This window comes from Rhizobium sp. BK379 (assembly GCF_014193955.1).
In the GTDB taxonomy this organism is placed as follows: domain Bacteria; phylum Pseudomonadota; class Alphaproteobacteria; order Rhizobiales; family Rhizobiaceae; genus Rhizobium.
Window position 1 is genome coordinate 284855 of record NZ_JACIAD010000010.1, and the last position, 54203, is coordinate 339057.

A 54203-nucleotide genomic window follows, 5' to 3' on the forward strand; every position below is an offset into this window, starting at 1 on the left:
ACCGAAAAGCTGCTGGGCGATCGCATAGGCATTCGTGTCGTCCTCCAGCCAGACGGGGACGTTGACTCGCCGGGCAAGCAGCGAGGCGAGGGGGACGTTGTCCCAGTTGAACCGATGGCTTCTGACGCAGATCGTCTGTTCGTGATTGATGACACCCGGCATCGATATGCCGATGCCGGCGATTTTTGCTTGCGGGCGTTCGGCAAGCCCGATCAGCCGCGGCACCGTCACCGCCAGTAGATCGGCGACATCATCGGGTGCCTTGCTTGGCATCGGGATGCGGATCGCGGCGATAGGGTTTGTCGCGAGATCAGTTGCAACGCACTCCACAGTATCGGCCATCAGCTTAAAGCCGATCGCCACCGCATGATCGTAGTCAATTTGCACCGGTGTCGGTCGACGGCCGGTAGAACCGGAGACTGCCTTTCCCTCGATGACAACACCTTCTCCCATCAGATCTGCGACAACAAACGTAACGGCGGCAGGACTGAGCTGAGTTATCGTCGCGAGTTCTGCGCGGCTCTTTGGCCCGTCTTGTCTGAGCAGGTTCAGGATCAGACGGCGGTTCATGGCCCTGGCGGTCGTCTGGTCACTTTTGAGCTTCACGGCAGAGTTCCTTTATTTTTTAAATAAACTATTGCGACCCTGTCTGATCTATGCATAAATTTGCCCTGTCGATCAACTCGGAATGAAGCGGTCGGCACGTTGAATGCCCGGCGTCTCCGTTTTGGAGGACGGACGCCGGGACGTGTTGATCAGCTCAACTGGGAGGAATTCAATGGCATTTTCCAAGCATTTTACATCGACCACAAGACGAACCTTTTTGAAGAGCGCCGGCGTCATGTCCGCCGCCGCGGTCGCAGGCAGTTTTCCGATTCCGGCCATTGCCCAGGCCCAGGAAATCAATGTGATTTCGGCCGAAAGCAACGGCAAGGCGCTCGAGGCCCTGAAAAAGATCGCAGAAGACTTCGGCAAGCAGGCCGGGACCAAGGTCGTCATCAACAATATGGACCACGAGGCCCACAAGACCGCGATCCGCAACTATCTGACTGCCGGCGCGCCTGATGTCTGCTTCTGGTTTTCAGGCAACCGCATGCGCGCCTTCGTCAAGCGCGGCCTCTTCGACGACATTTCTGATCTGTTCGAGAAGGAAAAGTACAAGGACGTGCTCGGTGCCAGCACCGGCGCCGTCACAGTCGACAACAAGCAATATGGCCTGCCGACCGGTGGCACGCTCTGGGGGCAGTTCTATCGCAAGGACGTCTTCGACCAGAACGGACTGACGGTGCCGACGACGGCAGATGAATTTTCCGCCTATTGCGATAAGGCGAAGGGCGCCGGCCTAACGCCGATCGCCATCGGTACGAAGGAGCTCTGGCCTGCCGCCGGCTGGTTCGACCAGATGAACCTGCGCATCAATGGTCTCGACAAGCACATGGCGCTGATGGACGGCCAGATGAGCTATCTCGATCCGGCCTTGACGCCTGTCTTTGACCAGTGGGAAGCGATGATCAAGAAGGAAGTGTTCACGCCGAACCACACGTCCTTCGGCTGGCAGGAGGCTGCGGCCCTGCTTGCGCAGAAAAAGGCCGGGATGATGAATCTCGGAGCGTTCCTGAGGGCGGCCTTCACCGAGGCGGATCTGCCCCAGCTGTCTTTCGCACCATTCCCGACGCTTGACGCCAGCGTTCCGCGCTTTGAGGAATTCTCGCTGAACTCTGTCCACATCCCGGCAAACGGCAAGAACAAGCAGGGCGCGCGTGAATTCCTCGCCTATTTCTACAAGCCGGAAAATCTCGCGACCTATCTGGAGCCGGGGGGCAATGTGCCGCCGCGCAGCGACCTGCCGCCAAGCAAGGATCCGCTGGTCAATGCAGCAGTGGAATCCCTGAAGCAGGTGAAGGGCACTTCGCAATATTACGACCGCGACAGCGATCCTGATATGGCCCAGGCCGGTCTCGTCGGCTTCCAGGAATTCATGGCCAAGCCTGAGCGTCGGCAGGCGATCCTGCAGCGCCTCGAAGGCACGCGCAAGCGTATCTACAAGATCTAGTTCTCCTCCCGACGACCGGGGAGCGGAATTGCGGTTCCGCTCCCTCATTTCCTCTAGAGGTTCTGGACAATGTTGATGTTATGGCGCCGCCAGCGATGGTGGCTCACCCCGACTTTGCTGATCGCTCCCGCGATCCTCCTGTTTTTTACGGTCATTCTTCTGTCGGCCGTCCGCAGTCTCTGGATAAGCCTGCATGACTGGGACGGGATGGGGCCGATGACGTGGATCGGCTTTGGCAACTACGTCGAGCTCTACAATGACCCGCAATTCTACACGTCGCTGAAGAACAATCTGATCTGGCTCATCATGTTCATGGCGGCACCGCCGCTCGGGCTGGCCATCGCGCTGCTCGTCAATCAGAAGATCCGCGGCATGCGCTTCCTGAAGTCGCTGTTCTTCATCCCGCTGGTGCTCGCCTCGGTGACGGTCGGCGTCGTCTTTACGTGGGTCTATACGCCGGAATTCGGGCTGCTTGCCCTGATCTTCAAGGCGTTTGGAGCGACCGCACCCGCCGTGCTTTCCGATGAACATTTCGTCACCTTCGCGATCGTCATCGCAGCGCTCTGGCCGCAGGTCACCTTCTGCATGGTGCTCTATCTCGCCGGCCTCAACAATCTGAGCGAAGAGCTGATCGGTGCGGGGCGCGTCGATGGCGCCAGGGGATGGAACATGCTCTGGCATATCGTCCTGCCGCAACTGACCCAGGTAACCTTCATCGCCATTGCGGTCACTGTCGTCGGCGCACTTCGCTCCTTCGACATGGTGTCGGTGATGACGCGCGGCGGACCGTTCGGCTCCTCATCGGTGCTTGCCTATCAGATGTTCGAGCAATCGATCTTTTCCTACCGGTTCGGCTATGGCGCGGCGATCGCATCGGTCCTCTTCGTGATCATGGGGGCCTTCATCATCTGGTATCTGTCGCGGATCGTCCGCACGGAAGAAAGGGGCGGCTGATGTATCCTCGTCCAATTCCGGAGACGGCCGTCTGGCAGCGCCGCTTCTACTTCCTCGCCGTCCTCGTCGTCCTTCTGCTCTGGCTCTGCCCGCTCTTTGCGATCATCCTGACGTCGTTCCGCTCGACGAGCGATGTCATGGGCGGCAACCTGTGGGGCTGGCCGACGGAGTTCGGCCTGATCGACAACTATAAAGCCGTCTTCACCCAGACGCCGATGGCACAGTATTTCATCAACAGCCTGACGATCACGATCCCCTCGGTTATCGGCGTCCTCGTCCTGAGCACGCTCTCTGGCTTCGTGCTTTCCCGATATCGATTTCCCGGCAACATGCTGATCTTCGCGCTCTTCGTCGGTGGCAACTTCCTGCCGCATCAGATCATGATGATCCCGGTGCGCGATCTGATGGTCAGGCTCGATCTGATCGACACGACGACGGCACTGATCATCTTTCACGTCGCCTTCCAGACGGGTTTTGCCACCCTCTTCATGCGCAATTTCATCGCCGCATTGCCCGATGAACTCTTCCAGGCTGCAAGGGCTGAAGGCGCAAGTCCCTTCCAGACCCTCATCCATGTCGCCGTGCCGCTGGTGCGCCCAGCACTTGCAGCACTCGCGATCCTGCTCTTCACCTTCATCTGGAACGATTATTTCTGGGCCGTCGTGCTGACGGTCAGCGATTCCGTCAAGCCGGTGACGGCTGGCCTTGCCAATCTTCGCGGCGAATGGGTCTCGGCCTGGAACCTCATCTCGGCAGGAACGATCGTCGTCGCCGTGCCACCGGTCGTGATGTTCTTCCTGATGCAGCGCCACTTCATCGCGGGCCTGACGATGGGAGCGGTCAAGGGATGACTGCCTCCACGAACCCGCACCTTAGATCTCGAAAAGCAGAGAGCCAGGAAGCATGACCAGCCTCGAACTGCGACAGATAAACAAGAATTACGGCGCCTATCACGCCTTGCGCGGCATCAATCTTTCGGTGGAGGAAGGCGAGTTCATCGTCATGGTCGGCCCGTCGGGCTGCGGCAAGTCGACCCTCTTGAAGACGATCGCCGGTCTCGAAGGCATCACCTCCGGCGAGATCCGCATCAACGGACGCGACGTCAGCCGCGAGGAACCTGGCGACCGCGGCATTGCCATGGTCTTCCAGTCTTATGCGCTCTATCCGCATATGACGGTCGCCGAGAATATGGGCTTCGGCCTCCGTATGGCCAAGCGGCCGAAAGCGGAGATCGACGCTGCGGTGGCCCGCGCCGCCAGGATCCTGCGCATCACCGACCAGCTCGACAAACGCCCCAAGCAACTCTCCGGCGGCCAGCGCCAGCGTGTTGCAATCGGACGGGCGATCACCCGTTCGCCCGAGGTGTTCCTGTTCGACGAGCCACTGTCGAATCTTGATGCGGCGCTGCGCACGCAGATGCGTGTAGAGCTTTCGAGCCTGCATGCCGAGCTCGGCGCAACGATGGTCTATGTCACCCACGACCAGGTCGAGGCCATGACGATGGCAAGCCGGATCGTCGTCTTGAACCAGGGCATCATCGAGCAGGTGGGCTCGCCTCTCCAGCTCTATCGCAATCCCGACAATCTGTTCGTCGCGGGCTTCCTCGGGGCGCCGCGCATGAACTTTCTTTCCGTCACGGTCGACGGCGTGTCGGGCCGCGAGATCCGCGTTTCCGCGCCGGGCCTTGCACCATTGACAGTCGAACTGTCGGAACCCTCGACGCTCGCGAAAGGTACGGAACTGACGCTCGGTGTCCGTCCCGAAACCATCTCCGTGGTCTCCGACGGGCAGCCGGGGGCCTTGAACGGCGTGGTGCGTCTCGTCGAGCATCTGGGTCGGGAGACGATCCTCTACGTGGATGCCGGCGAACTCAGGACCGTCGCTTCGGAAAGCGGGACGGGAAATATCACGGTTCAGTTGAGCTATGTCGCGCCCTTCAAGGCCGATCAGCCGGTGACGCTCAAGCTCGATCCGACCGAACTCTATCTCTTCGCGCCGGATGGCGGACGCACGATCAGCGCCCGCAAGGCAATCATCGACAAATAGCAATCAGGATCCTCGCCGTGTCTGAACAGAAATCTGCGACAATTTCCGCCTGGAACCCGGTCAAGACCGATCGATTCCTCGTTGGCGCCCCTCACTATCCCGAGCATGTCGACGAGAGCTACTGGGAGCGCGACGCCGAGCGCATGGCCAAGGCCGGCTTCAATGTCGTGCGAATGGCCGAATTCGCCTGGCATATTCTCGAACCCGAACTCGGGCGCTTCGATTTCGACCTGTTCGATCGGGCGATAGCCGGTCTTGCGCGCCACGGCATCGATACGATCATGTGCACGCCGACGGCGACCCCGCCACGCTGGCTGACGGCCGCCCATCCCGAGATCCTGCGCGTGGACGGGAAGGGGCGGTCAATGAGCCACGGGTCGCGCCAGCATTGCGATACGGCAAGCCCGGTGTTTCGCGAGCATAGCCGCCGCATCACGAGGGCAATGTCCGAACACTATCGCGACAATCCCCATGTCGTCGGTTGGCAGACCGACAACGAGCTTAACACGAGCATGCCGGAGAGTTTCTCAAAGGCGACGCTCAGCGAATTCCAAGCATATCTTTCCGACAAATACGGCACGATCGACAAGCTCAATCACGCCTGGGGCGGAGATTTCTGGGCAACTGCCTATCAGGGTTTCGACCAGGTTGTGCTGCCGATCGAATTCGGGCCGACCTTTCCAAGCCCCGGCCATCTCCAGGACTACCATCGTTTCCTCGCCTTTTCGACGGCCCGCTTCCAGCACGACCAGGTCGAGATCCTACGCGCCGTCAAATCGTCTTGGTTCGTCTTCCACAACCTTGGAGGCCTGCGCGACATCGATTTTCGCGGACAGTTCACCACTGATCTGGATTTCGTCGGCTACGACATCTATCCGCTACTCTATGACGAGTTCCAGCGCATCGGCAATCACGCCAAGGTCCAGGCGCTTCATCTCGACATCTGCCGCGGATTTTCGGGCAACTACATCGTGCCCGAACAGCAGTCGAACTTCGGCAGCCAGCCGGGCTTCTGCACGCTGACGCCGGAACCTGGAGAGATGCGGCGCATGGCGATGTCTTCGGTTGCCCGCGGTGCGGACGGCTTGATGTTCTTCCGCTGGCGTCCCGCCCATTTCGGCGCTGAGATCTACTGGATGGGTATCATCGATCACGACGACGTCCCGCGCCACCGCTACGAGGAGGCGAAACAGTTCGCCACCGAGATGACGGCGCTGCAGGACAAGATCCTCGGTACCTATGTGCGCATGGACGTCGGAATCGCCGGGTCGGATTTCGACAACCAGGAGGCCCACAAGACCTATCCGATCGGTTTGCCGAGCCCGCAGGACGATGCGGTCCTGCTTCACCAGTATTGCTATGATCGCGGCATTGCCTGCGGCTTCATCCATCCGGAAGACGATCTTTCGAAGCTGAAGCTTCTCTATGTGCCGCACTGGGTCATGTGGAAGGACGAATGGACCGAGCGGCTGAAGGCCTTTGCGGAGAAGGGCGGTACCGTCGTGGTCGGCGCCCGCACGGGAACGCGCGACGAGAACAATCACGTCATCAGGCAGACCGCACCTGGAACTTCGCTTTCGAAACTGACGGGTGTGCAGGTGGAGGATTTCGGACGGCTTGCCGCGCCCGGAGCGAAGGGCCTCTTCGACGTCATGGAGCGCTCCGGCGGTCTGGTCGTGCCTCCGAACAGACCCGCGGAATCCCATCGCCGCGAACGTCGCTTCAAAATCGGCAATCGTGAACTGACGGCCGGTTATTTCTACGAAAACCTGACCGTCGACGCCGGCGTCGAGACGATCGCGGTCTGGTCCAACCGCTACGCCGACGGAATGGCGATGGCAACCTCGAAAACCGTCGGCAAAGGCCGGGTCGTCTATCTCGGCACCTATCTCACGCCGGACCTGACCGAGGCACTATCGGAGCGCCTGTTTGGCGAGGCCGGTATCGAACCGCTGATCGCCGACCTGCCGGAAGGCGTCGAAGTCACGATGCGGATGAACGCAGATCGCCGGCTCCTCTTCATCCAGAATTACACGGACAAGCCGACCGTCCTGTCACATGTTACGGCCGGGGTCGATCTGCTCGATGCCGGCAAACCGGTCGATGGTCACCTCTCACTCGATGGCTACGGCTGCGCCGTGGTCCAGCTTTCCTAGACATACCGCGCTGCCAACGCCAACCGACCTGAAGGTTAGGAATACGAGATGACCGATATGGATAGAATTCGCTGGGGCATCCTTGGCCCCGGCAGGATCGCTGGCGACTTCTTTGCAGGTGTCGCGCAATCGAGGACAGGCCGGGTGGATGCAATCGCCACCCGCAACCCTGGTCGAGCAGGCCTCGCCGAGCGCTTCCCCGGTGCACGGATACTTGAGGGCTACGAGGCGCTCCTAGCAGACGGGGAAATCGATGCGGTCTATATTGCGTCGCCGCATCCGACGCATGCGGAATGGGCAATCAAGGCAGCAAGGGCCGGAAAACATGTGCTCTGCGAGAAGCCGATCGGCCTGTCGGCAGCAGAGGCGGAAGCCATGCAGACGGCCGCGCGCGAGGCCGGTACCTTCCTCGGCGAAGCCTATATGTACAGGCTGCACCCGTTGACGCTGAAGCTGATCGAGCTTCTCAAGGCCAAGGCGATCGGCGATGTCCGCATGATCAAGTCGAGCTTCGGTTTTGCCAAGCCGTTCGAACAGGAGCACCGGTTGTTTGCCAATGATCTTGCCGGTGGCGGCATTCTCGATGTCGGCGGCTATCCCGTCTCGATGGCAAGGCTGATCGCCGGCATCCACGAGGCGGGCGGCATCCTCGAGCCGGACCAGGTCTTCGGCGTCGGGCATCTCGGCTCAACCGGCATCGACGAATGGAGTGCGGCCATCCTGCGTTTCCCGAACGGCATCATTGCTGAAGTTGCCTGCTCGGTCTCGCTTATCCAGGACAACGTGCTGCGGATCTTCGGGACTGCCGGATCGATCGAGATCGATCATTTCTGGTTTGCCGCCGGCAAGCAGGGCGGCACTGCGGTCATCAGGCTCTTCGATGCAGCTGGAAAACGGCAGGACATTGACGTCGACGAGCCGCGGCACGTCTACAGTTTCGAGGTGGATGCGGCGGCCGAGGCGATCCGCGCAGGGCGACGCGAATTCGCCTATCCAGGCATGTCGGCTGCCGACACGCTCGGCAATCTCAAGGTCATGGACAAGTGGCGCGCCGCCATCGGGCTTGAATATGCGCTGGAAACGCCGGCCGTCAGAACGAGGACACTGACCGGGGAACAGCTCCGCCGCAAGGATGTGATCGTTCCAAGGGGACATATTCAGGGGGTGGAAAAGGAGACATCGATGCTGGCTCTCGGCATGATGCTGTTTTCGACCTTCCCGGCAGCCTCGATCGCTCTCGATGCATTCTTCGAAGCCGGCGGCAATCTCATCGACTCCGCCTTCCAGTATGGGGGCGGCACGCAGGACCGGCTGATTGGCGAATGGGTTCGCAGCAGAGGCGTGAGGGATCAGGTAGTGATCATCGAAAAGGGGGCGCATTCGCCGCTCTGCTATCCCGACGTGATCGCCAATCAGTTGGCGACGAGCCTGGAGCGGATGCAGACTGACCATGTCGACGTCTATTTCATGCATCGCGACAATCCCGACGTGCCTGTCGGCGAGTTCGTCGATGCCATGGATGCGGAGGTGAGGGCCGGGCGCATTCGCGGGCCGATCGGCGGATCGAACTGGACGCGGGAGCGCATGGACGAGGCGATCGCCTATGCCGAACGCACAGGCAAGACCAGACCAAGCGTGCTGTCCAACAACTTCTCGCTGGCCGAGATGGTCGATCCGGTCTGGGCGGGTTGCATCGCTTCTTCCGACGCCGGCTGGAAGAGCTGGTTGAGACAGCGACGGGTCACAAACTTTGCCTGGTCGAGCCAGGCACGCGGCTTCTTTACGGACAGGTCCGGGCCACAGAAATTCGACGATCGGGACCTCGCTCGCGCCTGGTATTCCGACCTGAATTTTCAGCGTAAGGGCCGCGCAGAAGATCTCGGGAGGCGTCTCGGCAAGGATCCGATCCAGATCGCGCTCGCCTATGTCCTCAATCAACCCTGGCCGGTCATTCCCCTGATTGGGCCGGCGAGCCTCGCAGAGCTTCGCCACAGCCTTGCAGCCTCCGCCATCCAACTGTCCCCCGAAGAAGTGCGGTGGCTGGAAGATGGGGCTGGGGACGCGACCGCGGAAGCAATGCAAGGCATCGGCCGGGCCGCTCACTGAGGAGTTCTACGATGCGCGAAGCACTTATCGTTTGGGACGGCTGGATCGGGCATGAGCCGGAGCAATGCGCTGCAATCGTCAAGGACATGTTGGAAGGTGAAGGATTTTCGGTCGCTGTCGAAACGGCGACAAGCGTCTTTGCCAGCGAAGCGATGTATGATTTCAGCCTGGTCGTCCCGATCATCATCATGTCGAAGATCGAAAAGGACGAGGTTGCTCCCGCCTATCGAGCGCAATTGAGGGGGGTGTCGGCCTTGTTGGATACCATGGCGGAGCGGGAGACAGCTTCCGTGAATTAACGGAATACCAGTTCATTGACGGTGCTGCGCTCAACGAACGTGACATCTCAGTTGCGAAAAACGATGGCGGTACAGTGTCTGTAAAATTGTCGGGGAGTGATGATGCGCTGACTGCAAAGTTCACCGGCGCGGCAGCCGAAGCGACGGGTTTTGATGTCGCGCTTGCCGGCAGCTCGCTCACTATCACGCCGAAGACAGAGATTTCGCGCGATAGGCCGGTACCGGGTCCAACGCGCGCCGCCGATAATGACGCCGGCCCAAGGCGGATAGAGCTGACGCTCGCAGGGCCGAGCTATTGCGAGCGGGTTATCCGGATCCTGGGTGAAGTGGATCCGCCATCGATGCTTTTCGAAGCAAGCTTGCACGGAAACTCGGCATTGTCGTGAGGAAATCGTCGAACAAAACGCCGGGGGTCGTTGACCTAACTTTCGTGGAGAAAGGGTGATGGAACGATATTCGTCGCAGCAATGGCGGAAGCGGCAAGACCTGACTAGCCGGAGCGCTGGCGGCGAAGCTCCGGCTTCCCTTTACTCATCGGGACGATCCACTGGTTACTAATTTCATGCGAGTGCCCACGTAACAGGTTGTCGACCATCGCCGCCATCGGCCTAAAGCTGCCAACCTCGTGGACGCTGCGGCTCTGACGAATCGTTCGGCATGGCCACGGGTGTTACGATTGCTTAATGCGGGGTGATATCGGATGACGTAATCCACACCCGTCCATCATAGGCCAGTTCACCGTCCGAGAACTTGCGATCGGCGATGCCCTCATAGACTTGAAGGCACTGAAGGAGGCCTTGCATGATGTCGCCTTCACCGGCAGGCATAGCATCGTCGGTGATGCAAACGGCCTGATGTAGGTTTCCTTCCGTCATGATCAGAATGGCATGACCGCCATACAAGCGAATTTTACCTGGCACCGTCACGAGCGACATGGCGTCCTCCTCGAAAATTGCCGGACATTCTTGCTTCTCTTTCCGGAAGCTAGGGAGCTATGGTTAATGAAAGGTTAACGCTTATCAAGTCCGCAATCAGGAGAGCCTGCCACCCTACAAGGTCGAAGCTGAATTTGCCGCAGAAGAAGGCGCCTTCGACGGTTCAGCAGGTATCTGCCGACCTCGGGTACGAATCCATCTCTGCGTTTATCACCACGGTCAAGAAAGCGCTCGGCGCGTCGCCAGCAAAATATTTAAGAAACTTCGACCGATAACAGGCAGGAATCAGATTACACAAGCATCCCACAGGAGATGAAGCATGTTCACGCACGTCATGATCGGCAGCAACGACTTGGAGCGGGCCAGAAGCTTCTACGACGCGACGTTCGCGGCGTTAGGCGGCAAGCCCGGCGAGATGGATGCGAGAGGGCGGCTGATCTATGCACACGAAGGCGGCCGGCTGATGATCACGAAACCGATCGATGGGAAGCCTGCGACCGCGGCCAATGGTGGAACGATCGGTATCGTCGCCGCGAGCCGCGACCACGTTCTAGCGTGGCATGCTGCCGGTACCGCGCATGGAGGCACGGCAATAGAGAGCCCACCTTCGGAGCGTCCGAACGGGGCATTCGTGGCATATCTTCGCGATCCTGACGGCAACAAGCTGAGTGCGAGGTCTCAACCGGCGAAATGACAGGCCGTGCATCGTCTGGTGGACAGCGATTGATTGTTGGAGGCGGGCAGGCGCGCAGCTTCAGCTCCGGGCCGTTTTGTGCCGGGTTCCGCTTTTGGCCGCAGAGGTGGACGACCTGGAGCCGATTCTTTCAGCCACAACCCCAGAACCTCTGACTGGCGCAATTGTCGGTTGCCGCATGGAAAACTCCTCATTACCGCCGGCGACGCCGGCCAATGCGGGATACCCCGGCGTTTCCGCCGGGGCTGCTGTCGTTCACAACCTATTTCTTGCCACCCCAAAGCTCCGGATAGCCAGGCAGGTCCTGGCAGCCGCAAAGCCTGGAATCTAACGGCGGCATGCGCTCGTCGATATAGCTTGCCAGCGTCTCCTGCGTGATCGCCGGCTGAGGCAGGATCCATTCTGGACCCGGCACCTGTTTGCCGTCGAGCACATCAAGAGCGCCGAGGATCGCTGTCCGCCACTGGCAGGTCGGATAGGATGGGCCGATTGCCGTCAGCTTGTCCCTTCTGCCATTTGCGCAAGAAGTCCTGCTGCTCTTCGCCGCTGATGACAGGATAGGGCAGTCCGTCTAATCGCCGACCAAGATGTCAAACCTCGCAACCGACTGCGGTGTTTCTGATATCGCCCTGAAAAACTCAGATCGCTCTCAGGTCCAATAAGGCGCCGACGGCAAGGATCACGGCGAAGGCAACCAATGCTGCGCAACCAAACTGCCGCGCAAGTGTTGGCATCTGCGCATGGTGTCCAACAATGAGACTGCCAAGGCCTAGCCAGATCGCTGAGGTCACCACCACGCAGCAGGCGAATGTTGCCATTACGGCAGGTACGCCGGCTTGGACAGCGGGCACGAGGGAGAGGCCGATAATGACGGCCTTCGGATTGAGCAGCGTGGTGATGAAGAGTGGACCGAGGCTGAGCCTGTTACGGCCGCCCGATCGTGCCGGAGCCCATAGCTTGAGCGCAAGATAAAGAACCCAGATCGCCGAAATCAGCTTGACGATGCTGGCAATGGTCGGATGGCCATGAAGGAGCGGAGCGGCGATCCCTGACACCGGAACGATGATTGCGAGGTAAGCGAGCAAGACTGCAGAGATAAGCGATAGGAACCGCCGGAACGTTAGGGCTGTCGACGCCAAGGCGAGAACCGCATTGGTTGGGCCGGGGAGGATCAACAGCGATAAGACGGCGAGTGCGAATGTAGGCAGGTTCATCAGATCCGGTCCTCGATTGTCTAAACCCTTTCTCATGGATTCTGACGGATCGTTTTGATCTGTATCAGTTCGAGGACCGCTCCGGGTGGATCGAGGTTGATCGAGGACGAGCTCCCAGAGGGCGATAGCATTTCGCCGGTCATGCAGGCACATGCGCTCCCCGTTTTGCCGAGCAGCTTCTCCAGCGATGCTCCTAAGAGAGATCTATCAAGCACCCGAAGACACGTTCTGCATCTCTGACGATCTTTCAAAGGCGCCATGTCTCAATCGCAACCGCGCGAACGAATGAGAACTGCTCGAGACCGAGCTTCGCGATATCGCGCGATCAGGACGAGGCCGTCTCGGGAAACTATGCGCCCACGAAGCGTTCGCGCTTTTCGGCCGAAGCGCGTAGCCGGGGTGTAGGTTCGGTCGGGCGGGGAACGGGGGTGATGGTGCCGACATCATGCCACGTCCACAGCGGTTCTGACTGTGAATGACCGCGGCGCCAGCGCCTTACGTCGGTTGCTGTGACGACCAGCGTTTCCGTCCGCCTCCGGTCGCATTTGCCATAGGCGAGCGCAATTTCGCAAAAGTTATGCTGGAACTGGAAAAGCCGCGCCTCGGTCGCGCGCGGTGGCGATGCAACACTCAGCAGCGATCGCCTGGTGACGATCAACTGCCTGATCTGGTTCGCGATTTGAAGATCGATTCGACCGCATTTTTCTGCGTCGTCGAACCGAGCCGAGATGATCGCGTAGTCCATCATGCGCTCCCCCGGCATCCAGCACAGTTGTGTCGGTCAGGATCAAGGCCGATCTGCATCGCCGTGCCTGTCCTTTCCGCTGACCTGCTCGTCGTCGAATCCCTTCCTGAAGGCCCGGATGCCATGTGCCACGTCGCCCATGAGTTCTGGGATCCTGCCGCGTCCAAACAGGATGAGGACGATGGCAAGGACGATTAGCCAATGCCAGGTGCTAAAACTTCCCATTCCGATCACTCCTTGCAATATGACGAGCATAAACCATTAGCCTCGACCGTGATTGATCTGGCGCAAATGCGATGATGTCGGTGACAATACCGGTCGACCACTGGCCGGCTTTCACGGACGTGGCCTCCCGCCCGCCTCATTGACGCCAATACGCAGACCGTTCAGTTGGTCGCCGGCAGTCGGCTCCGGCGCGAGGGTCGGCCGTGTCTGCAGGAGAAACATTTCGAGAGCTGCGCGCGATTCCCCGCCGGGCGAGCCGCCACAGCTTATGACCTCGAGCACGTCGACGTGCCGATCCCGGCGGTTTTCTGCCTTCATGATGGAATTTCCCCGGCCTCTTTCGCGAGAAGGGTTTGCTGGGCACCAAGAATGTCTCGCCGATTGGCGACGAAGGCTCTGAGCAGCTGAGAGCCCATTCTTGCCTGCTTTGCCACATCGTCGAAAATCAGAGCCGCTTCCTCGATCTCGCCGATTTCGGAGGCAGGTCCAAACTGCTCGAGTTCCTTCAGAAGTTCCAGGAGCGTGCCGACCTTCGTTTTTTGGCGCAGCGCCGACATGAACAGCTCCTGCACGACGGCGGCTCTTTGTCTTGGAACCAGATGCGCGAGCAATTCACCGATGATGAGGGTGCAGTTGCAGTCGGAATCCGGGTCCTTCGCAAAAGCCTTTATCTGACGCAGAGCAGAGAAGATCCGTCTGTCGCCGGGAGCGTCGCTTTCCGACAGTCTCATCTTCATTGTGCCAAATCCTTTGCGTTTCTCAGGCGCGCGACCCATTCCGCGCCGCTCTTGCCGTGGTGAAACCCGTTCGATAGCGGAATGTCCGGATAGAGATCGCGCAGCCTGGTCAGCGCCTGCCCAGGCTCGATTGCTCCATTCAGCATCCCGCGAAAAGTCGAGGATACTTCGACCATGTCGCAGGTCTGCGGCGACAGCCGAAGCGAACTGACACCCTGTGCCGTCCATTCGTCGGATCGCTCGAGCAGCGCCTGACAGGTATGCGACAGCGTCTGCACGCCGTTCAGGGCGAGAAAGGGCTGGCCTGAAATGGTGTTGACCGTGATGCCATCAGGATCCTCCTGGCAGACGAACTGGCAATTGTCCTTGGTTCGCCCTTTCGAGCGGGCGTGAGCGCAGCGCGCGGAGATGGCGAGCGGCATGCGGCCGAAGGCGAAGACTTCTAGATCCAGATCGGGACAGGTCCGGGCAATGGCGGCGATGGAAGAGGCCGGAAGTTCCGGCGGCAGGCAGATCGCCGTCGCACCATTGGATGCCAGAACGCGTGCTGTCGCTGCATTATAGACATTGATGAACGGTCCAACGGCGTGCGGCCGTCCCTTCAGAAGATAGAGGGCGGAGAGATCATTGGCCTCGACGAGCCTGACATCCTCCTGAGCGAGTGCCCTTTGATAATTCGCCTCGCGATCGAGCGTAACAAGCGCCAGTGTCGAGAGCCTGACCTCTTTTCCTGCTGCCTCCAGCCGCTCGATGACGACAGCAAGTTCGGCCTCCATGAAATGCAGGCGCTTCGAGCAGATCGTCTCGCCGATAACGACGACATCCACAGGCGCTTCGTCGGCGATCGCGAAATAGAAGTCGCGCCATCGGTCGGTCGGCCAGAGATACTGGAGCGGGCCAAGTGTCAGCTTCATCTCTTACCTCCACCGCTTCTCATAGGCGCCATGCGTCGTCTCCAGTCCCTCGCTGAGGGCCTTGAGGCGGGCCATGAGTGCGGGACGATCGGCGGGTGCGGCTTCCATCGTGGCGCGGAGCGTCGAAACGACCTGCGAGATATAAGCCTTGCCGCGTTGGCGCCCCTCTACCTTCAGCGCTGTGACACCGGCTGCCTGGAGTTCGTCCAGCTGGTCCATGACATCGAGAGAAACCGGGTCCTCGAAGGCGTAGGTCTTGCTCTTGCCGATTTCGAAGCGCCCCTTGCAGAGGGTTGGATAGCCGGCCGGTTCCTTCTCGGAGAACCTGTTGATCGTAAACCCGCCCAGTTCCGATACCATGTCGGTGCCCTCCTGCCGGTAGCGAACGTGGCTTGCCGGCGAGCAGACGCCGTTCATGTTGGGCGATTTTCCGGTGGCGTAGGAGGAAAGCGAGCAGCGTCCCTCCGCCATGACGCAGAGGCCGCCGAAGACGAAGACTTCAAGTTCGCAGGGCACGTGACGGGCGATGCGGGCAATGTCGGCGACCGTCAGCGTTCGGGGAAGGACAACGCGCGCTGCGCCAAAACTTTCGACCAGATAGGCAAGCGCGTCCGGATTGGAGGCTGAAGCCTGCACGGAAATATGCAGGCGCTGATGCGGGTGACGTTCGGCAACATGGGCCATCAGGCCGAAATCGGCGACGATCAGCGCGTCGGCCCCGGCATCGGTTGCTTCCTGCGCCCGGCGATACCAGAGATCTTCCCGCCCTGCCGTCATGAATGTGTTCAGTGCCACGAATGTCTTGACGCCTCGGGCGCCGGCATAGGAAACGGCCTGTCGGAGCTCCTGCAGATCAAAATTCAAACCTGGGAAGTTTCGGGCGTTCGTTTCGTCGCGAAAGCCGCAATAAACCGCGTCCGCACCCGCATCGACGGCCTCCCTGAAGGACGAGGGGGTTCCGGCTGGGCATATCAGTTCCATCCGGCACCTTCGGCTTTGAGTGCACGGCGCCGGATGGATGAGAGTGCCGCCATCACGGGACGGCGAATTGGCCCCGACATGTCTCCGGCCAGTTTCACCAGATCGATTCCGCTGTCGTCGAGCGCATTTCGAAGTGCGAGCACAGCTTCCATATTGCCTGTCACGGCAAGCTTGCGGGCAAAGAAGACGGCATCACCATCCAGGCGGCCCTCGGCAAGCCCGAGCATCAGAAGCAGGGGGCCACTGATCCTGGCGTCCGTTTCCGGTGCGCGCCCGCGCCGGAAAGTTCGGATACTGCCTCCGGCGGGCCGGATCACGAACTCGAAGGCAAGGTCCGAGGGAGCAAAGCCAAAACACAAATATCGATAATCCCCGAGCCGGTCGAAGAGCCGGGGGTGGGATTTGAGCACCTGCTCGAACAGCAGGGATGCGGCGCGGGCCGCGATCGGCAACGGCACAATACCGGCCGCGGTCATCAAGCGGGATGGAACAAGCATAAAGGCCTCTTCTCGTGAGAGTGGCACCCTAGGGCCTGTCGCATTCGCCCTGTTTGTTTTGAGACAAAGACAGGAGCGGTTTCCTCGCCGATTGCATCCCCATGCTAAATGATGCGCCCAAGATCAAACGTCATGCCGACCTGCAATCCTTCATTCGCGAGCTCGAGCAGCGCCGGCTGCTTCTGTCGATCGACGAACCCGTGTCGCTCGTCCACGAACTGACAGCCCTGCATCAGCATGTCCTTGAGGAAAACGGGCCGGCCCTTCTCATAAAGGCACCGATAGACGCCGATGGACGGCGCAGCCCTATCCCGGTGCTCGTCAATCTGTTCGGCACCAGGGAGCGCATAGAGCTTGGTTTCGGGGTCGGGCAGGGTGGCCTCGGGAGACTGGCAGAGGATCTCGCCGATCTTCGAAACCCATCTCCGCCGAAGTCGCTTTCAGACGCCTTGAGCAAGCTGTCCCTGCTCACGGCCGCAAGTCGCATGCGGCCGAGGCATCGACGCACAGCCCTGTCGCAGGAGGTGGTCTACCGTGGAGCCGAGATCGATACCGGCATGCTTCCAGTCCAATGGTGCTGGCCAGGCGAGCCGGCCCCCCTGGTGACATGGCCGTTGGTGATAACCTGCGACCCCGACGATCCTGCCGACGTCAACGTCGGCATCTACCGGATGCAGGTTCGCGACCGCTCCTCCCTGATCGTGCGTTGGCTTGCCCATCGCGGCGGCGCAAAGCACTTCCGCCAATGGCAGCGACGCGGTCAGGACATGCCAGTGGCGATCGCAATCGGCGCCGACCCTGCGACGCTGCTTGCCGCTGTCATGCCCCTGCCCGAAGGAGTGAGCGAACTGAACTTCGCCGGTCTTCTGCGTGGCGCGCGCACGCAGGTCGTCAGCGCTCTGACCGCGCCGCTCGACGTGCCGGCCTGCGCCGAGATCATTCTGGAGGGGCACGTGTCGATCGATGAGACTGCGCCTGAAGGCCCCTACGGCGACCACACCGGTTATTACAACAGCGTCGAACCCTTTCCGATCGTCCGGTTGAGCGCCATCACCACCCGCCGCTCGCCGGTTTACCTGTCGACCTATACCGGCCGCCCGCCGGACGAGCCTTCCAGGCTCGGGGAGGCGATGACAGAGCTGTTCGTCCCGATCCTGCGGCGACAGTTTCCGGAAATCTGCGATCTCTGGCTGCCGCCGGAGGCCTGTTCCTACCGCACGGCGGTCGTCTCCATCGACAAGCGGTATCCGGGACAGGCGCGCAGGGTGATGATGGGGCTCTGGTCGATGCTGCCGCAGTTCAACTACACCAAGCTGATCATCGTGGTCGATGCCGACATCGGCGTGAGGAGCTGGGAGGATGTCATGTGGGCCGTGTCCACGCGATTCGACGCGTCGCGCGACCTGACGGTCCTCGAAAACACGCCGATCGATTATCTCGATTTCGCGTCACCTCGAGCGGGTCTCGGAACGAAGATGGGCCTCGACGCCACCCGCAAGATCGGGCCGGAGAGCGACCGCGAATGGGGTCGCGAACTGCGCATGCCGTCAGACATTGCGGCGCGCGCAGCAACAACATGGGAAAGGATCAAACGTGACATCGTTTCATGAGCAGCGCGACGTCGTACTGGCGGTTACAGGAGCCTCAGGCGCGGCTATTGGCCTTGCTGTCCTCGATCTCTTGTGCGGGCTCGGCGTGCGGGTCCATCTCGTCGTCACGCAAAGCGGCAAGCGGACCCTTTTGCACGAGGCTGGGGCCGACGCCCATGACGGGATGCTGCCAAAGGCCTACAGAAGCTACGACAATGGCGATATCGGTGCGACCATCGCCAGCGGCTCGTTTCCTGTCGCGGGAATGATCGTTGCGCCTTGCTCGATGAAGACGCTGGCCGCAATTTCAACCGGCCTTTCTACAAGCCTTGTCGCGCGTGCCGCCGATGTCCAGCTCAAGGAGAGGCGACGGCTTGTGCTGATGACGCGAGAGACGCCCCTGCATCTCGGGCATCTGCGCAACATGACATCAGTTACCGAAATGGGCGGGATCGTGATGCCGCCGGTCCCCGCCTTCTACAATCGCCCGCAGTCGGTGCAGGAGATCGTAGATCACCTTGCCCGTCGCGCCGTCGATCTCCTGGGCCTGCCGGTCGCGCCGCTGGCAAGCGCCTGGTCCGGCGAGGCGGACTTCAATCAGCCGAAGACGGAAATCGGGTCGGCGCCGAAGAGCAGGGCGTGACCGCCCGCAAGGAGCAGCCAGGCGACCAGCGCGATCGTGGCCACCGCTGCTGCCACAAGCGCCGTGTCCGATTTCGGCCGGACCCCGGAAACAAACGCCGCCAGGGGCCAGACGGATGTCTGCGCGGCGTAGACCTCCCAGTGAGCGCCGAGACGCTTTCTCGCCCGGCGCTCGGCCATCGGAATGCCGGCGAGTGCGAAAAGCCCGAGACCTCCGAACAAGAGAAGCGAACGCAAGTCCCCGTTGGCGACGACATGGCCGAGTGCCCAGAGAGCAAATCCCCATTGCACGGGATGTCGGGTGATTTGCGAAACCGCTCCGGCCGGCCCCGCCGAGCGGATCGATATGGACAGGGGATTTGCGCTCATCAGACCGGCAAGCACGAGAAAACACCCGACCGGCGCGAGCAGGAAGGTCATCGCCGCATGCCAGGGACGCAGCTCCCACAGCGGGACATAGTCGAGGGCAAGTGCTGCGGAAAAGAGCCAGACCAGCGCCGCGAGCGAGACAACGGAATAGCCAAGGATATAGGTCGGCTTGCCGATCGACCGGATGATACGAAGGCGAATGTTCGGGATCGCCGGGATCGAATGCAGCATGAGAAAGACACCAAACGCGCTGACGAACTGGATCACGTGATTTTCCCCCTTTGGCGAAGGTGATGTATCGGTCACGGCCCGCCACAGCTTTGACCAGAGTCAAGCAATGGGCGACCCGTTGATGAGATTTGGGTCGCGTGCGGCCGGCAAAGGCCTGCCCGACGCTAAACCGCGCATCTTTGCGCCAGCGCAAAGAGCAGGGCGATCGCGCTGTTAAACGTGACGGCAACACTCATCTTTAGGGATTGCCATCATGCTCCGCGCTGCCAGCCTATTCGCCGCTCCTCTCGTTCTCATCGCAATGCCGCTTGCCCTGAAGGCTGCCGAATATCCGATCGGCTCACCTCAGATCGCAGCGGGCATGGAAGTCGCAGCGGTCTACCTGCAGCCGATCGAGATGGATCCGCCCGGCATGATGCGTGCTGCAGCGGAGTCCGACATTCATCTGGAGGCGGACATCCACGCGACTGCCGAAAATGCAAATGGCTTTGCGGAAGGCGACTGGCTTCCCAACCTGCATGTGGAATACACGGTCAGGAACCTCGACAATGGTGAGGAGCAAGTCGGATCGCTGGAGCCCATGGTCGCGAGCGACGGGCCGCATTACGGCGACAACGTCAAGCTGTCGGGACCGGGCCGCTATCGGCTGGAGCTCAACGTTCATCCGGGCGGTCACGGCGAGATGTCTTTCGGACGCCACGTCGACAAGGAGACAGGCGTTGCTGTCTGGCCCGGCGCTTTTGCGCTGAAATTCGACTTCGTTTTCGCCGGCATTGGCAAGAAGGGCGGTTATTGATGTGTGCCATCGGCTGGTTGATGCGGCTGCTGGCTGCAGCCGCGCTGATGGCACCTTGTCAGACCGCCTTCGCCGAAGAGGAAGATCCGGTTTTCGAGGTTCATTTCAGCAATGGCGTCGTCTCACCATCGGTCATCGAGGTGCCTGCGAACACCCGTTTCAAGCTCGAACTCCACAATGACGGTTCGACCCCGATCGAGTTCGAGAGCATTCCGCTGCGCAAAGAGAAGGTTCTGGCACCCGGTGCATCGAGTTTCCTCGTGTTCCGCTCATTGCGCGAAGGGAACTATGCCTTCTTCGATGATTTCCATCTCGACATGCCTCCTGCAGCGCTGGTCGCCCGATGAGCGCGGATCTCACTCTGCAGACATTCGAGATCGCTTCGGTGGTCTGGCGGGAAAGCTTCGAAGCCTTGCTGGTTGTGGGGATACTGTTGACGTGGTCCGCGAGGGCGGCGCCGGCGACACGTGGACGGGCAACCAGTTGGATCCTTGCCGGCGCTGGCGCCGGCCTCGCGCTCGCCCTGATGCTGGCGCTGATCGTGAGCAGGGCGAGCGATATCCTCGAAGGGGATGGCGAGGATATCCTGCAGATGATCATGGCAGCATTCGCCGCTGTCCTCATGCTCAGAATGGTATTCTGGATGCGCGCGATGGAGCGTGGCCAGACCGGAGATCTCGCAAACAGGGCCGTCCGGCACGTAAAGACCGGTAACTGGCTCGGGCTTGCCACGCTAGCAGCGCTGGCGGTGGCCCGGGAGGGCGCGGAGACGGTTGTCTTCCTGTTCGGACTGATGGCTTCGCCGCAAAGCTGGCAGGCCGGTTTCGTCGTCGCCGCGGGCCTGTCCGGCTTCGTGCTTGCTGCGATCAGCTTCTGGGCGTTTAAAGCCGGGTCTAAATTGATCTCCAGGACGGTGCTTTCACGCTTCAGCGAGGTGCTGCTCCTGATCCTCGGAAGCGGGCTGACCATGCTTGTCGTCGACAAGGTGATTTCGCTTGGAATTCTTTCGCCGATGACAGAGCCACTGTGGGATTCAAGCCGGTTGCTCAATGATGGCGCCGGCTTCGGCGCCTTTCTCGCCGGTCTGGCGGGCTATCGCGCCCGGCCGGAGCTTCTTCCTCTTCTGAGCATCGGCTTCTACTGGCTGATCGCGTCTCTGGCCTATGCGCCTCCTCTGACCGGCAAGGCGCCTGCATGACGTCTTCTCTTCGCGCCGCACCGGCACTTGTTGCCAGGTTCGGTGATGTCCTTCTCCGCCATCAGGCGGCTATCCGGCGTCTTCAATGGGTAATGGTGGCACTCTATGCGGTGCTTCTGACGGTTCCGCTCCTGCTGCCGCTTCCCACGCACACCGATTATGTGTGGAGCAATGCCGTGCGCTTTGCACAGTTTGTTTTCTGGGGTGTCTGGTGGCCGTTCATCATCCTTGCCACCGCGTTGGTGGGCCGCTTCTGGTGTGGGATCCTGTGCCCGGAAGGTGCGCTTTCGGAATTTGCCAGCCAGCGCGGCGCCGGGCGGGCAATTCCGGGATGGATGAAATGGTCCGGCTGGCCGGTCGTGTCCTTCGTCTCGACTACGGTCTATGGGCAGCTGACAAGCATCTACCAGTATCCGAGGCCCGCAGCATTGCTGCTTGGCGGCTCGACCTTCGCAGCCATCGTCATCGGCGCGCGCTATGGAAAGGTAAAAAGGGTCTGGTGCCGGTTTCTGTGCCCGGTCAACGGCGTCTTCGGGATCGTTTCGAAAATCGCGCCACTGCATTTCCGTGTTGACCCCGACAGCTGGCGCATCGGGCAGCAGGGACGATCGAACGCCGTCAATTGCGCGCCGCTCATCCCCATCAAGACCATGCAAGGCGCTAGCGCTTGCCACATGTGCGGCCGGTGCTCCGGTTATCGCGGAGCGATCCGGCTTTGCTGGCGCAATCCGGCGAGCGACATCGTCCACGGGTCGGGCCGGCTTGCGACCATGTGGGAGACAATTCTGATCGTGCCGGTTCTGCTCGGGTTGGTTCCAGCCGCCTTGCATTGGTCCGATAGCGGCCTCTTCCAGGTGATCCGCCTGTGGCTGGTGGAGCGATGCCTCGATCTGCATCTGGTCTGGCCGCTTTCGCTGCGCCTGCCTTGGTGGATCCTGACCGACTATCCCTTGGAGAATGATGTCATGACGTCAGTGGATGCCGTCGCGCTTCTGACACTTCTGTCGGCTTCGGTCACCGCGGCCACGCTCATGTTCGGCATTCCCCTTGCTGCATGCGCAAGGATCCTTCGGATGAAGGGAGGTTTCTCCCATCATCTGACCCAGGCGCTCATTCCGCTTGCTGCGGCCTGTCTCTTCAGTGGGCTGCTTTCGCTGACCGTCTCGCAGTTGCGCTCCGACGGCGTCGTCATACCCTATTCGGATCAGTTTCGCGGCGGTATTATTCTTGCTGCGGCCGCCTGGTCCGCAGCCTTGGTCTTCCGGATCGGTGTCTTTTACGACACGCGTCTTGCCAACAGAGTGTTGGCGACACTGATCATGGCCGTTCCGATTACGTCTTTCTCGATCGCCTGGATTGCAGCCTTCCTGAGTTGACGTGCTGCACCGGTCACGATGCCAGACCTGGAGTGTGCAAGCTGCGCGAGGCAAAACCGGCGGGCCTGACCGTGTCGGATATCTTGTCAGGCGGGCTCTTGGTGAGGTCAACGTGGCGAGCCGGACGACGGCGTCGGCGTCTCTTGATTTCGACGATGAAGGGCTTTTGCGATGTAGGCACCGGCATTCCTTTCCTTATGTCCGAAACGCGACCACTCGCCGCGAACCATCGGCTGAGTTTTACGGTGTTCGGCCTTCTTTCTCTTTGATGGACATCAAAGACGTCGAAACACCAGCCGCTATGCTCTGGTCCATCGTGGACGAAAGAGGAGGAAGCCTGGATGTTGCCGAGGTTCATCACTGCATTTCTGAAATCTTCCGGAGAAACAGGTGTCGTGCTGATGGAGCACGAGGGCGCACAGCGCGTGGTCATCATCGATCGCGATGCCTTGCGGGAGATCAGCAATCCGCCGCGCGCCGATGAGACAAGACTGCAGGAGCATGTCGGAACGATATGCGAAATCGCCGCCTCCAAGATGCGCCTGCAGCCGCACTCGTCATTTTCCCGGATAAGGGTATCGAAGGACGATATCGAGGCGTGGAAGGCGTCGCACGACACCTTCCACTAGGACAAGCCAAGCCACGACGGGACCGGGCTCGGTTCAAATCCTTCCGGGCAGTGTCCCGCGTGGCCGTTAGTCGTCTTCGCCTTCAGCAAGTCTTAGAAGACGCTGCGGATCGGTGACAGTCAGCTTCTGCCTGCCACCCTCGACGATGCCCTTGCCTTCCCAGGCACTCAGGATTCGCGACACTGTATGCAGCGTCGTGCCCGTCATTTCAGCAATATCCTGCCGCGAAATCGGGAAATCGATTTTGATCGCGGTTCCGACCGCCTTGCCGGCTTGTTTGGACAGACGCAGCACGGCATGGGCAACCCGCTTTTCCACTTCTTCGGTCGACATCTCGCGGATGCGCGTGTGCGCCTCCTCAAGCCGCTGGCCGATCGTCTGCATCGCGGTCATCGCCAGGCGGGGATTTTGCTCGACGAACCGTGACCACATGTCGGTCGGCCATCCGAGGATGAGACTTTCCGCGGCGGCTGTGGCCGTGCCCGGATAGTCCTGTCGGCGCAGCGCCATGGCGAAGCCGAACAGGTCGCCCGGATGGACCATCCTGACGATGATCTGCTGGCCGTCATGCGTGACCTGCGTGACCTTGAGCCTGCCGTGCAGCAGCAGGAAGAACGATCTTGCCGGCGCTCCTTGCTCGAAGACCGCATCGCCCTGGGCGATGCGGCGCGGTGTGGCGTGCTCGAGCATGGCGTCGAGATCGGCATCCGTCATGCGCTCGAAAAGCGGCAGTGACTTCAAAACTGTACGGTCAACTTTCATCGTCGTCCCGCTGAACTCCTCTGAAAATGGCGCCGCCGATCATATCGGTCATGGCGCTGCGGGTGAAGTCTTCGATGCTCTCGAGGAGGCCTGGTCGGCGAACGAGCCGGAAACCGAGATTGTCCGGCGGGCTGCCGACCGAGCATCCGCCGCCTTTGGGATTTCTCACAAAGGTGCTCATCGGAGCGCGGTGCCTGCCGGCGGCGATCATGATGCCGCAATTCGCCGGATCAGGCTCGTCGACAATGACTTGCTTGTCGAGGTCGATGCGCCTGTTGCAGGTCGAGGTCCATTCCCAGATGTTCCCGCCGAAATCGGCAAGGCCGGTCTGGCTCACGCCGAACGATCCTCTTGGCTGCGGAGCCGGGTCGCTCGAAGCGGTGCGCCGTGCCTCGCGTTCATAGTCTGCAAGCCAGCGCAACGCAGGGTTTTTGCTGTCCGCCTCGATGCCGAGTGCATCATCGGGAAAACGGTCGGCCGCAGCGTAGGCGAGTTCGAAGTCGGTCGGAAGTCGCCAATATTTGCCCGTCTTCTGCGACAGCCAGCTCGCGTAGCGCAGCGCATCCTCGTAGCTGACGCCGCTGACCGGCGTGTCGTCGCCGGCGGTTGCACTTCGCACTTCCGGCTCGGGGCAGGCGCCGTCGGCCACGCAACGGTCATACTCGGCAAGGCTCGTCTGATATCTCGTGATCGTCAGAGGCATCCGGACGTCGGCCTTATGCTTCGGTGCGTCGACAGCCAGGCCGCTGCGGAAATACTCTGTCGCGTCGCGATACTGGAATTCATGGGGTGCAATGGTTATGACCTCGGGAGCGACAAATGCGGCATCGCGCCGCCCGATGTTCACGAGCCCCGCCTCAACCGCAAGCGTTGCGGAAAGGACCGCAAGAAGCACAAGCGGAAGTGCGATCGAAATGCCGGAAACTCCTGCAGTCTCGGCGTGCGGTGTCATGTCCTTTTCGCAACATGCGCCCCCTTTTTGGAAGAAAACATACTGTGCAGGCCGCCCTCACGGCCTGCACAGTCCCATCAAGGTCAGCTGGCCGACGGCGACTTCACCGAAGTCATCAGATCGTCGTTCCAGTCCCCGGTGACCTTGAAGTGGGCAGCCGCACCGAGTTCGAATGCCTCGATGAGGTTGTGGTTGACATAGGCGTAGATGCCCGGCTGCGCGAAGGTGTAGAGCGCAGCACCCGCCGTGCCGCCCGGGATGAACCAGGTCTCCTGGTCCACGTCGGGCACGTTCGCAAATTTGCCGGTCGCCCAGACATATTCGCCATGGCCGCCGATGAGATGCGGCCGCGTATCGCGATTGGCCTGCGAATGGACGATGAGCACGGTCTCACCGACCTTGGCGGTCATGGCATTGTCGCCCGTCAGCGCGCCGACGGCGCCGTTGAAAACGATATGGGTGGGGGTCAGCGTCTTCATGACGGCAAGCGTATCCTCGTAGGCCTCGCCGGGACTGTCATATTTCTTGAATTTGCCGTCCTCATCGCGCGGGATGTAGAAGTCCTGCTCGCCGACATAGTAGATCTTGTCGTAGACGAGGGGTTTTCCGTGACCGTCGGTGAGACCTTCACGTGGAAGAACCATGATTGCGCCGTTCATCCCCGACGTGACATGCCAGGGTACCATGCCGGGAGGCGCGCAGTGGTAGACGAAGACGCCTGCCTTCGTCGCCTTGAAGCGCAGGACGGTGCTTTCGCCGGGGCCGACGACCGTCAATGCGCCGCCGCCAAGCCCGCCGGTTGCAGCGTGGAAGTCGATATTGTGCTGCATCGTGTTCGTTTCAGGATTGACCAGTGTCAGTTCCACATAATCGTCCTGGTGCACGACCATCATCGGACCAGGCACCGAACCGTCGAACGTCATCGCGTTCACCTCGGTCCCGTCCTTGTCGAGCACCATCTTCTTTTCCTGGATGGTCAGCGTGAATTCCTTGATCTTCACCCCACCCTCGGCTTTCTGGCTGTGGGGGTGGACGAAGGGCGGCTTGACCAATTCGACCTTCTCGCGCTGAAGCTTGGTGAAGTCGACGGTCGGCGCCTTCTTGGGCGTGTTCGCTGCCACCACCTCGTCGGCATGGGCAGCGTTATTCGCGATGATGATGGGCGTCAGCGCTCCTGCGACAGCAGCGCCCGCAAGCATCGTGCGACGGGTCATTTGCAGAGTATTCGTCATTTCTAATCTCCCGTAGTCGAAGAGCGAGCGAATGCCGCCCGGTCGAGAAGGAAGGTAGTAGAAACTCCGCTGGACTCTTTGATTTGGAGCAAACTGACTGTTTGTGTCAGCGCAAAGTTCTGCTGCCGCTATTTGCGTAATCTCAACGACTACCCCAAGAAACTTTTGCATTGCTGTGTCGTCAATTTGGAGACACGGAAATGAAAAACACTTCGGATGCCACGCGAGATCTTCCGCGCGGCATGTCGCGAACCGGACCGGTGCTCTTCTCCTACGGGTTCCGGCCCTTCTTTCTGGCATCGGCGCTTTGGGCCATCGCAAGCATAGCCCTATGGATGGCCTATCTCAGCTTCGGCGTTCCCGTCGCATCGGACTATGGGACATTGTACTGGCATGCGCATGAGATGCTGTTCGGTTTCGCGCCAGCCGTTCTGGCCGGCTTCCTGCTGACAGCGATCCCGAACTGGACCGGACGGCTGCCGATCGCGGGCAGGCCACTGGCGGTGCTGTTTGCGATCTGGTGCGCCGGCCGTATCACCATGCTGCTCAGCGGCTCGATCGGGATCGTGCCGGCCGCCGCGGTCGACAGCCTGTTCCTGCCGGTGATGCTCCTCATCTGCGCGAGAGAGGTTGTGGCTGGAAAAAAATGGAAGGATTTGAAGGTCATCGCCGGGCTTTTCGTCCTTTCGCTCGCAAATGTGCTTTTCCACATCGAGGTCATCGCCGGCGCAGGTCCGGAACTGGCCATACGTTTCGGGATCGGTGCCTACGTGCTGCTCGTGACGATTGTCGGGGGCCGAATCCTGCCGAGTTTCACCCGCAACTGGATCAATCAGTTCGGCCGTACGGACTTTCCGGTGCCGTATAACAGTTTCGATGCGGCAACCATCATCATCGGTGCTGTCGCGTTTGTCCTGTGGGCGTGCGCGCCGGATTCGACGGGAGCGTGCGGGACGGCGGGTGTCGCGGCGGTCCTCAACATGATCAGGCTTGTTCGCTGGCGCGGCTGGACCACCTGGCGGGAACCCATCCTGTTCGTCCTGCACGCCACGTTCCTGTTCGTACCGTTCGGTTTTGCCGCCATTTCGCTTCAAGCCGCAGGGTGGCTGCCCGAAGTGGCCGTGCTGCATGTCTTCGCGATCGGTACGATTTCGATGATGATGCTCGCAGTGATGACGCGGGCAACACGCGGTCATACCGGGCGGAAACAAAAATCGAGCCGGATGACCAATATTTCCTATGTCCTGGTTGGCTGTGTTGCCCTCGTTCGGCCGCTTGCCGAACTCATCCCGGCGCTGAGCACCGAGATCCTTGCGGTCGCCGCGATCGCCTGGACGGCGGCTTTCGGATTGTTCGTGGTGGAACATGCGCCGCTCCTATGGTCGGGGCGCAAGCCTCTGACGATGAGGGGAGGGTGACATTGCCGGCATCGAAAAGGCCGCACGAGCGGCCTTTTTTCGTTCAGCTGCGCTCGCCTCCCGGCACCATGCCCGAAAACCGCATTTCTTCGCTGAGCACACAGCCGTCCTCGTTGACGATCGCAATCCAGACCCGATTGCCGATACGGACGGAAAGACGCCGCTTGCCGGTGTCGTCACCGGCGCCGATCTCCACTCTCGAGCGGACAAAACCCCTGCGCAGATGATCCAGCAGGAGGTCGGGCGTAAGGCCGAAGCGCCCTGCGAGCACGGCAGCGTCGACGATGGGGCTGCCGTCTGTCTGCAATCCAAATAGGCTCGTCCTATCCGCAAAGTCTTCGCTCATGGCCTTTCCAATCAAATGGGAGGGCAGACTGGCCGTCCCTACTCGATGTGCAATCCTGCTCGTCGGGCGATCGGTCCGCCATAGGAAAAAACGTGACTGCAAAGCCTCAGGTCTTCGGCAGGCCGAAGAGCGATACCATGTCCGGCGACCAGGCCGGTTCGTAGACAAGGTCGACGACGGCTCGGCTTACGCCGGCAATATCCTCGATGCGCTGACGCGCCGCGTCGGCGATATAGCCGGACGCAGGACAGAAGCGGGTGGTCGTGGTCATCTTGATCTTCACGACCGCAGGCTCGGTGACATCGATTTCGTAGATAAGGCCGAGATCGACGATGCTCGTTCCCATTTCGGGGTCTTCTATCTCGCGCAGCGCATTGCGCACGTCCTGTTGCGTCACCTCAGGCACCAGCATTGTTCTGATCTCCCGTGGTCGTCCTGATCATGATTCGGTAGGTCTTGCCGGACGAATCGAAGTTGCCGATCCATTCGTGACCCCGTGCTTTCAATTCGTTGAAGAGGAAGACGGGTTCCCGGTTGAGAAGAGCAAACAGAACCTCGCCGTCGTCCATTGTCTCCAGCCGGGACAGAATGCGCTCCATCGGCTCCGGTGGCGCAAGGTCGGTCAGATCGAGGTTCCAGACTGGCTCGGGCCAGACCGCTTCCGTCGCGGCGATAGCGGGTTCCGATCGCTGAATGGGCTTGTTCGGGACGAAATCGATTTCCCAGTCATCGTCTGCCAGACGCTTTGCGACATGTGAATAGCCGCGCTTTTCGAGCTGGCGGATCAAAGGGACGGGCTCGAATATTGCGCGCAGCTTCAGACCCTCATCGGGATCGAGGCCGGCGAACGTGTCCATGATGAGCTGGAATGGCATACCGCCATCGCGCAGGATCTGTCGGACGTCGAGTTCACGGAACTGAACCATTGGCGTTACCTCTGTGGTTTGCGGCGACGAACAGCGCCGGTTTGTGAAAGGGTGCGGTCTTGATCTCTGGTTCTACATTCGCGAGCGCGCGGGCGAGCACCAGCTCGACGATAAGAGCGAGCGTCGATGCGGTTTGAACGATCGCGAACACACGAAAACCCAAGTCCCATCCAGCGCAGAGCGCGGCCGCGGCGCCGAATACCGAAACGTAGAAGATGCCAAGCCAGACGCCGGCGCGGCGCCCGTTGATCAGTTCGCCAAGCTTCGGCGTCGGTCTGCGGCCAAGAAGCGGACCGAAGGCTTCGATCCAGGTCAGGAATGGAACGATCTTCAGGAGCTGGGCGAGACCGAAGCCGGTGAGCCAGCCGAACACGAAAAGATAGACGATCGCCGATACGATACGCGTCTCGGCATCGAGGAAAAGGGACAACGCAAGAAGGGAGACGGAGAGGCCGAGCATCGCGAAGGCCGGCAGCGATCCCAGCGTATTCAGCTCGAGCGTGGGGCGGCGCCTGGCGTGATATGTTCGGTAAATTTCGAAGAGATAGGCGGCTACGATCAGCCCAAACAGCACCGCGGCCGACAGGAAAACCACGCGTGCAAAATCGGGTTCGACGGCGGCGGCGATCGCTGCCACCGACAGGAACACAACCGACAGTGTGCTCGCTCGGCGAACGAACTGGACCTTGCGCATGTCGTCGGACAGCAGGAACATCGGAAGCAGCTTATAACTGACGCCGATCGCCGCAAAGGTCATCCATCCGCCAAGGCCGAAGCTCGCGTGGAAGGCTACGGTTTCCATGCCATAGGCCACGATTTCGGGTGCTTCTACCTGGCCGGAGATCGTCAACGCAAACAGGGCGCCGAAGGCTGTCGTGACGAGCAGGCATCCGATACCGACAAGGACGATAAAAGAGGCGGCATGCACGCGTCTTCCTCGCCAGAGTAGGGCAGATAAGGATAGCGAAACAGCAGCGATGGAGGTTGAAATCGTAGCAGTCGCCGCAATCATCACCGGACCGGCCGCAGAGGAACCGAGGCCGATCAGATAAAAGCCCAGCATGAGAAATGCCGGGCCGGCGACCATGCCGGCAAAAATGGTTGGATCGACGCGGCTGGCCGGTCTGTCATTGCCTGTCAGGACCGGCGCGAACTGAAGCAACGATCCGATCATCAGAAGCAAAAGCCATCCGAGTGTCACGGCGTGCACGATGGCAAGCGCTCCAGGCTCGGCGATACCAAGGGAAGGCGTCCAGACGCCGGCTGCCAGCAGGCACTCCGCCAGCAGCAGGTAAGACAGCGCCGCGCCGAAATACGACATCGTCCACCGCGACAGGGTCGTGCCTACTGGCATCATGGCGCGTCTCCGGCGCTAGTGGCTGCCGCAGCAGCAGTCGCAACCCGCATCGAGGCGGGTGATCTCCACGCGCCAGACATCCGGCCCCTGTTCGAGATATTCCCAGGCGAATTTTCCGGGAAGGGCAGTGTCGAGCTGGTACTGCAGCGGACGAGGTTCGTGGTCGCTGGTAATGTGGAGGCTCTGGCCCGGTGTCAGCGAGTTCAGCGTGCCGAAGATCCGGGGATGGCGTTCGACGGGTGGCAGGATCCGGACGTCGATATGCGCAATCGCGGTCTGCGTGGCTGGCGCATCTGTCATTATGGCTGTTTCCTTCTGCCGCGGGATAACTGATGACCGGACCGCGACGCATCCTGTGTCGAGGCGGAAGATAGCCGGGTGCGGGTCAGGCGACTTTGACAGTGAGCAAACAGCCGGGCGATTGTTGGTTGTCCTGGACGCTGGCGACCGCCGAACTTGCTATTGTCAACTTTACACGGGTCGTTGTTGATCCAGGACAAGGAAGCCTGCCCCTTCGTCGGCCTATGAACATCATGATTGTCTCATGAAGGAAGCCGAAATGTCCGATGCCCTGGTCGCCAAATATGGCGAGGCCCGCCTGCCGCGTTACACCAGCTATCCGACCGCGCCTGCGTTTTCGCCAGCCGTCGGGCCGGAGCAATATGCGCAGGGTCTCGCGGAGGTCGCAGCTGCCGGACCTGTCTCCGTCTATCTGCACGTTCCCTTCTGTCGCTCCATGTGCTGGTATTGCGGCTGCCACACGACGATCACGCGCCAGGATGCGCCCGTGCTGGAATATCTCGACGTCCTGAGCCAGGAGATCGAACTCGTATCGCAGGCGGCTCGAAACGAGGTTCCGGTCAAAAACGTTCATTTCGGCGGCGGCACGCCGACGATCATGAAGCCGGACGAATTTACAAGCCTGATGGACAAGCTCAAGAGCGCATTCCAGTTTACCAGCGACTGCAGCGTTGCGGTGGAGATCGATCCGCGGACGCTATCGGGTGCAATGATTGCCGCACTCGGCGAGAACGGCGTCGACCGCGCAAGTCTTGGCGTCCAGAGCTTCGACCCGGTGGTCCAAAAGGCGATCAACCGGATACAGAGCTTCGAGCAGACCCAAGCCGCCGTGACGGGGCTACGAGGCTATGGTGTGACGAGCATCAATTTTGATCTCATCTACGGACTTCCGTATCAGACCATCCAATCCTGTATTGAAACGGTGAGGACGGCGGTCGAGCTGCGACCGGAGCGTTTCGCCGTTTTCGGATATGCCCATGTGCCGGCCTTCAAGAAGCATCAGCGGCTGATCGACGAAGCCGCGCTGCCTGATGCAACGCAACGCAACGAGCAGGCCGAGGCGATTGCCAGGGAGCTGGAGAGCGCCGGATATGTTCGTGTCGGCCTCGACCATTTCGCGTTGCCCGACGATCAGCTCGCCGTCGCCTCTCTTTCGGGAAGCTTGCGGCGGAACTTCCAGGGCTACACGACCGATGAATGTGAAACCTTGATCGGGCTCGGCGCTTCGGCGATCGGCCGGCTGCCTGATGGCTACGTCCAGAACCATGTCGCTCTTGGTCGCTATGCCGAGCGGATCGCTTCCGGAATCCTCGCGACGGCCAAGGGCTATGGGCTGACCGACGAGGACAAATTTCGCGCCAGGGTGATCGAACGGCTGATGTGCGACTTCAAGGTCGATCTCGCAAAGCTTGGCGCGGAGGCCGGCTACGATGCCGGCTTTCTCCTCGAGCGGAACGACCGGCTAGACAGCCTTGCGTCGGATGGTGTGGTGACGATCGAGAATGGCCGCATCACCGTCTCGAAGGAGCATCGCTTCATGGTCCGCGCCGTCGCGGCGGCCTTCGACGCCTATTTCGGCTCGTTCGGCCGGACGCACAGCAAGGCGGCATGATCGCCGTCCGAGCGCCACTTTTTGACAAGCGGCAGGTGACAACAACGATATGCCTGCCGGCCATCCCTCCTTTAGTTAGAAAAACCAGGCTGGAAGCGATTCCGCCTGGTTTCTGCGTGTGAAAGGCTCGGCTTTTTGCCTCGCTATGCCGTCAAGTTCCGGTAGATCGCCGGCAGTGCGCTCGGCAATTTCGAGATGTTCGACACGAGGGCAAAGCCGGATCTGCCGAAGATCGCCGGGAGATAGTCACCGGCGCTGCGGTCGACCGTGACGGCGAAGACCGCTTGTCCTTTCGTCCGTGCCTCCATGACGGCCTTGCGGCTGTCTTCGAGGGCAAAGCGACCCTCGTAGTGATCGACGTCGTTGGGTTTGCCGTCCGTCAGAATAAGCAGCAGCTTCTTTCTTGCGCCGTCGCTCTCCAGCTGCCTGGATATATGCCGGATGGCCGCTCCCATGCGCGTGTAGTAACCGGGTCTGAGGCTTGCGATGCGACTGGCGGTCCTGGCTGAGAATGTCTCTTCGAAATCCTTGATGGTCTCGACGCGAACCCAGTCGCGCCGACGCGACGTGAATGTCTTGATGGCAAAGCGGTCGCCGCAGGATTGCAGGCCGCGGGCAAGGATGTCGAGCGCCTGCATTTCGACGTCGAGAACCCTGCGATTGTCGACCCAAGAGTCCGTCGACAGTGAGACATCGACGAGGATTGAGGTCGCAAGCTCGTGGCTGGCAGGGCGGGCGCATCCGTAGATGCGATCATCCGGCTGGCCGGTGGCGATGAAGTCGATGCGGGAGCGGATGGCCGCTTCGAGATCGATCTGATCTCCGTCCAGTTGTGCCCTTCGCAGTTCCCGCTTCGGGCGCAGCGTCTCGAACTGGCGCCTGACCTTGCGCACGAGTGCGGCGTCGCTGACGATTGCCTGATCTGTCTTGTCGGAGGGTGAGCCGATCACCACGCGGCAGTGGTCGGCAAGGTATTGGCTCTTCCGGAAATCCCATTCCGGATAGGTGAATTCGCCGTCTATCGTCGCCGGGTCGGCGGCTTCCGGGGAGAGGTCCAGGTCGAAGTGAAATTTGGACTTCGGCCGTTCGCGCGTTTCGCTGAGTGCGATCTCCTCAAGTTCATCGGCCGCCGCCGGATCGTTCTCCTCGCTGTCATCGCTTGGGCGATCGACGTTGACCATTTCCGCCATGGCGAGGATTTTCTCGAAGCGGTTCAAAATGAAGGGATCGCGCTTGCGATCGTCGGCGTCGCGTTTGCGTGTTGCCTCATGCGATGGCCGCGCCTGTTGGTCGTTACCCGCCTGATCCGACGGAAGGTCATCGCGCTCTGACGAGTTCGTCTCACTGCGGCCCCTGAAATCCGGCCAGATCGGCAAAGGCAGCATAGGCAGATAGCCGGCAGGGGCGGCGGTTACCTTTGGGCGGACGGCGTCGGGAAGGGAATGATGCAAGGGAACGGTGAGTGCCAGTTGCGCGAATTCCTCGATCCACCGTTCGGCCTGAGGAAGCGCTCCGCGCCTGCGGCAGCCAAGCAGCGCCCGGGTGAGCCGCACATAGCGTGCCGCCATTCCTGGGAATCTCTGGATGACCAGGGCGGAATTTTCCCGACCCGCTTCGATCCGCCAGAGATCGGCGAGAGCCGGATCGGCAGGGGACAAAGCGGACGGCGCGGTCGCCACATAGGCGGCCAGCCAGAAGTAAAGATCCCGATTGAGCGAACGATCGTCGAAAAGATCGATAGCCGCCGGCAGGTGGATCGCCGTGCCGTCCCAGGTCGGGTGGTCCGATCTCTCCTCGCCGAGGCCGATGACTTGTCTGAGCCGCAGCCTGTGCATCGAGGTTTTCTGCCGGGCCCTCTGGATCTGCAGGGTGGCGTCCCCGCCGAAGGCCCTGAAGCAGACTGCGAGCTGCTGTCTGAGCTCGGCAAGGTGAACGGCCGCAGCCGGGTGGTGCGGCCATGAACTGGTATCGCCGACCAGCCGATGCCAGGCGCGGCCCACCGTCTCTTCGAGTTCCAGAAATTCCAGCATATTTCACCTATCCGATCGCGGCCCTGGCGACCTCGACGAGGGCGGCCTTGACGTCCGGCTCGTCGGTCAGCGGCTCGATGATGGCCGCCCGCACGGCGTCGATCGTCGGCAGGCCGGCGTCGATAAGCGAAGCGCAGTAGATCAGCAGGCGGGTCGAAACGCCTTCCTCCAGATCCTGGCCCTTGAGCGCGCGCAGACGCCGGGCAAGTTCGACGAGCGGTGCAACCTTGCCCTCGGCAAGGCCGCTTTCCAGAGATACTGTGGCGATTTCCCGCTCGCGCGGCAGGAAATCAAATTCAATCGAGACGAAGCGCTGACGCGTACTGGGCTTCAGCGCCTTCATCAGGTTCTGGTAGCCGGGATTATAGGAGACGACGACCATGAATCCGGGACCGGCTTCCAGGACTTCGCCGGTCCGCTCCAGCGGAAGGATGCGGCGGTCGTCCGTCAACGGATGGAGAACCACCGTCACGTCCTTGCGCGCCTCGACGATTTCATCGAGGTAGCAGATACCGCCGTCCCGAACGGCCTTGGTTAACGGGCCATCCATCCAGACCGTTTCGCCGCCCTTGAGAAGATATCGGCCGGTGAGGTCGGCGGCCGTGAGGTCGTCGTGGCAGGAGACTGTCGATAAAGGCAGGCCGAGACGGGCGGCCATGTGCTGAACGAAGCGTGTCTTGCCGCAGCCGGTCGGCCCTTTCAGCAGGATCGGGAGCTGTCGCGTCCAGGCGTGTTCGAAAAGTGCGCATTCGTTCCCCTGTGGCGCGTAGTGCGGTATCTCCACATCAGGATTGAGCGGGTGGTTGAAGGCTATTGTCATCTTTGTTCTCCAGGAAAATGGCCCGCCTCATTCGGCGGGCTGGACCACTGGGCTTGCGACGCGCGTCCGTCCGGGAACGAGCACCGACCAGATGAACATCAGGGCGCTGATGAACACGAAGATGCCGGAGCCAAGTCGCACCCAGTAGAAGAGAGCGAGCTGATCCTGGACGTCCATGTAGGACTGGCCGAGAACCCGCTGCAGGTGCACCTGGATGATGCCAGCGAATGTGAGCGCGAAGGTCATGACCGACATTGCGGTGCACATGATCCAGAAACTGGCGATCGACAGCCATTGATTATAGGGCGCGCGGCCGCGGATCTGTGGGACGGCATAGGCCATCGCCGCGAGATTGAGCATCACATAGGCGCCGAAGAAGGCCAGATGCCCATGAGCTGCGGTGACCTGCGTGCCATGGGTATAATAGTTGACCGACGACAGCGTGTGCAGGAAACCCCAGACGCCTGCCCCAAAGAAGGCCATGACCGAGCAACCGATCGACCAGAGGAGGGCGGCTTTGTTTTCGTGCTTTCGACCGGCGCGCCAGGTCATGACGAAGGTGAATACGACCATGGTGAAGAAGGGCGCCACTTCGAGCGTCGAGAAAAGCGATCCGATCCACTGCCAGTAGCCGGGGGCGCCGATCCAGTAATAATGGTGGCCGGTGCCGAGGATGCCGGAAAAAAGCGCCAGTCCGATGATGACGTAGAGCCACTTCTCGACCACCTCCCGGTCGATGCCGTTCAGCTTGATCATCAGGAAGGCGAGCACCGACGCCATGATCAGTTCCCAGACGCCCTCGACCCACAGATGGACGACATACCACCAGTACATCTTGTCGAGCGCGAGATTGACGGGGTTGTAGAAGGCGAAGAGGAAGAAGATCGCTACACCCCATAGGCCGAAGAGCAGGATGTTGGTGATTGTCGTCTTTCGTCCCTTGAGCGCGGTCATGGTGACGTTGAAGAGGAACATCAGCGCGACGATCACGATCCCGACCTTGATCGCGAAGGGCTGTTCCAGGAACTCGCGGCCTTCGTGAATATGGAAGAGATAGCCGACGACGGCGACTGCTGCGGCGATCAGAAAGATCCAGAACTGCGCGATTGCGATCTTGGTGCTGTAGAGCTCAGTTTCGCATTCCTCTGGCAGCAGGAAATAGGTCGTCCCCATGAAGCCCATCAGCAGCCAGACGATCAGCGCATTGGTGTGGATCATGCGCACGATGTTGAAGGGCAGTTCGACGGATAGCGTATTGGGCAGCACGTAGATGGTGCCGGCGAGCACGCCGAACAGGAGCTGGGCCATGAACAGGCCGAGAGCTCCGTAAAAGTAGAGCATTGCGACGCTCTGGGTCTTGTACTTCATTTCTATAGCCTCTCGCTGTCAGCCGGCCTGGTTCGGGGGCCAGTTCTGAGTATTGGTCTTGCTGACCCATTCGAGGAAATCGGCGAGGTCATTGACCTCCTGGTCTGTCAGGTTGAACTGCGGCATCTGCCGTCGACCCTCGATGCCGGAAGGTTGCGCCGCCATCCACGCGTGGAGCGCCTCGCGGGCATTCGCCGGATCCTTGTCCCCACCCCAGCGGATCCAGACATTCGACAGTTCCGGCGCGAAATAGGCGCCTTCGCCATCAAGGGTGTGGCAGTTGATGCAGGCGTTCTTTTCCCAGATATGTTTCCCGCGGGCGACGCCTTCCGTCAGCGTGGCCTCATTGGTGGAAACCGTGCGGATGTAGTAGTGACTGTGGGCCGTCAGGCCCACGAATATGGCGAAGAAAAATGCCGACCCGCCGTAGAACACGTTTCGGGCCGCGGTTTTTGTCAGGCGTTCAGCCATTGATCATCCTTTCATGTCAGTGGCGGTGCCGCCGTGACGTCGGAAATCGAGCCAGCGGGCTCGCTGGAAGGGAATGGCGGAATTCGACCGGGGGCTCTTTGCTCATTCGCAAGCAAGCCGACGAATGTGCGGCATGCCGGAGAAGCTGCACGCCGCGGACAGTCGGCACTCACGCGGGTGGCTTTTTGAAGAGCAGAGCGAAATGTCAGACGGACAGTTGCAAGGCGGCGCGCGTGACCGCGATCAACAGCACGAATGCCGCCCAGGACCACAAGGCCGCGATCAAGGGCGTCTGAGCTCCACGAAGTCCGAGAAAATCCAGCACAACGAGCCGGACCTTGGTGACGGCAATGACAGCGATCGTCACAGCGACCAGAACCGGAGGTACGCTATTCGGCAGAGCGTGTGTCAGGATGAACGTCGAGCCTGTCAGAGCAAAAAGCAGCAGTAAAGCGCGCGAGCAGTTCGGACGACCGGAGTGCTTCATAGCAGATAGATCACCGGAAACATGACGAGCCAGACGATGTCGATCACATGCCAGAGCGTGGTGATCAGGTGGACATTTTCCCGCGTCGGAAAAATTGCCACGAGGACGAGGATCATCGATCCGAAAGCCACATGCGTCAGATGAAATCCGGTGATGAGAAGATAGAGCTGCGAGAAGGGATCGCCGGACAGAAGGGACGCGCCTTCGAATGCATATTCCAGGCCTTTGAGCCCGCCGAATACGACCCCGCCCAGTGCCGCCGCAAGCAGCATCAAACGCCGGCGAGAGATTGCGCCCTGTTCGGCCGCGTTGGCGGCAAGCCAGCCGCTTGCCAGAAGCACGACCGTGTTGGCGATCGGCAAGGCATGATCAAGCCTTGCCTTGCCGGCTGCGAATGTTTCCGGATGCAGCACGGAGGCGACGACGAAGGCCGTCAGCAGCGCCCCGAAAGCGACCAGCTCGCTCCAGGCGAGGATCCATACCAGTAGATCGCCATTATCAATATCGCGTGTATCGCGGCTTGAGATCATCGAGGTCATGTTCTCAAGCCTATGACGAGGCTGAGTGCTCGTCTTTGTGAAACCGCAAACAGCTATGCCTCCTCCTGCGGACAGGCCGCTCGCCGAGCGAGGGCAATCTTTGACCGATCTCAAAGAAGCGATCGTTGCGGCTAGCTATGTTGCGGTCGCAAAGGAGACCTTATGAGCGACGCGCAAATCGGACTTTCGATAGCAACACCTGTCATCGTGATCTTCGCGATCATGCTTTACCGGATGGGCGTGCTGCAACGGACAGGTGTCGTGACTGCGGTCATTGCCGCGATCGCTATCGCCGCAAGCCTTTTTCTCCAGAGGTAAGCGATGAACCGCCCGACATCGGCATTTCACGAGCTTGAAGCGCGTTACGGCGAGCTCCTGTCCTGGTGCGAACTTCTTGAGGCGATCGCTGATTTCCTGCCATGTCGCGTCAATGAACGCCTTTGCGGCGCGGTCGCCGACGGGCTCCTTCCTCTGCTTCTGACCAGTCATCGACTGGAGGAACAGATCGGTTCCGACTGGCTGGGAGCGATCATGAGCGGCAGCGAGCGATCCGAGACGGAGAACCACCTCGAGGCTGGTCGACGGGTCAATCTGGAGTCGGGGGAGGATGTTGTGGAGGTGCTGCAGGCGTTACAAGGTTGCCGCTGCTCGCTGTCCTTCGACGCTGTCAACTACCTGCTCAGATCGTTCTTCTGTGGCTTGCGTCGGCATATCGCTGCCCAGCGTCGAATCATCAGACGGATAGACGCGGCATCCAGGATCGAGCTCGACGTGGCGTGATTGAGACATGCCTGTGGTCTATTCGGTTCCTGCCGGAAAGTCGCCTTCGAGATGGACGAGGTTGAAGTCGTCGATCAGGACCTGAAGGTCCACGCTCCAGCCCGCAGTATCTGAAAGCGGCAGGTTTCTCACGGCCCATGTGCCATCGGCAGCGTTTGTCAGTCCGTATTTGAGAGGCTCGATCCCTTGCAAGCTGTTCCTTAGGCTCAGAGATACGCTTCGTGGCTGCATCGGATCGAATTCCGGTGTCAGGATCGAAACGCGGATATCGACCATACCGTCAGGCTGCGGCGACATTTCGAGTTCCGCCATTGTCTTCTGCCCATGGAGATGGAGTGACACGGGCGGTTTGGCATACGCGTATTGATATTGTTCAGGACCGGCGAAACGCCATAGCGAGGCGGCAGCGACGATCAAAAGCGCAAGCCCGATCTCGCCGCCAATGCTCAAGCGCAGCCTGCGCCGGGCGACAGCCTCCCCCGCCAGCGCCGGAGCAGTCAGCCAGAAACGATTGTAGAGGGCGATCCCGCAGAGGACCGCGACGAGGGCTATCTTGACGGCCAGCACGCGCACAAACAGCGACGACCATGCGATGTCGATGCGGGGTATTTCCATCACTGCAAGCACAAGTCCCGCCAGCAACATAAGGACGAAGGGGACCGGTATCAGGCGAGAGAAGAAGCGCAGCGAATGCTGATCGCCAGCAGATCGGCTGAGACGCAGCAGTGGCAGCAGGCTTCCGATCCAGAAAATCAAGATAGCGGCATGCAGGAGGATTGACGCCTGTGCGATGAAGCGCGGTTGCGCAATCGAACTGTGGCCGGTCAGCGTGAAGGCAAGTGAGGCAACGGCAAGTGCGGTAGCCGAGACTATGCGTGCGGACTGCGGACGACGGACAAACGGCAAAAGAGCAAGCACAATTGCCACCAGCTTGAGGCATTGGGCGATCCCCGTTCTGTCGGAAAAAGCCTGGGCAAACGGCTCTAATCCGGCCCAGCCAGGGCCCAGGCCAATGTCGTCCAGTCCCTGAAGATAAAGCCCCGTCATGATAAACACGATTGCTGCCGCAGCGAGGGCGGGAGATTCCGCGCGCCTGCCTGCCGGAGAAAGCCAGCAATTGAAAAACGAGCCGCCGACAATGATGGCGAGACCGAGTGTCGAACCGATGGTGACGAGCCAGAGGGCGCCATGCAACGCCTTCGACGGTCTATCGGAAACACTGCTGGCGGGGGCCGAGGGTTTGCCGACATGAAAGACGACGGATCCGCCGACCGGATGGCCGTCCTCAGAGGCCACCCTGTAGCTGAAGATCACTGTGCCTTCTGCAAGCGGGCGGGGAAGGGGCGCTTCGACTTCGGCACCCGTCGAGCTCGCTGAAATCTCTCTGGCAACGCCATCGCCTGCGGCCACGCCGAAGCGAACGACCCTGACGGCTTCGTTGAAGCGCAACAGGATTTTTTCCGGCGCGGCGGCAAGAATATCATTATTCGCGGGCGATGATGCGATCAGGACAGCATGGGCGTCTGCCCCGGCTGCCAGCAGAAGAAACAGCCCCGCGACACGCGCGAGCATGCAAAGGGTGGCCCATAGGGGAAAATTCCACGCCATGGGCGACCCATCTCAGGAACGAGGCTGAACGACGACGTCGAAAAACGGCGCCGGCGTCTCATAATCATCCGACGTCTTGCCTGCAGCGGGAATGTCAATCCAGCGCTCGACCGCGCCTTCGGTGCATTCCTGGACGACAGGGACGTAAATCCGTGTCGCTGCCGGCAGTTCCTTCGCCACGGTGGCGCGAAACACGAATTCATCATATTCGTCGTCGGCAAGCTGGCCGCCCTGCCATACGATCTCGGTCAGGCCTTCCTTGACCGGCTTGCCGTAGAGATCATAGCTCTTTTCGTAGGTTCCGCGGATTTTTTCCACCGTCCAGCCCACCTTGGGCATCGGTTTGGCAGACAGCAATCCTTCGGGGATTTTTACCCGGATCCTGACGGTTGCCTTGCCTTCGCAGCCGTGGCCCACGCGCAGCACGGCCTTGTAGGCCTTGCCGGATACCGCTTCGGTCTGCTCGAGAGTGATATGGGCCTGCGCCGATCCGGCAATACAAAACATGCCCGCCACGGTGAGGGCCAACTGTCTGATCATCACATGTCTCCTGGTCCGCAGGTGGGGCGCATCGCGCGCCACCTGTGATCGCTCCTGCGTTATTGGGTGACCTGCGCGATCTGTGCGAGATCGGCGTCAAGGCGCTTACGCACCATGTTCGGAAGCTTGGCAGTCTTGATGACTTCGAGGTTGGTGGGGTTTTCGCCAACCTGGATCAGCGCCACCATACCCATGCCTGCATGCGGTGTGCACTTGATCACATAGGCGCCGGGCACGTCGAATTTGGCTTGGTACTGCTCGCTCGCCTTGGATTTGAACTCCGCAGCCCCATCCGGAATAAGGCCCTTGTAGGTCTCGGCATTGTGGCTCTTGTCGGTGGGCACAAAGGTGACAGTGTCGCCGGGAGCGATCTTGACGAATCCCGGCTCGAAGACCATCGCGCCGTCGGCGCCCTTGTTGAGCATCTGGATCTGATGGTCGGCGGCCATGAGCGGCGCTGCCGATGCCATCAGAACCGCTGCGGCAGCGATCAGTCCAAAATTCAGACGCATTGCATTTCTCCTATCGTTCGGGGCCGACCTTGGCCTCGGCTAGGGTTTAGGACATGCAAGCGGCTCACTCTTTGATGCCCGTCAAATTGGCTGTGCCAATTCAGCGACCGGCGGCTCTCCCCGGTGTGTTTTCGACGACAGGTAACAGAACGGTTGAGCCGCCGCAGATCATCGCTGATAACGGCATCAATCTCCTGACCGTTGGGCATCCTCCCAACTGCTGGAAGACTGACTTCAGGCCCAGCGCGAGTGCAGGTTTGCCCTCCCGGAGCCGTCGGGAGTCCCGGTGGGCGAGCAGGTTGCTGGGTTTTTGAGAGAGTTTACGCGCGTCCGCCTCACCGGGCGTCGATGAGCTCGCGTATCTTCAGGGCAAGGTCACGCGCAGTGTATGGCTTTCGAAGCCATTGCGCTCCGGTGATGACCTCGTTTGCCGCCAGTGCTGGCTCGGAATATCCCGAGGTGAAGAGTACGGCGAGGTGTGGCCGTTCCACACGGGCAGCCCTTGCCAGCTCGTCGCCGGTCATGCCTCCGGGCATAACGATGTCGGTGAACAAAAGCGCGACATCGGGCTGGTCCTTGAGCAATTGAAGGGCGCGGCGGCCATTATCCGCCTCGATCACCGAATATCCCATCCCGGCCAATCGGGCGACCGCAACCCTTCGGACGCGTGAATCATCCTCGACCACGAGAATGCGTTCGTCGCCACCCGGCAGTGCCGCTTCGGCCTTGCCGCCAGCCGTCGCTTCATCCCTTGCGCCGGCGCTCGAAAGCGCGGGCAGGTAGATACGGATCGTCGAGCCGCGACCGACCTCGCTGTAGATTTGCAGGTGGCCGCCCGATTGCTTGACGAAGCCGTAGACCATGCTGAGGCCCAGTCCGGTTCCCGATCCGACTTCCTTGGTGGTGAAGAAGGGCTCGATCGCACGCTTCTTGACCTCTTCGGTCATGCCGTCCCCGGTATCGCTCATGGAGACGAGGACGAAATTGCCGCTGCGAACTTCCGGATACATTTTCGCGTAGTCCGCATCGAGCTGCACACGCGAAACCTCGGTGGTCAGAGTGCCGCCTTTCGGCATGGCGTCGCGCGCGTTCAGAGCGATGTTGAGGATCGCGTTCTGCAACTGGGAACTGTCGACCAGCACGTTGAAATCGGATCCCGAAAGGACCGTTGACAATTTGATGTTTTCACCGAGCGTCCTTCGCAACAGGTCGGAAAAGCCGGTGACGAGCCGGCCGAGATCGGCCTGCTTCGGGTTCAACGGTTGACGTCTTCCGAAGGCCAGCAATTGTCCGGTGAGCTTTGCGCCGTCGGCCGCGGCATCCTGCGCTTCCTGCAGCATGTCGCGCAGCGGGCCTGACGGGAGCTTGTCCTCGATCATTTCCAGATTGCCGCTGATGACGGTGAGGAGATTGTTGAAGTCGTGCGCCAGCCCGCCGGTCAACTGACCCACGGCTTCCATCTTTTGGGCCTGGCGAAGGTCCTCCTCGATCTTGAACCTGCTGGTCAGATCGCGAACGAAGCCGGTGAAGATCCGTTCGCCATTTGCCGTTGCCTCGCCGACGTGAAGTTCCATCGGGAACTGGGTGCCGTCAGCGCGCTGGCCCGTTACGACGCGACCGTAACCGATGATCCGCTTCTCGCCCGTCTGCATGTAATGGTCGATATATCTGTCATGGGCTGCGCGATAGGGTTCGGGCATCAGCTTTTTGACGTTCTGGCCGCAGATTTCTTCAGAGCTGAAGCCGAAGAGCATCTCAGCCGCTTTGCTGAACGACATGACATTGCCGTTCTGGTCGATGACAACCATCGCATCGGGTACTGTGTCGAGGATTGATGACAGGTGTGCCTCGCGCGCCAGCACAGCCTCTTCCGCCTTGCGCAGGGCACTGATATCGCTGTTTGCCTCGATGACGACGGGATCGCCGTCTGGAAGATTGACGAGAACGCAGCGTGTCGTCACGTACATGTCGCGACCGTTCTTGTGACGATGAACGACCTCGCCTTGCCAGAAGCCCCGCGTCGTCAGATGCGCGCGTATGGTGTCCATAGGCTCGGGAAAGCGCGCATCGAGCAAAGTATAGACGGATTCGCCCACGGCCTCTTCACGAGACCAGCCATACATGTTCTCGCTGCCGATCGACCAATGGGTGATCGTGCCTTCGAGCCGGTGCACGATGATGTCGGCCCCGTCGAGCACATGTACGAGCGCGTCCAGTTCCTGGGGCGATGCGATGCGCGGCGAGATCAGACGGTGAGGCATAGACATTCGTTCCGGAGTCAGTGGACGCTACCCCTATGGCAGGTTCTGTCCGAAAAATCATCCACGTTGCCCGACAACTGGGCGAGGCGGGCCAGATTGACGATGCGCAGATTGTGCCGGCCGTCCGGAATGACGATCTTCCTCTGGGCGAGCTTGCTGATCGAGCGCGAAACGGTTTCGATGGTCAGGCCGAGATAATCGGCGATGTCCTGCCGGCTCATCGGCACCTCGAGCAGCCCCTGATGGAGCGTTTCGCCATCACGGGTCGCAAGCTTCATGAGAAAGGTGCAGAGGCGTTCCTCGGCATTTTTCCTGGACAGGAGCACGAGCTGGTCGTGGGCCGACGCGGTCTCCCTGCAGAGCAGGCTGATATAGGCCGGCCGCAGAAGGTCGGAACGCTCGATCTCTTCCTGGAACTGTTTGCGCGAGAGGCGGCGAATCTTGCAATCCGTCACGGCTTCGGCGGTAAACAGGAAATCGCCCTGCAGGAAAGAGCCGACGACATCGCCGGCGAAGTGAAAGGCGGTGATGACCCGGCGCCCGTCGCCGATGATGCGATGAAGCCGAACGACGCCTTCGGTGATCTGGAACAGATGCCGTGCGGCATCACCCTCCCAGCAGATCGCCTTTCCCGCCTCGACCGTTTCGGTCGCCGACATCTGGAAAAGCGACGACAACGAATTGCCCTGAACCGCCTTTACGCCAAGATCGACGTTCTCGAATGCCTGCTGGCCCTGCATCAACATCCCAATGATCCCCGTGCCCTGATTGAATGTGAGGCCAATAGAAAGGCGTTCGGTCACAGCGGAATGAGCAGACGGTGCCAAAGGGTAAGACCCTGTAACAGTCTGTAACAACGGGCAAAGCTACGCCTTCGTTGACCTGGATCAAGGAACAGACGGGGTCTCCATGACAGTCGTTCCTCAAAGTACGAGAAAGGCGACCGCGCTGTGGTCGTCTGCGCACTGGGGACGTCATCATGAACTATACTACGGAAACCATGGTGGTCGCCGTGGGAGCATTCCTGGCATTGCTTGGCGCTGCTTTCGCCCACGACCATCTATTTTCAATCCACATGGGGATATTGAGCTTCTGCCTTTTTGCGGGAACGCTACTTCTCGTCAGGAACGTGGATTTCTCGCCGGCAGGGCGGCTGCCGAAAGCGGACCCAACGGGTTATTTCGACGAGGTCATCCGCTATGGCTTGATCGCCACCGTGTTCTGGGGCGTCGTCGGTTTCCTCGTTGGCGTCGTCATTGCGGGGCAATTGGCGTTCCCCGATCTCAATTTCGCTCCCTATCTGAATTTCGGCAGGCTCCGGCCCGTCCACACCTCGGCGGTGATCTTCGCCTTCGGCGGCAATGCGCTGATCATGACGTCCTTCTACGTCGTCCAGCGCACCTGTCATGCGCGCCTCTTTGGCGGCAGCCTCGCCTGGTTCGTCTTCTGGGGCTATCAGCTCTTCATCGTCATGGCGGCGACAGGCTATGTCCTCGGCATCAATCAGGCGCGCGAATATGCCGAGCCTGAATGGTACGTCGACCTGTGGCTGACGATCGTCTGGGTCGCCTATCTCGCCGTCTTCCTCGGCACCATACTGAAGCGCAAGGAGCCACATATCTATGTGGCGAACTGGTTTTATCTCGGTTTCATCGTGACGATCGCGATGCTGCACGTCGTCAACAATCTTGCCGTGCCGGTTTCCTTCCTCGGCTCGAAGAGCTACTCGCTGTTTTCGGGGGTTCAGGACGCCCTGACGCAATGGTGGTACGGCCACAACGCCGTCGGTTTCTTCCTGACGGCCGGTTTCCTCGGGATGATGTATTATTTCGTGCCCAAGCAGGCGAACCGCCCCGTCTATTCCTACCGGCTGTCGATCATCCACTTCTGGGCGCTGATCTTCATGTATATCTGGGCCGGGCCGCATCACCTGCACTACACCGCGCTTCCGGACTGGGCGCAGACGCTGGGCATGGTCTTCTCGGTCATGCTCTGGATGCCCTCCTGGGGCGGCATGATCAATGGTCTGATGACGCTGTCGGGCGCTTGGGACAAGATCCGTACCGATCCTATTATCCGCATGATGATCGTCGCCATCGCCTTTTACGGCATGTCGACCTTCGAAGGCCCGATGATGTCGATCAAAACGGTGAACTCGCTAAGCCACTACACCGAGTGGACCATCGGTCACGTGCATTCGGGTGCGCTCGGCTGGGTCGGCATGATCACCTTCGGTGCGATCTATTACATGACGCCGAAGCTCTGGGGCCGCGAACGCCTCTACAGCCTGCGCATGGTCAACTGGCACTTCTGGCTCGCAACGCTCGGCATCGTCGTCTATGCGGCGGTCCTGTGGGTCGCCGGCATCCAGCAGGGCCTGATGTGGCGCGAATATAATTCCCAGGGCTTCCTCGTCTACTCCTTCGCCGAGACCGTGGCGGCGATGTTCCCATACTACGTATTGCGCACGCTTGGCGGTGGTCTCTACCTCGCCGGCGGTCTCGTGATGGCCTGGAACGTCTTCATGACAATTCGGGGCCATCAGCGCGACGAAGCCGAAATTCCTACTGCCTATGTGCCGCAGGCACAGGCTGCCGAGTGAGGTGACACATGGCATCAATCCTGGACAAACATCAGATCCTCGAGAAAAACGCGACCCTCCTTCTGGTCGGCTCGCTGCTCGTCGTCAGCATCGGCGGTATCGTCGAAATCGCCCCGCTGTTCTACCTGCAGAACACGATCGAGAAGGTGGAGGGGATGCGTCCCTATACGCCGCTCGAACTGGCAGGCCGCAACATCTATATCCGTGAGGGCTGCTATCTTTGCCATAGCCAGATGATCAGGCCGTTCCGCGACGAGGTGGAGCGCTACGGCCATTACTCGTTGGCAGCCGAATCCATGTACGATCACCCCTTCCAATGGGGCTCGAAACGCACGGGCCCGGATCTCGCGCGCGTGGGCGGCCGCTATTCCAACGAGTGGCATGTCCAGCACTTGTCGAACCCGAGGGCCGTCGTGCCGGAATCGATCATGCCGAGCTATGCCTTCCTCAAGGAGCACGAGATCACCGTCAAGGACGTCGGCATGGACCTGAAAGCGAATGTTGATGTCGGCGTACCCTATAGCGACGACATGATCGCCAATGCGGAGGCGGACATGAAGATGCAGGCCGACCCGAACGCCGATACGACGGCGCTTCTCGCGCGATATCCCAAGGCCAAGGTCGGCGACTTCGATGGCGATCCCAAGAAGCTCACCGAGATGGATGCCCTTGTGGCCTACCTGCAGATGCTCGGCACGCTCGTCGACTTCTCAACCTATGACGACGCCACCGGCTACCGATGAGGTGAAACATGGAAACCTACACCGCAATGCGGCACTTCGCCGACAGCTGGGGCCTGCTGGCAATGACGGCCTTCTTTATCGGAGCGGTGATTTTCACGCTCCGTCCCGGCGGCAAACAGGCCGCCAAGGATGCCGCCAATATTCCTTTGAAGGACGATTGAGATGTCGGAAAAACATATCGATGAAATCAGCGGCGTCGAAACCACCGGCCATGAATGGGACGGGATCCGTGAATTGAACAATCCAATGCCACGGTGGTGGGTTTGGACCTTCTATGCGACGATCCTGTGGGCAATAGGCTATGCGATCGCCTATCCGGCCATTCCGATGATCACATCAGCCACCAAAGGCTATTTCGGCTTTTCGAGCCGCGCCGAACTGCAGCAAGACCTTGATCTGGCCAAGGCCTCGCAGACGAAGTTTCACGACATGATCGCCGCCAAGACCGTCCAGGAAATCGATGCCGACCCGGCGCTTCGCGAATTCGCGATCGCCGGCGGCGCCTCCGCCTTCAAGGTGAATTGCGCGCCGTGCCACGGTTCCGGTGCGAGCGGTGGACCTGGTTTCCCGAACCTCAACGACGATGATTGGCTCTGGGGTGGTGACCTTGATTCCATCCAGACGACGATCGCCCATGGCATCCGCTTCGACGGCGACACGGACACGCATGTCTCCGAAATGCCTGCTTTCGCAGACATGATCGACAAGGATCAGATCCGCCAGGTCGCAGCCTATGTATGGAGCCTGACGAACAAGCCATCCGACGAAGGGCTAGTGGAACCCGGCAAGCAGGTATTCGTGGACAATTGTGCGGCCTGTCACGGCGAGGATGCCAGGGGCAAGGCGGAGATGGGCGCACCGGATCTTGCCGATGCCATCTGGCTGAAGGGCAGGGGTGAAGACGCCATCATCAGACAGGTAGCAGCTCCAAAACATGGCGTCATGCCGGCCTGGTCCGCGCGCCTTGGGGACACGACCGTCAAGGAACTCACCGTCTTCGTCCACTCGCTCGGCGGCGGCCAATAAGGAACCTGCACGATGACGAACCATGACCATAATGCGCTCCTTGAACTCTATGGCACCCCGCGTGCGGTGATCCGCTCGCGTGTGTCGATGCGGGCAAGGTCCGCACCACCATCCTGCGAACAGGAAGATCCTGCAAAGATCGGCAGTTCGATCGTAAGTTTGATCTGCCTCAAAGATCACAACCCGACCAGCCGCTAAATCTGCAAACGAGGACGTCCCAGCGGCTTCTCCCCGTTGTCCTCCAGGCCGTGCCCTCTCTCCCGGGCGCGGCCCTTTTTCTTTGACCAAGCGCAAGGAGCGATCGGACGCAACCGCCTATGCCTGTCGATTGCCGGGCTCTTTCAGGGCCGCATCCTGCCTGCGCAGCGCATGTGCCGAGCAAACCACGTTCTTGATATGAATCAAGGATGGTCAGCTGGAAACGGAGGAGAAGGGCAGTCACAAATCGGAACAGGCCCATGAACCTCTACACAGCACCCGATCCCAAATTAGTGGAACGCGTCAATGCGGAGCCGGTCAACGCCCGGCGCAACCGTCAGCCGCTTTATGCGGCTCGCAAGAAGGTCTTTCCCAAGAGGGTTCAAGGACATTTTCGCCGGTTCAAGTGGATCGTGATGCTGATCACGCTCGCGATCTACTATCTTGCGCCCTGGATCCGCTGGGATCGCGGACCTTATGCGTCCGACCAGGCTATCCTGATCGACCTGTCGTCGCGCCGCTTTTTTTTCTTCTTCATCGAGATCTGGCCGCAGGAGTTCTACTATGTCGCCGGGTTGCTGGTCATGGCTGGGTTCGGCCTGTTTCTGGTCACCTCGGCAGTCGGTCGCGCCTGGTGCGGTTATGCCTGTCCGCAGACGGTCTGGGTCGACCTCTTTCTTGTCGTCGAGCGCGCCATCGAAGGCGACCGCAATGCCAGAATGAAACTGGACGCCGGGCCGTGGACGTTCGACAAGCTTCGCAAGCGCCTGCTCAAGCATGCGACCTGGCTTGTCATCGGCGTTCTCACCGGCGGCGCGTGGGTATTCTATTTCGCCGACGCGCCGACGCTCGTCAAAGGGCTCTTCACCGGGCAGGCTCCGGCCGTCGCCTACGCCACGGTCGCCATTCTGACGTCGACCACCTACGTCTTTGGCGGGCTCCTGCGCGAACAGGTCTGCACCTACATGTGCCCCTGGCCGCGCATACAGGGCGCCATGCTCGATGAGAACTCGCTGGTCGTGACCTATAACGACTGGCGGGGTGAGCAGCGCTCGCGCCATGCCAAGAAGACGCAGGCGGAGGGACAGGCCGTCGGTGACTGCGTCGACTGCAATGCCTGCGTCGCGGTCTGTCCGATGGGCATCGACATCCGCGATGGCCAGCAGATGGAGTGCATCACCTGCGCGCTCTGCATCGATGCTTGCGACAATGTCATGGACAAGATCGGCAAACCGCGCGGCCTGATAGCCTATGCGACGCTCAGCGAATATGCGAGCAACATGAACATCGCCACCGACGCAGGCAGGACGCCGGTCCAGCCGGCGCGGGTCAGAAATCCGGATGGTTCTTTTGTCGACGGCATTCGCCACTTCAACTGGCGTATCATCTTCCGGCCGCGCGTCGTCTTTTACGCGGGCGTCTGGACCTGCATTGGCATTGCCATGCTCGTGCACCTGTCGATGCGCGAACGGCTGGAGCTCAATGTCGTCCATGACCGCAATCCGCAATACGTGCTGGAAAGCGACGGATCGATCCGCAACGGATATACGCTGCGCGTCCTCAACATGGTCCCCAAACCGCGAACGATCGAGCTGACCCTGTCGGGCATCGATGGCGCGACGATGCGGATTCCTGAACTCGGCAAGGAGGAAGGACGTCGGTTCACGATCGACGCCGCGCCTGACGCAGCCACGACACTCAAGGTATTCGTCACCCGCAAGCCGACGGGCGACGCGATCAACGAATTCCTCTTTTCGATCGAAGATGCCGGTCACGCCGACCGCGCGACCTATCGCGCCGCATTCAACGCCCCAGGAGATGTCAGATGAGCACCCGCACGCAAGGATTCACCGGCAGGCATATGTTGCTGACGACCTGTGCTTTCTTCGGCGTAATCATCGCCGTCAACTTTACGATGGCCTGGTACGCCTCATCGAGCTGGAGCGGGCTCGTGGTCGAAAACACCTATGTCGCCAGCCAGGAATTCAATGAGAAGGCCGCCGCCATGAAGGCGATGGCTGCCTCCGGGATCGCGGGCAGGCTTTCGCTGAAGAGCGGCGAAATCCATTATGACATCAGCAACAAGGACGGCTCGCCGGCTGTTGTCGACGATGTCGTGGCCAACTTCAAGCGGCCGGTCGGCGATCATGAAGATTTTCGCGTTGCGCTGATCAAACTTTCGGAAGGGCGGTTCGAGGCGGATCACGTAATCGCCGAAGGCGACTGGATCGTCGAGGTCACCTCGCGCCGCAGCGGCGAGATCGTCATGCACGAGGCCGTGCGCATCGACACTGCGGAGTTCGGCCAATGACCTGCTGCACCATGAATGCGGACGGCGTCCTGGCGATGAGCACGACCGCCTTCAGCGCCGAGGAGATCGGACTTGTAAGCCATGCGCTCGGCGGAGGCCTTCGTCAGCTCGATCTCAGCGTGCCTGACGTCCATTGCGGCGCCTGCATATCGACCATCGAGCGGGCTCTGTCGGGCCTGCCCTATGTGCGCAAGGCCAGGGTGAACCTCACCTCCAGGCGTGTGAGCTGCGTCTATGCCGAGGAGATGGACAACAAACCGGTTGATCCGACCGGCATCACTGCCGCGATCAGCGCGACCGGATACAGGGTCCATCTCTTCACGCCGCTTGCGCCGGAAAGCGACAAGACACGGAACCAGCTTCTCCTTGCGGTCGGGGTCGCGGGTTTTGCCGCGACAAACATCATGCTTCTCTCCGTATCTGTCTGGTCGGGCGCGGATGCCGCGACGCGTGACATGTTCCATTGGATCTCGGCGATGATCGCAGCGCCTGCGCTCGTCTATTCCGGCCGGTTCTTCTTTCAATCGGCCTGGAACGCGTTGAAGCGCGGGCGCACGAACATGGATGTGCCTATCTCACTCGCCGTGACGCTCTCCTATGCGGTTTCGCTCTGGGAGACGATGCATCATGGCGAGCATGCCTGGTTCGATGCGACCGTATCACTGCTGTTCTTCCTTCTGATCGGCCGGACCCTCGACCACGTCATGCGCGAGAAGGCGCGCGCAGCGATCAACGGGCTGGCGCGGCTTGCTCCGCGCGGGGCGTTGGTGCTGGCGGCCGATGGGTCGAGACGCTACGTGGCGGTTGAGGAGATCGCCGTCGGCGACGAGTTTGCCGTGGCGGCCGGCGACCGCATCCCGGTCGACGGTATCGTCGCCAGCGGCGAGAGCGATCTCGACCTGTCGATCGTGACGGGTGAGAGCAGCCCGGTAGCCGTAAAACCGGGAACGGATGTCCATTCCGGGGCCATGAACCTGACAGGCTCGCTCATCGTGCGCACAACGAAGCTGGCACGCAACTCGCTGCTTGCCGAGATCATCGGCCTGATGGAGGCTGCGGAAGGCGGACGGGCGCGTTACCGGCGGATCGCCGACAGGGCCGCAGCACTTTATTCGCCCGCCGTGCACCTGCTTGCGCTGGTGTCATTTCTGGGCTGGGGCATCATCGGCGGGGACTGGAAGCAGGCGATGCTCGTCGGCGTTGCCGTGCTCATCATTACCTGCCCATGCGCCCTCGGACTGGCCGTTCCGGTCGTGCAGGTCGTCGCAGCCGGAGAGCTCTTTCGCAGGGGCGTCATGGTCAAGGACGGTTCGGCGCTCGAGCGGCTCGCCGAGGTCGACGCCGTCGCCTTCGACAAGACGGGCACGCTGACGCTCGGGCAACCGAGGCTCATGCGGACCGAGGCCGACAATGTTAAGAACATTGCGATCGCCGCGGGACTTGCTCTGCATTCCAGGCATCCGCTCTCGCAGTCGCTCGCCCGCCAGGCGGTCATGGCGGAGCAATTCGATCGCGTGACAGAGGTCGCAGGCGGCGGTCTCGAAGCCTCGCGCGGCGATATCGTCTACAGGCTCGGAAACGCATCCTTCGCGTGCGGCGAGGCCGAGATCGCGACATCAGACAGTCCGCTGTCCGAAGTCGTGCTTTCGGCAAACGGGGTGGTGCTGGCCCGCTTCTTCTTCGATGACACGCTTCGTCCGGGCGCGGCCGAGGCGGTCGCCGATCTGGAATCGGCCGGTTTCCAGACGCTGATTTTTTCCGGGGACCGCCAATCCGTCGTCGAAAGCACGGCGCGCAGCCTCGGCGTCGATCGCGCCCTTGGCGCATTGACCCCGAAGCAGAAAGTGGAAGCCTGCGAGGCCCTGCGAGAGGCGGGACGGCGCGTCCTGATGGTCGGCGACGGCATCAATGACGCGCCTGCGCTCGCCGCAGCCCATGTTTCGATGGCGCCGTCCAGCGCTTCCGACATAGGACGCCAGGCGGCCGACCTCGTCTTCTTCAACGAGAGACTCGATGCCGTGCCCGATGCGATCCGGATCGCCCGACGCTCGGCCGCGCTCATCCGGCAGAATTTCGCACTCGCGATCGGCTATAACGTTCTGGCCGTACCGATCGCGATCGCCGGCCTCGCCACGCCGCTGATTGCTGCCGTGGCGATGTCAACCTCTTCGATCATCGTCGTCACCAATGCCCTGCGTCTCAACGCTTTTACAGCACGAAACGCTTCTTCGCCGGCTTTGCAGAGGCCGATCCACGATCAGGAGGTGAAAGCCGCATGAATATGCTCATCTATCTGATTCCGATTGCACTTTTCATGGGCGGCCTCGGATTGGCGGCGTTCCTCTGGTCCCTGAAGAGCGGTCAGTATGACGATCTGGAGGGCGCTTCCTGGCGGGTGATTTCCGATGATGATTCCGATCCGACCGCTACATGATAGCATCAGCCGGAAAAGGACCGATGCTTTCTAACAACGAACGGCTTTTGCGGTCAGACCTGTTTCATGGGCTGAACGAGGATACCGCGAGACGACTTGCGGCCCTCGCTCGCCGGCGCACCTATGTGCTGGGCGAAGAGATTCTCTCGGAAGGTGAGCCCGGCATCCACGTCGTCTATGTCGCAAGCGGCGTTGTCAGGCTGACGCGAACCGAATCGAGCGGGCGTGATGCGGATATCCGCGTCTGCGAACCAGGCGACTTCATCGCCGAATATGTCATTGTGCTCGGCGGTAACTATGCGCACGGCGCATGTGCCGGCGCCCTGAGCGATCTCGTGCTGTTCGAAGCTGCGGCGCTGCGGGCATTGGCCGACAAATGCCCGCAACTCCAGCGCAACCTGCTGAAGATATCGGCCCGCCACCTTCTTGAAGCTTTCGATGGCATTGCTGGCGACCGTTTGTATACTGCGATCCAACGTGTGGCGAATTTCCTGTTGCGGCAGTGCCCGGAAGCGGCTCTTCAGGCGACATTCCATCTTCCGTACAAGAAGCAGATTCTGGCTGGAAAACTCGGGCTTGGGCCGGAGGCCCTTTCCAGGGCATTTGCCGCTCTCGCAAGATGCGGGGTCGACGTGAAGGGTCGAACTGTGCGCATTGAAAACGTCGTTCTCCTGCGTCAGGTCTGTTAGCGACAATCGCGTCAGCTGTCCGAAGTCATGACGTTGGAGGTTGTGGCGACAAATCCTACCAGGCGGTCATCACCAGGTTTCTTTGGGAACTATCGCATGCGGCGCTGAGAGCGGTGGCGCTGGCCGAATTCCTGCGCTATCTGATTGGCAAGTCGAAACAAGCTCAACGAGGACAATGGAACCGGACAGGATTCTGGTGGTCGATGACGACGCGCGGATCAGGCAGATGCTGGTGCGTTACTTCGAAGGCAACGGATTTAAGGTGAACGCGGTCGCGAACGGTGCGGCGATGCGTTCCGAACTTGCCAAGAGCTCTTTCGCGGCAATTTTTCTCGATCTAGTGCTCCCGAACGGCGAGAATGGTCTCGAACTGCTCCGGGAGCTTCGAAGCACATCCGATGTGCCGGTACTCATGCTGACCGGTCAGGACGATGTCACGGATAAGGTCGTCGGCCTTGAAGTCGGCGCCGATGATTACATCGCCAAGCCCTTT

At 60.6% G+C, this 54203-nt stretch carries 60 protein-coding genes and 2 pseudogenes (2 of these 62 running past the window's edge); 32 read left to right on the top strand and 30 right to left on the bottom strand.

What is annotated here, in order from left to right:
- Nucleotides 1-606, bottom strand: the 5' portion of a protein-coding gene (locus FHT93_RS33145) for an ROK family transcriptional regulator (RefSeq protein ID WP_112547023.1). It extends 603 nt beyond the left edge of the window; 606 of the gene's 1209 nt are visible here — the first part of the coding sequence; it begins with the start codon at nt 604-606; its stop codon lies off the left edge, out of view.
- A 172-nt stretch (nt 607-778) separates the two neighbouring features.
- On the opposite strand from FHT93_RS33145, the gene FHT93_RS33150 reads away from it, so the two are divergent.
- The 8 genes and pseudogenes from FHT93_RS33150 to FHT93_RS33185 all read left to right on the top strand — a co-directional run bounded on the left by FHT93_RS33150 (nt 779) and on the right by FHT93_RS33185 (nt 10000).
- Complete coding sequence (locus FHT93_RS33150) at nt 779-2053, top strand: ABC transporter substrate-binding protein (protein WP_183851256.1); 1275 nt, start codon at nt 779-781, stop codon at nt 2051-2053.
- A 69-nt stretch (nt 2054-2122) separates the two neighbouring features.
- Nucleotides 2123-3007, top strand: coding sequence for a sugar ABC transporter permease (locus FHT93_RS33155; protein ID WP_183851257.1), 885 nt, complete (start codon nt 2123-2125; stop codon nt 3005-3007).
- Complete coding sequence (locus FHT93_RS33160; protein WP_113204067.1) at nt 3007-3858, top strand: carbohydrate ABC transporter permease; 852 nt, start codon at nt 3007-3009, stop codon at nt 3856-3858. The genes FHT93_RS33155 and FHT93_RS33160 overlap by 1 nt, the downstream gene beginning before the upstream one ends.
- A gap of 52 nt (nt 3859-3910) precedes the next feature.
- A complete protein-coding gene (locus tag FHT93_RS33165) occupies nt 3911-5053 on the top strand; it encodes an ABC transporter ATP-binding protein (protein WP_183851258.1) in 1143 nt (380 codons plus the stop codon).
- A 17-nt stretch (nt 5054-5070) separates the two neighbouring features.
- Nucleotides 5071-7209, top strand: coding sequence for a beta-galactosidase (locus tag FHT93_RS33170; protein ID WP_183851259.1), 2139 nt, complete (start codon nt 5071-5073; stop codon nt 7207-7209).
- 48 nt (nt 7210-7257) lie between these two features.
- Nucleotides 7258-9315 carry an aldo/keto reductase gene (locus tag FHT93_RS33175; RefSeq protein ID WP_113015215.1) on the top strand — a complete coding sequence of 686 codons (2058 nt, stop codon included), beginning with the start codon at nt 7258-7260 and terminating at the stop codon, nt 9313-9315.
- An 11-nt stretch (nt 9316-9326) separates the two neighbouring features.
- Nucleotides 9327-9637, top strand: a pseudogene (locus FHT93_RS33180) (ThuA domain-containing protein); the annotation flags it as partial.
- 51 nt (nt 9638-9688) lie between these two features.
- A complete protein-coding gene (locus FHT93_RS33185) occupies nt 9689-10000 on the top strand; it encodes a hypothetical protein (protein WP_162728545.1) in 312 nt (103 codons plus the stop codon).
- 294 nt (nt 10001-10294) lie between these two features.
- Here the strand turns inward: FHT93_RS33185 and FHT93_RS33190 are convergent, their stop codons facing one another.
- Nucleotides 10295-10549 (bottom strand): hypothetical protein, encoded by a 255-nt coding sequence (locus tag FHT93_RS33190; protein WP_112547014.1) that lies wholly within the window; start codon nt 10547-10549, stop codon nt 10295-10297.
- 149 nt (nt 10550-10698) lie between these two features.
- On the opposite strand from FHT93_RS33190, the pseudogene FHT93_RS35780 reads away from it, so the two are divergent.
- Nucleotides 10699-10824, top strand: a pseudogene (locus tag FHT93_RS35780) (AraC family transcriptional regulator); the annotation flags it as partial.
- 44 nt (nt 10825-10868) lie between these two features.
- On the top strand, nt 10869-11243 hold the full coding sequence (locus tag FHT93_RS33195; RefSeq protein ID WP_112547013.1) for a VOC family protein: 375 nt from the start codon (nt 10869-10871) through the stop codon (nt 11241-11243).
- Nucleotides 11244-11881: 638 nt separating this feature from the next.
- On the opposite strand, the gene FHT93_RS33200 is transcribed toward FHT93_RS33195, so the two are convergent.
- The 8 genes from FHT93_RS33200 to FHT93_RS33235 all read right to left on the bottom strand — a co-directional run bounded on the left by FHT93_RS33200 (nt 11882) and on the right by FHT93_RS33235 (nt 16556).
- Nucleotides 11882-12457 carry a threonine transporter RhtB gene (locus FHT93_RS33200; protein WP_113015212.1) on the bottom strand — a complete coding sequence of 192 codons (576 nt, stop codon included), beginning with the start codon at nt 12455-12457 and terminating at the stop codon, nt 11882-11884.
- A gap of 349 nt (nt 12458-12806) precedes the next feature.
- Nucleotides 12807-13202 carry a hypothetical protein gene (locus FHT93_RS33205; protein ID WP_112971461.1) on the bottom strand — a complete coding sequence of 132 codons (396 nt, stop codon included), beginning with the start codon at nt 13200-13202 and terminating at the stop codon, nt 12807-12809.
- Between the two features lie 42 nt (nt 13203-13244).
- Nucleotides 13245-13427: a twin-arginine translocase TatA/TatE family subunit gene (locus FHT93_RS33210; protein ID WP_112547047.1), complete on the bottom strand. Its 183-nt coding sequence runs from the start codon at nt 13425-13427 to the stop codon at nt 13245-13247.
- Nucleotides 13428-13538: 111 nt separating this feature from the next.
- Complete coding sequence (locus tag FHT93_RS33215) at nt 13539-13745, bottom strand: hypothetical protein (RefSeq protein ID WP_112971460.1); 207 nt, start codon at nt 13743-13745, stop codon at nt 13539-13541.
- Nucleotides 13742-14164 (bottom strand): hypothetical protein, encoded by a 423-nt coding sequence (locus FHT93_RS33220; RefSeq protein WP_112547009.1) that lies wholly within the window; start codon nt 14162-14164, stop codon nt 13742-13744. Before FHT93_RS33220 ends, FHT93_RS33215 begins: the two co-directional genes overlap by 4 nt.
- Nucleotides 14161-15078, bottom strand: coding sequence for a U32 family peptidase (locus FHT93_RS33225; RefSeq protein WP_113015211.1), 918 nt, complete (start codon nt 15076-15078; stop codon nt 14161-14163). Before FHT93_RS33225 ends, FHT93_RS33220 begins: the two co-directional genes overlap by 4 nt.
- 3 nt (nt 15079-15081) lie before the next feature.
- A complete protein-coding gene (locus FHT93_RS33230; RefSeq protein ID WP_113015210.1) occupies nt 15082-16059 on the bottom strand; it encodes a peptidase U32 family protein in 978 nt (325 codons plus the stop codon).
- Nucleotides 16050-16556, bottom strand: coding sequence for an SCP2 sterol-binding domain-containing protein (locus tag FHT93_RS33235; protein ID WP_113015209.1), 507 nt, complete (start codon nt 16554-16556; stop codon nt 16050-16052). The genes FHT93_RS33230 and FHT93_RS33235 overlap by 10 nt, the downstream gene beginning before the upstream one ends.
- A gap of 101 nt (nt 16557-16657) precedes the next feature.
- Here FHT93_RS33235 and FHT93_RS33240 point away from each other — a divergent pair, with 101 nt between their 5' ends.
- Complete coding sequence (locus FHT93_RS33240; protein WP_113015208.1) at nt 16658-18166, top strand: UbiD family decarboxylase; 1509 nt, start codon at nt 16658-16660, stop codon at nt 18164-18166.
- A complete protein-coding gene (locus FHT93_RS33245; RefSeq protein ID WP_112547004.1) occupies nt 18150-18788 on the top strand; it encodes a UbiX family flavin prenyltransferase in 639 nt (212 codons plus the stop codon). Before FHT93_RS33240 ends, FHT93_RS33245 begins: the two co-directional genes overlap by 17 nt.
- Here FHT93_RS33245 and FHT93_RS33250 read toward each other — a convergent pair.
- The gene (locus FHT93_RS33250) at nt 18743-19423 is read right to left on the bottom strand and encodes an NnrU family protein (protein ID WP_113015207.1); all 681 of its coding nucleotides are present in this window, start codon (nt 19421-19423) and stop codon (nt 18743-18745) included. The genes FHT93_RS33245 and FHT93_RS33250 overlap by 46 nt on opposite strands.
- A gap of 217 nt (nt 19424-19640) precedes the next feature.
- Here FHT93_RS33250 and FHT93_RS33255 point away from each other — a divergent pair, with 217 nt between their 5' ends.
- The 5 genes from FHT93_RS33255 to FHT93_RS33275 all read left to right on the top strand — a co-directional run bounded on the left by FHT93_RS33255 (nt 19641) and on the right by FHT93_RS33275 (nt 23386).
- The gene (locus FHT93_RS33255; protein ID WP_113015206.1) at nt 19641-20183 is read left to right on the top strand and encodes an iron transporter; all 543 of its coding nucleotides are present in this window, start codon (nt 19641-19643) and stop codon (nt 20181-20183) included.
- Nucleotides 20183-20530, top strand: coding sequence for a cupredoxin domain-containing protein (locus FHT93_RS33260; protein ID WP_112971451.1), 348 nt, complete (start codon nt 20183-20185; stop codon nt 20528-20530). Before FHT93_RS33255 ends, FHT93_RS33260 begins: the two co-directional genes overlap by 1 nt.
- Complete coding sequence (locus FHT93_RS33265) at nt 20527-21381, top strand: FTR1 family protein (RefSeq protein ID WP_113015205.1); 855 nt, start codon at nt 20527-20529, stop codon at nt 21379-21381. Before FHT93_RS33260 ends, FHT93_RS33265 begins: the two co-directional genes overlap by 4 nt.
- On the top strand, nt 21378-22757 hold the full coding sequence (locus FHT93_RS33270; protein ID WP_183851260.1) for a 4Fe-4S binding protein: 1380 nt from the start codon (nt 21378-21380) through the stop codon (nt 22755-22757). The genes FHT93_RS33265 and FHT93_RS33270 overlap by 4 nt, the downstream gene beginning before the upstream one ends.
- Nucleotides 22758-23098: 341 nt before the next feature.
- The gene (locus FHT93_RS33275; protein WP_112546998.1) at nt 23099-23386 is read left to right on the top strand and encodes a hypothetical protein; all 288 of its coding nucleotides are present in this window, start codon (nt 23099-23101) and stop codon (nt 23384-23386) included.
- 66 nt (nt 23387-23452) lie between these two features.
- Here FHT93_RS33275 and FHT93_RS33280 read toward each other — a convergent pair whose 3' ends face one another.
- The 3 genes from FHT93_RS33280 to nirK all read right to left on the bottom strand — a co-directional run bounded on the left by FHT93_RS33280 (nt 23453) and on the right by nirK (nt 26332).
- Nucleotides 23453-24148, bottom strand: a complete 696-nt coding sequence (locus FHT93_RS33280) for a Crp/Fnr family transcriptional regulator (protein ID WP_112546997.1) — start codon at nt 24146-24148, stop codon at nt 23453-23455.
- Nucleotides 24138-25100, bottom strand: coding sequence for an SUMF1/EgtB/PvdO family nonheme iron enzyme (locus tag FHT93_RS33285; RefSeq protein ID WP_183851261.1), 963 nt, complete (start codon nt 25098-25100; stop codon nt 24138-24140). Before FHT93_RS33285 ends, FHT93_RS33280 begins: the two co-directional genes overlap by 11 nt.
- Before the next feature lie 83 nt (nt 25101-25183).
- Nucleotides 25184-26332 (bottom strand): copper-containing nitrite reductase, encoded by a 1149-nt coding sequence (gene nirK / locus FHT93_RS33290; protein WP_113015200.1) that lies wholly within the window; start codon nt 26330-26332, stop codon nt 25184-25186.
- 200 nt (nt 26333-26532) lie between these two features.
- Between nirK and FHT93_RS33295 the strand changes: the two genes are divergently transcribed.
- Nucleotides 26533-27750, top strand: coding sequence for an NnrS family protein (locus FHT93_RS33295; RefSeq protein ID WP_183851262.1), 1218 nt, complete (start codon nt 26533-26535; stop codon nt 27748-27750).
- Nucleotides 27751-27793: 43 nt separating this feature from the next.
- On the opposite strand, the gene FHT93_RS33300 is transcribed toward FHT93_RS33295, so the two are convergent.
- The 5 genes from FHT93_RS33300 to FHT93_RS33320 form a co-directional block, all read right to left on the bottom strand.
- The gene (locus FHT93_RS33300; RefSeq protein WP_113015198.1) at nt 27794-28096 is read right to left on the bottom strand and encodes a DUF6522 family protein; all 303 of its coding nucleotides are present in this window, start codon (nt 28094-28096) and stop codon (nt 27794-27796) included.
- A gap of 106 nt (nt 28097-28202) precedes the next feature.
- Nucleotides 28203-28508, bottom strand: a complete 306-nt coding sequence (locus FHT93_RS33305; RefSeq protein WP_112971444.1) for a metal-sulfur cluster assembly factor — start codon at nt 28506-28508, stop codon at nt 28203-28205.
- Entirely contained in the window at nt 28495-29022 is a 528-nt protein-coding gene (locus FHT93_RS33310; RefSeq protein WP_112546991.1) for a DUF2249 domain-containing protein, read from the bottom strand. The genes FHT93_RS33305 and FHT93_RS33310 overlap by 14 nt, the downstream gene beginning before the upstream one ends.
- A complete protein-coding gene (locus tag FHT93_RS33315) occupies nt 29006-30379 on the bottom strand; it encodes a hypothetical protein (protein ID WP_113015196.1) in 1374 nt (457 codons plus the stop codon). Before FHT93_RS33315 ends, FHT93_RS33310 begins: the two co-directional genes overlap by 17 nt.
- Nucleotides 30380-30394: 15 nt before the next feature.
- Nucleotides 30395-30679: a DUF2249 domain-containing protein gene (locus FHT93_RS33320; RefSeq protein WP_112546989.1), complete on the bottom strand. Its 285-nt coding sequence runs from the start codon at nt 30677-30679 to the stop codon at nt 30395-30397.
- 259 nt (nt 30680-30938) lie between these two features.
- Here FHT93_RS33320 and hemN point away from each other — a divergent pair, with 259 nt between their 5' ends.
- Nucleotides 30939-32291, top strand: coding sequence for an oxygen-independent coproporphyrinogen III oxidase (gene hemN, locus FHT93_RS33325; RefSeq protein ID WP_113204086.1), 1353 nt, complete (start codon nt 30939-30941; stop codon nt 32289-32291).
- Between the two features lie 143 nt (nt 32292-32434).
- Here the strand turns inward: hemN and FHT93_RS33330 are convergent, their stop codons facing one another.
- The 6 genes from FHT93_RS33330 to FHT93_RS33355 all read right to left on the bottom strand — a co-directional run bounded on the left by FHT93_RS33330 (nt 32435) and on the right by FHT93_RS33355 (nt 38006).
- Nucleotides 32435-34321, bottom strand: a complete 1887-nt coding sequence (locus FHT93_RS33330) for a VWA domain-containing protein (RefSeq protein ID WP_183851263.1) — start codon at nt 34319-34321, stop codon at nt 32435-32437.
- Between the two features lie 7 nt (nt 34322-34328).
- A complete protein-coding gene (locus FHT93_RS33335) occupies nt 34329-35141 on the bottom strand; it encodes a CbbQ/NirQ/NorQ/GpvN family protein (protein WP_112546987.1) in 813 nt (270 codons plus the stop codon).
- Between the two features lie 27 nt (nt 35142-35168).
- Nucleotides 35169-36509 carry a cbb3-type cytochrome c oxidase subunit I gene (locus FHT93_RS33340; protein WP_113117630.1) on the bottom strand — a complete coding sequence of 447 codons (1341 nt, stop codon included), beginning with the start codon at nt 36507-36509 and terminating at the stop codon, nt 35169-35171.
- 18 nt (nt 36510-36527) lie between these two features.
- On the bottom strand, nt 36528-36980 hold the full coding sequence (locus FHT93_RS33345; protein ID WP_007823770.1) for a cytochrome c: 453 nt from the start codon (nt 36978-36980) through the stop codon (nt 36528-36530).
- Between the two features lie 205 nt (nt 36981-37185).
- The gene (locus FHT93_RS33350; RefSeq protein ID WP_113204038.1) at nt 37186-37467 is read right to left on the bottom strand and encodes a cytochrome C oxidase subunit IV family protein; all 282 of its coding nucleotides are present in this window, start codon (nt 37465-37467) and stop codon (nt 37186-37188) included.
- Nucleotides 37464-38006, bottom strand: a complete 543-nt coding sequence (locus tag FHT93_RS33355; RefSeq protein ID WP_183851264.1) for a cytochrome c oxidase subunit 3 — start codon at nt 38004-38006, stop codon at nt 37464-37466. Before FHT93_RS33355 ends, FHT93_RS33350 begins: the two co-directional genes overlap by 4 nt.
- 162 nt (nt 38007-38168) lie before the next feature.
- On the opposite strand from FHT93_RS33355, the gene FHT93_RS33360 reads away from it, so the two are divergent.
- Both FHT93_RS33360 and FHT93_RS33365 read left to right on the top strand, forming a co-directional pair.
- On the top strand, nt 38169-38324 hold the full coding sequence (locus FHT93_RS33360; protein WP_007823775.1) for a hypothetical protein: 156 nt from the start codon (nt 38169-38171) through the stop codon (nt 38322-38324).
- 3 nt (nt 38325-38327) lie between these two features.
- A complete protein-coding gene (locus FHT93_RS33365) occupies nt 38328-38786 on the top strand; it encodes a hypothetical protein (RefSeq protein ID WP_183851265.1) in 459 nt (152 codons plus the stop codon).
- 18 nt (nt 38787-38804) lie between these two features.
- Here FHT93_RS33365 and FHT93_RS33370 read toward each other — a convergent pair whose 3' ends face one another.
- From FHT93_RS33370 to FHT93_RS33390, 5 genes are all read right to left on the bottom strand, one after another.
- Nucleotides 38805-40394, bottom strand: a complete 1590-nt coding sequence (locus FHT93_RS33370; protein ID WP_183851266.1) for a copper resistance protein CopC — start codon at nt 40392-40394, stop codon at nt 38805-38807.
- 12 nt (nt 40395-40406) lie between these two features.
- Nucleotides 40407-40934 carry a DUF1775 domain-containing protein gene (locus FHT93_RS33375; protein WP_113015191.1) on the bottom strand — a complete coding sequence of 176 codons (528 nt, stop codon included), beginning with the start codon at nt 40932-40934 and terminating at the stop codon, nt 40407-40409.
- A gap of 59 nt (nt 40935-40993) precedes the next feature.
- Complete coding sequence (locus FHT93_RS33380; protein WP_113015190.1) at nt 40994-41446, bottom strand: pseudoazurin; 453 nt, start codon at nt 41444-41446, stop codon at nt 40994-40996.
- Nucleotides 41447-41781: 335 nt separating this feature from the next.
- The gene (locus tag FHT93_RS33385) at nt 41782-43707 is read right to left on the bottom strand and encodes a PAS domain-containing sensor histidine kinase (protein WP_183851267.1); all 1926 of its coding nucleotides are present in this window, start codon (nt 43705-43707) and stop codon (nt 41782-41784) included.
- Nucleotides 43708-43724: 17 nt separating this feature from the next.
- Nucleotides 43725-44453: a helix-turn-helix domain-containing protein gene (locus tag FHT93_RS33390; RefSeq protein WP_113147688.1), complete on the bottom strand. Its 729-nt coding sequence runs from the start codon at nt 44451-44453 to the stop codon at nt 43725-43727.
- A 233-nt stretch (nt 44454-44686) separates the two neighbouring features.
- Between FHT93_RS33390 and ccoN the strand changes: the two genes are divergently transcribed.
- The 11 genes from ccoN to FHT93_RS33440 form a co-directional block, all read left to right on the top strand.
- Nucleotides 44687-46309: a cytochrome-c oxidase, cbb3-type subunit I gene (gene ccoN / locus FHT93_RS33395; RefSeq protein ID WP_183851268.1), complete on the top strand. Its 1623-nt coding sequence runs from the start codon at nt 44687-44689 to the stop codon at nt 46307-46309.
- 8 nt (nt 46310-46317) lie between these two features.
- Nucleotides 46318-47052, top strand: a complete 735-nt coding sequence (gene ccoO / locus FHT93_RS33400) for a cytochrome-c oxidase, cbb3-type subunit II (RefSeq protein ID WP_112546976.1) — start codon at nt 46318-46320, stop codon at nt 47050-47052.
- A gap of 8 nt (nt 47053-47060) precedes the next feature.
- The gene (locus FHT93_RS33405; protein WP_112546975.1) at nt 47061-47213 is read left to right on the top strand and encodes a cbb3-type cytochrome c oxidase subunit 3; all 153 of its coding nucleotides are present in this window, start codon (nt 47061-47063) and stop codon (nt 47211-47213) included.
- A gap of 1 nt (nt 47214) precedes the next feature.
- A complete protein-coding gene (gene ccoP, locus FHT93_RS33410; RefSeq protein ID WP_112546974.1) occupies nt 47215-48078 on the top strand; it encodes a cytochrome-c oxidase, cbb3-type subunit III in 864 nt (287 codons plus the stop codon).
- A gap of 12 nt (nt 48079-48090) precedes the next feature.
- Nucleotides 48091-48276, top strand: coding sequence for a hypothetical protein (locus tag FHT93_RS35785; protein WP_112546973.1), 186 nt, complete (start codon nt 48091-48093; stop codon nt 48274-48276).
- A 260-nt stretch (nt 48277-48536) separates the two neighbouring features.
- Nucleotides 48537-50105 carry a cytochrome c oxidase accessory protein CcoG gene (ccoG, locus tag FHT93_RS33415; protein ID WP_112971431.1) on the top strand — a complete coding sequence of 523 codons (1569 nt, stop codon included), beginning with the start codon at nt 48537-48539 and terminating at the stop codon, nt 50103-50105.
- Nucleotides 50102-50587: a FixH family protein gene (locus FHT93_RS33420; RefSeq protein ID WP_113015186.1), complete on the top strand. Its 486-nt coding sequence runs from the start codon at nt 50102-50104 to the stop codon at nt 50585-50587. The genes ccoG and FHT93_RS33420 overlap by 4 nt, the downstream gene beginning before the upstream one ends.
- Nucleotides 50584-52866, top strand: coding sequence for a cation-translocating P-type ATPase (locus FHT93_RS33425; RefSeq protein ID WP_113015185.1), 2283 nt, complete (start codon nt 50584-50586; stop codon nt 52864-52866). The genes FHT93_RS33420 and FHT93_RS33425 overlap by 4 nt, the downstream gene beginning before the upstream one ends.
- The gene (gene ccoS / locus FHT93_RS33430; protein WP_112546969.1) at nt 52863-53021 is read left to right on the top strand and encodes a cbb3-type cytochrome oxidase assembly protein CcoS; all 159 of its coding nucleotides are present in this window, start codon (nt 52863-52865) and stop codon (nt 53019-53021) included. The genes FHT93_RS33425 and ccoS overlap by 4 nt, the downstream gene beginning before the upstream one ends.
- A 23-nt stretch (nt 53022-53044) precedes the next feature.
- Nucleotides 53045-53710, top strand: coding sequence for a Crp/Fnr family transcriptional regulator (locus FHT93_RS33435; protein WP_183851269.1), 666 nt, complete (start codon nt 53045-53047; stop codon nt 53708-53710).
- Nucleotides 53711-53885: 175 nt separating this feature from the next.
- A protein-coding gene (locus FHT93_RS33440) for a response regulator (protein ID WP_113015183.1) crosses the window boundary here: on the top strand, nt 53886-54203 show its 5' end (the start). It continues 411 nt past the right edge of the window; only the first 318 of its 729 coding nucleotides appear in the window; it begins with the start codon at nt 53886-53888; its stop codon lies off the right edge, out of view.

Excerpts from the sequence above, each read along its gene's own strand:
- FHT93_RS33240 (WP_113015208.1), top strand. The coding sequence starts at position 16,658 with ATGCTAAATGATGCGCCCAAGATCAAACGTCATGCCGACCTGCAATCC.
- ccoG (WP_112971431.1), top strand. The coding sequence starts at position 48,537 with ATGAACCTCTACACAGCACCCGATCCCAAATTAGTGGAACGCGTCAAT.
- FHT93_RS33285 (WP_183851261.1), bottom strand. The coding sequence starts at position 25,100 with ATGACACCGCACGCCGAGACTGCAGGAGTTTCCGGCATTTCGATCGCA.
- FHT93_RS33390 (WP_113147688.1), bottom strand. The coding sequence starts at position 44,453 with ATGTTGATGCAGGGCCAGCAGGCATTCGAGAACGTCGATCTTGGCGTA.
- FHT93_RS33265 (WP_113015205.1), top strand. The coding sequence starts at position 20,527 with ATGAGCGCGGATCTCACTCTGCAGACATTCGAGATCGCTTCGGTGGTC.
- FHT93_RS33360 (WP_007823775.1), top strand. The coding sequence starts at position 38,169 with ATGAGCGACGCGCAAATCGGACTTTCGATAGCAACACCTGTCATCGTG.
- FHT93_RS33200 (WP_113015212.1), bottom strand. The coding sequence starts at position 12,457 with ATGAACCTGCCTACATTCGCACTCGCCGTCTTATCGCTGTTGATCCTC.
- FHT93_RS33175 (WP_113015215.1), top strand. The coding sequence starts at position 7,258 with ATGACCGATATGGATAGAATTCGCTGGGGCATCCTTGGCCCCGGCAGG.
- FHT93_RS33345 (WP_007823770.1), bottom strand. The coding sequence starts at position 36,980 with ATGGCTGAACGCCTGACAAAAACCGCGGCCCGAAACGTGTTCTACGGC.
- FHT93_RS33425 (WP_113015185.1), top strand. The coding sequence starts at position 50,584 with ATGACCTGCTGCACCATGAATGCGGACGGCGTCCTGGCGATGAGCACG.
- FHT93_RS33305 (WP_112971444.1), bottom strand. The coding sequence starts at position 28,508 with ATGCTGGTGCCTGAGGTGACGCAACAGGACGTGCGCAATGCGCTGCGC.
- FHT93_RS33205 (WP_112971461.1), bottom strand. The coding sequence starts at position 13,202 with ATGGACTACGCGATCATCTCGGCTCGGTTCGACGACGCAGAAAAATGC.
- ccoS (WP_112546969.1), top strand. The coding sequence starts at position 52,863 with ATGAATATGCTCATCTATCTGATTCCGATTGCACTTTTCATGGGCGGC.
- FHT93_RS33260 (WP_112971451.1), top strand. The coding sequence starts at position 20,183 with ATGTGTGCCATCGGCTGGTTGATGCGGCTGCTGGCTGCAGCCGCGCTG.
- FHT93_RS35785 (WP_112546973.1), top strand. The coding sequence starts at position 48,091 with ATGACGAACCATGACCATAATGCGCTCCTTGAACTCTATGGCACCCCG.
- FHT93_RS33320 (WP_112546989.1), bottom strand. The coding sequence starts at position 30,679 with ATGACAGATGCGCCAGCCACGCAGACCGCGATTGCGCATATCGACGTC.
- FHT93_RS33355 (WP_183851264.1), bottom strand. The coding sequence starts at position 38,006 with ATGACCTCGATGATCTCAAGCCGCGATACACGCGATATTGATAATGGC.
- FHT93_RS33215 (WP_112971460.1), bottom strand. The coding sequence starts at position 13,745 with ATGAAGGCAGAAAACCGCCGGGATCGGCACGTCGACGTGCTCGAGGTC.
- FHT93_RS33225 (WP_113015211.1), bottom strand. The coding sequence starts at position 15,078 with ATGAAGCTGACACTTGGCCCGCTCCAGTATCTCTGGCCGACCGACCGA.
- FHT93_RS33160 (WP_113204067.1), top strand. The coding sequence starts at position 3,007 with ATGTATCCTCGTCCAATTCCGGAGACGGCCGTCTGGCAGCGCCGCTTC.
- FHT93_RS33435 (WP_183851269.1), top strand. The coding sequence starts at position 53,045 with ATGCTTTCTAACAACGAACGGCTTTTGCGGTCAGACCTGTTTCATGGG.
- FHT93_RS33330 (WP_183851263.1), bottom strand. The coding sequence starts at position 34,321 with ATGCTGGAATTTCTGGAACTCGAAGAGACGGTGGGCCGCGCCTGGCAT.
- hemN (WP_113204086.1), top strand. The coding sequence starts at position 30,939 with ATGTCCGATGCCCTGGTCGCCAAATATGGCGAGGCCCGCCTGCCGCGT.
- FHT93_RS33235 (WP_113015209.1), bottom strand. The coding sequence starts at position 16,556 with ATGCTTGTTCCATCCCGCTTGATGACCGCGGCCGGTATTGTGCCGTTG.
- FHT93_RS33335 (WP_112546987.1), bottom strand. The coding sequence starts at position 35,141 with ATGACAATAGCCTTCAACCACCCGCTCAATCCTGATGTGGAGATACCG.
- ccoN (WP_183851268.1), top strand. The coding sequence starts at position 44,687 with ATGAACTATACTACGGAAACCATGGTGGTCGCCGTGGGAGCATTCCTG.
- FHT93_RS33150 (WP_183851256.1), top strand. The coding sequence starts at position 779 with ATGGCATTTTCCAAGCATTTTACATCGACCACAAGACGAACCTTTTTG.
- FHT93_RS33300 (WP_113015198.1), bottom strand. The coding sequence starts at position 28,096 with ATGAGCGAAGACTTTGCGGATAGGACGAGCCTATTTGGATTGCAGACA.
- FHT93_RS33405 (WP_112546975.1), top strand. The coding sequence starts at position 47,061 with ATGGAAACCTACACCGCAATGCGGCACTTCGCCGACAGCTGGGGCCTG.
- FHT93_RS33275 (WP_112546998.1), top strand. The coding sequence starts at position 23,099 with ATGTTGCCGAGGTTCATCACTGCATTTCTGAAATCTTCCGGAGAAACA.
- FHT93_RS33380 (WP_113015190.1), bottom strand. The coding sequence starts at position 41,446 with ATGCGTCTGAATTTTGGACTGATCGCTGCCGCAGCGGTTCTGATGGCA.
- FHT93_RS33255 (WP_113015206.1), top strand. The coding sequence starts at position 19,641 with ATGCTCCGCGCTGCCAGCCTATTCGCCGCTCCTCTCGTTCTCATCGCA.
- FHT93_RS33230 (WP_113015210.1), bottom strand. The coding sequence starts at position 16,059 with ATGGAACTGATATGCCCAGCCGGAACCCCCTCGTCCTTCAGGGAGGCC.
- FHT93_RS33420 (WP_113015186.1), top strand. The coding sequence starts at position 50,102 with ATGAGCACCCGCACGCAAGGATTCACCGGCAGGCATATGTTGCTGACG.
- FHT93_RS33195 (WP_112547013.1), top strand. The coding sequence starts at position 10,869 with ATGTTCACGCACGTCATGATCGGCAGCAACGACTTGGAGCGGGCCAGA.
- FHT93_RS33385 (WP_183851267.1), bottom strand. The coding sequence starts at position 43,707 with ATGCCTCACCGTCTGATCTCGCCGCGCATCGCATCGCCCCAGGAACTG.
- FHT93_RS33365 (WP_183851265.1), top strand. The coding sequence starts at position 38,328 with ATGAACCGCCCGACATCGGCATTTCACGAGCTTGAAGCGCGTTACGGC.
- ccoO (WP_112546976.1), top strand. The coding sequence starts at position 46,318 with ATGGCATCAATCCTGGACAAACATCAGATCCTCGAGAAAAACGCGACC.
- FHT93_RS33340 (WP_113117630.1), bottom strand. The coding sequence starts at position 36,509 with ATGAAGTACAAGACCCAGAGCGTCGCAATGCTCTACTTTTACGGAGCT.
- FHT93_RS33370 (WP_183851266.1), bottom strand. The coding sequence starts at position 40,394 with ATGGCGTGGAATTTTCCCCTATGGGCCACCCTTTGCATGCTCGCGCGT.
- FHT93_RS33280 (WP_112546997.1), bottom strand. The coding sequence starts at position 24,148 with ATGAAAGTTGACCGTACAGTTTTGAAGTCACTGCCGCTTTTCGAGCGC.
- FHT93_RS33155 (WP_183851257.1), top strand. The coding sequence starts at position 2,123 with ATGTTGATGTTATGGCGCCGCCAGCGATGGTGGCTCACCCCGACTTTG.
- FHT93_RS33165 (WP_183851258.1), top strand. The coding sequence starts at position 3,911 with ATGACCAGCCTCGAACTGCGACAGATAAACAAGAATTACGGCGCCTAT.
- ccoP (WP_112546974.1), top strand. The coding sequence starts at position 47,215 with ATGTCGGAAAAACATATCGATGAAATCAGCGGCGTCGAAACCACCGGC.
- FHT93_RS33270 (WP_183851260.1), top strand. The coding sequence starts at position 21,378 with ATGACGTCTTCTCTTCGCGCCGCACCGGCACTTGTTGCCAGGTTCGGT.
- FHT93_RS33295 (WP_183851262.1), top strand. The coding sequence starts at position 26,533 with ATGAAAAACACTTCGGATGCCACGCGAGATCTTCCGCGCGGCATGTCG.
- FHT93_RS33210 (WP_112547047.1), bottom strand. The coding sequence starts at position 13,427 with ATGGGAAGTTTTAGCACCTGGCATTGGCTAATCGTCCTTGCCATCGTC.
- FHT93_RS33310 (WP_112546991.1), bottom strand. The coding sequence starts at position 29,022 with ATGGTTCAGTTCCGTGAACTCGACGTCCGACAGATCCTGCGCGATGGC.
- FHT93_RS33350 (WP_113204038.1), bottom strand. The coding sequence starts at position 37,467 with ATGAAGCACTCCGGTCGTCCGAACTGCTCGCGCGCTTTACTGCTGCTT.
- FHT93_RS33220 (WP_112547009.1), bottom strand. The coding sequence starts at position 14,164 with ATGAAGATGAGACTGTCGGAAAGCGACGCTCCCGGCGACAGACGGATC.
- nirK (WP_113015200.1), bottom strand. The coding sequence starts at position 26,332 with ATGACGAATACTCTGCAAATGACCCGTCGCACGATGCTTGCGGGCGCT.
- FHT93_RS33190 (WP_112547014.1), bottom strand. The coding sequence starts at position 10,549 with ATGTCGCTCGTGACGGTGCCAGGTAAAATTCGCTTGTATGGCGGTCAT.
- FHT93_RS33315 (WP_113015196.1), bottom strand. The coding sequence starts at position 30,379 with ATGATGCCAGTAGGCACGACCCTGTCGCGGTGGACGATGTCGTATTTC.
- FHT93_RS33375 (WP_113015191.1), bottom strand. The coding sequence starts at position 40,934 with ATGATCAGACAGTTGGCCCTCACCGTGGCGGGCATGTTTTGTATTGCC.